The organism is Rhodococcus sp. HM1 (assembly GCF_023218075.1).
In the GTDB taxonomy this organism is placed as follows: domain Bacteria; phylum Actinomycetota; class Actinomycetes; order Mycobacteriales; family Mycobacteriaceae; genus Rhodococcus.
The window spans coordinates 1-52,015 of the sequence record NZ_JALPTB010000047.1; the positions used below are offsets into that span (position 1 = coordinate 1).

General features: G+C 68.0%; 46 protein-coding genes and 3 pseudogenes. 23 read left to right on the forward strand and 26 right to left on the reverse strand.

Annotation, left to right across the window (positions count from 1 at the left end):
- Nucleotides 1-157: 157 nt before the first annotated feature.
- Nucleotides 158-742 (reverse strand): annotated as a pseudogene (locus M1M07_RS21815) (MFS transporter); the annotation flags it as partial.
- A gap of 168 nt (nucleotides 743-910) precedes the next feature.
- Between M1M07_RS21815 and M1M07_RS21820 the strand changes: the two are divergent.
- The 3 genes from M1M07_RS21820 to bioD all read left to right on the forward strand — a co-directional run bounded on the left by M1M07_RS21820 (nucleotide 911) and on the right by bioD (nucleotide 3,328).
- Complete coding sequence (locus M1M07_RS21820; protein WP_197250445.1) at nucleotides 911-1,387, forward strand: MarR family winged helix-turn-helix transcriptional regulator; 477 nt, start codon at nucleotides 911-913, stop codon at nucleotides 1,385-1,387.
- Between the two features lie 88 nt (nucleotides 1,388-1,475).
- Nucleotides 1,476-2,615 carry an 8-amino-7-oxononanoate synthase gene (locus M1M07_RS21825; protein ID WP_197250446.1) on the forward strand — a complete coding sequence of 380 codons (1,140 nt, stop codon included), beginning with the start codon at nucleotides 1,476-1,478 and terminating at the stop codon, nucleotides 2,613-2,615.
- Nucleotides 2,612-3,328: a dethiobiotin synthase gene (gene bioD / locus M1M07_RS21830; protein ID WP_248675517.1), complete on the forward strand. Its 717-nt coding sequence runs from the start codon at nucleotides 2,612-2,614 to the stop codon at nucleotides 3,326-3,328. The genes M1M07_RS21825 and bioD overlap by 4 nt, the downstream gene beginning before the upstream one ends.
- 26 nt (nucleotides 3,329-3,354) lie before the next feature.
- Here the strand turns inward: bioD and M1M07_RS21835 are convergent, their stop codons facing one another.
- From M1M07_RS21835 to M1M07_RS21845, 3 genes are read right to left on the reverse strand one after another with little or no spacing between them, the layout of a single operon-like run.
- Nucleotides 3,355-4,749 carry an acyl-CoA desaturase gene (locus tag M1M07_RS21835; RefSeq protein WP_248675518.1) on the reverse strand — a complete coding sequence of 465 codons (1,395 nt, stop codon included), beginning with the start codon at nucleotides 4,747-4,749 and terminating at the stop codon, nucleotides 3,355-3,357.
- A 17-nt stretch (nucleotides 4,750-4,766) separates the two neighbouring features.
- A complete protein-coding gene (locus M1M07_RS21840) occupies nucleotides 4,767-5,864 on the reverse strand; it encodes a ferredoxin reductase (RefSeq protein ID WP_197253994.1) in 1,098 nt (365 codons plus the stop codon).
- 45 nt (nucleotides 5,865-5,909) lie between these two features.
- The gene (locus M1M07_RS21845; RefSeq protein ID WP_197253996.1) at nucleotides 5,910-6,560 is read right to left on the reverse strand and encodes a class I SAM-dependent methyltransferase; all 651 of its coding nucleotides are present in this window, start codon (nucleotides 6,558-6,560) and stop codon (nucleotides 5,910-5,912) included.
- A gap of 122 nt (nucleotides 6,561-6,682) precedes the next feature.
- Between M1M07_RS21845 and M1M07_RS21850 the strand changes: the two genes are divergently transcribed.
- Nucleotides 6,683-7,312: a class I SAM-dependent methyltransferase gene (locus tag M1M07_RS21850; RefSeq protein WP_248675519.1), complete on the forward strand. Its 630-nt coding sequence runs from the start codon at nucleotides 6,683-6,685 to the stop codon at nucleotides 7,310-7,312.
- A gap of 25 nt (nucleotides 7,313-7,337) precedes the next feature.
- Here M1M07_RS21850 and M1M07_RS21855 read toward each other — a convergent pair whose 3' ends face one another.
- On the reverse strand, nucleotides 7,338-8,855 hold the full coding sequence (locus tag M1M07_RS21855) for an FMN-binding glutamate synthase family protein (protein ID WP_197253998.1): 1,518 nt from the start codon (nucleotides 8,853-8,855) through the stop codon (nucleotides 7,338-7,340).
- Between the two features lie 178 nt (nucleotides 8,856-9,033).
- Here M1M07_RS21855 and M1M07_RS21860 point away from each other — a divergent pair, with 178 nt between their 5' ends.
- The gene (locus M1M07_RS21860; RefSeq protein ID WP_248675520.1) at nucleotides 9,034-9,660 is read left to right on the forward strand and encodes a TetR/AcrR family transcriptional regulator; all 627 of its coding nucleotides are present in this window, start codon (nucleotides 9,034-9,036) and stop codon (nucleotides 9,658-9,660) included.
- A gap of 106 nt (nucleotides 9,661-9,766) precedes the next feature.
- Here the strand turns inward: M1M07_RS21860 and M1M07_RS21865 are convergent, their stop codons facing one another.
- From M1M07_RS21865 to M1M07_RS21925, 13 genes and pseudogenes are all read right to left on the reverse strand, one after another.
- Complete coding sequence (locus tag M1M07_RS21865) at nucleotides 9,767-10,288, reverse strand: hypothetical protein (RefSeq protein WP_231611074.1); 522 nt, start codon at nucleotides 10,286-10,288, stop codon at nucleotides 9,767-9,769.
- A 147-nt stretch (nucleotides 10,289-10,435) separates the two neighbouring features.
- Nucleotides 10,436-13,903, reverse strand: coding sequence for a serine/threonine-protein kinase (locus tag M1M07_RS21870; protein WP_197254006.1), 3,468 nt, complete (start codon nucleotides 13,901-13,903; stop codon nucleotides 10,436-10,438).
- Nucleotides 13,904-14,074: 171 nt separating this feature from the next.
- Nucleotides 14,075-15,043, reverse strand: coding sequence for a 2Fe-2S iron-sulfur cluster-binding protein (locus M1M07_RS33070; protein WP_197254008.1), 969 nt, complete (start codon nucleotides 15,041-15,043; stop codon nucleotides 14,075-14,077).
- A gap of 20 nt (nucleotides 15,044-15,063) precedes the next feature.
- A complete protein-coding gene (locus M1M07_RS21880; RefSeq protein WP_197254010.1) occupies nucleotides 15,064-16,098 on the reverse strand; it encodes an aromatic/alkene monooxygenase hydroxylase subunit beta in 1,035 nt (344 codons plus the stop codon).
- 1 nt (nucleotide 16,099) lies between these two features.
- Nucleotides 16,100-16,405, reverse strand: coding sequence for an MmoB/DmpM family protein (locus M1M07_RS21885; RefSeq protein WP_197254016.1), 306 nt, complete (start codon nucleotides 16,403-16,405; stop codon nucleotides 16,100-16,102).
- A gap of 9 nt (nucleotides 16,406-16,414) precedes the next feature.
- Entirely contained in the window at nucleotides 16,415-16,783 is a 369-nt protein-coding gene (locus M1M07_RS21890) for a Rieske 2Fe-2S domain-containing protein (protein WP_197254024.1), read from the reverse strand.
- Nucleotides 16,780-17,025: a toluene-4-monooxygenase system B family protein gene (locus tag M1M07_RS21895; RefSeq protein WP_231611075.1), complete on the reverse strand. Its 246-nt coding sequence runs from the start codon at nucleotides 17,023-17,025 to the stop codon at nucleotides 16,780-16,782. Before M1M07_RS21895 ends, M1M07_RS21890 begins: the two co-directional genes overlap by 4 nt.
- A gap of 16 nt (nucleotides 17,026-17,041) precedes the next feature.
- Nucleotides 17,042-18,556, reverse strand: a complete 1,515-nt coding sequence (locus M1M07_RS21900; protein WP_197254026.1) for an aromatic/alkene/methane monooxygenase hydroxylase/oxygenase subunit alpha — start codon at nucleotides 18,554-18,556, stop codon at nucleotides 17,042-17,044.
- Nucleotides 18,557-18,643: 87 nt separating this feature from the next.
- Complete coding sequence (locus M1M07_RS21905) at nucleotides 18,644-19,054, reverse strand: hypothetical protein (RefSeq protein ID WP_248675521.1); 411 nt, start codon at nucleotides 19,052-19,054, stop codon at nucleotides 18,644-18,646.
- A 223-nt stretch (nucleotides 19,055-19,277) separates the two neighbouring features.
- The gene (locus M1M07_RS21910; protein ID WP_248675522.1) at nucleotides 19,278-20,282 is read right to left on the reverse strand and encodes an AraC family transcriptional regulator; all 1,005 of its coding nucleotides are present in this window, start codon (nucleotides 20,280-20,282) and stop codon (nucleotides 19,278-19,280) included.
- A 211-nt stretch (nucleotides 20,283-20,493) separates the two neighbouring features.
- A complete protein-coding gene (gene fadD1, locus M1M07_RS21915) occupies nucleotides 20,494-22,071 on the reverse strand; it encodes a fatty-acid--CoA ligase FadD1 (protein WP_248675523.1) in 1,578 nt (525 codons plus the stop codon).
- 4 nt (nucleotides 22,072-22,075) lie between these two features.
- On the reverse strand, nucleotides 22,076-23,110 hold the full coding sequence (locus M1M07_RS21920) for an alpha/beta hydrolase (RefSeq protein ID WP_308200830.1): 1,035 nt from the start codon (nucleotides 23,108-23,110) through the stop codon (nucleotides 22,076-22,078).
- A gap of 6 nt (nucleotides 23,111-23,116) precedes the next feature.
- Nucleotides 23,117-24,424: pseudogene (locus tag M1M07_RS21925) on the reverse strand (flavin-containing monooxygenase); the annotation flags it as partial.
- 159 nt (nucleotides 24,425-24,583) lie between these two features.
- Between M1M07_RS21925 and M1M07_RS21930 the strand changes: the two are divergent.
- The gene (locus M1M07_RS21930) at nucleotides 24,584-25,186 is read left to right on the forward strand and encodes a TetR/AcrR family transcriptional regulator (RefSeq protein WP_197254036.1); all 603 of its coding nucleotides are present in this window, start codon (nucleotides 24,584-24,586) and stop codon (nucleotides 25,184-25,186) included.
- Here M1M07_RS21930 and M1M07_RS21935 read toward each other — a convergent pair.
- Entirely contained in the window at nucleotides 25,173-25,973 is an 801-nt protein-coding gene (locus tag M1M07_RS21935; protein WP_248675524.1) for an SDR family oxidoreductase, read from the reverse strand. The genes M1M07_RS21930 and M1M07_RS21935 overlap by 14 nt on opposite strands.
- 172 nt (nucleotides 25,974-26,145) lie before the next feature.
- Here M1M07_RS21935 and M1M07_RS21940 point away from each other — a divergent pair, with 172 nt between their 5' ends.
- Genes M1M07_RS21940 through M1M07_RS21955 form a run of 4 tightly spaced genes read left to right on the forward strand, consistent with a single transcriptional unit; the run spans nucleotide 26,146 to nucleotide 29,943 of the window.
- Nucleotides 26,146-26,433 carry a hypothetical protein gene (locus M1M07_RS21940; RefSeq protein ID WP_197254038.1) on the forward strand — a complete coding sequence of 96 codons (288 nt, stop codon included), beginning with the start codon at nucleotides 26,146-26,148 and terminating at the stop codon, nucleotides 26,431-26,433.
- On the forward strand, nucleotides 26,430-27,239 hold the full coding sequence (locus M1M07_RS21945) for a hypothetical protein (protein WP_197254040.1): 810 nt from the start codon (nucleotides 26,430-26,432) through the stop codon (nucleotides 27,237-27,239). Before M1M07_RS21940 ends, M1M07_RS21945 begins: the two co-directional genes overlap by 4 nt.
- A 39-nt stretch (nucleotides 27,240-27,278) precedes the next feature.
- The gene (locus M1M07_RS21950; protein WP_248675525.1) at nucleotides 27,279-29,195 is read left to right on the forward strand and encodes a fumarate reductase/succinate dehydrogenase flavoprotein subunit; all 1,917 of its coding nucleotides are present in this window, start codon (nucleotides 27,279-27,281) and stop codon (nucleotides 29,193-29,195) included.
- 1 nt (nucleotide 29,196) lies between these two features.
- On the forward strand, nucleotides 29,197-29,943 hold the full coding sequence (locus M1M07_RS21955) for a succinate dehydrogenase/fumarate reductase iron-sulfur subunit (RefSeq protein WP_197251021.1): 747 nt from the start codon (nucleotides 29,197-29,199) through the stop codon (nucleotides 29,941-29,943).
- A gap of 39 nt (nucleotides 29,944-29,982) precedes the next feature.
- Here M1M07_RS21955 and M1M07_RS21960 read toward each other — a convergent pair whose 3' ends face one another.
- Complete coding sequence (locus tag M1M07_RS21960; RefSeq protein ID WP_248675526.1) at nucleotides 29,983-30,624, reverse strand: TetR/AcrR family transcriptional regulator; 642 nt, start codon at nucleotides 30,622-30,624, stop codon at nucleotides 29,983-29,985.
- A 166-nt stretch (nucleotides 30,625-30,790) separates the two neighbouring features.
- Here M1M07_RS21960 and M1M07_RS21965 point away from each other — a divergent pair, with 166 nt between their 5' ends.
- The gene (locus tag M1M07_RS21965) at nucleotides 30,791-31,276 is read left to right on the forward strand and encodes an ester cyclase (RefSeq protein WP_248675541.1); all 486 of its coding nucleotides are present in this window, start codon (nucleotides 30,791-30,793) and stop codon (nucleotides 31,274-31,276) included.
- A 25-nt stretch (nucleotides 31,277-31,301) separates the two neighbouring features.
- Here the strand turns inward: M1M07_RS21965 and M1M07_RS21970 are convergent, their stop codons facing one another.
- The gene (locus M1M07_RS21970) at nucleotides 31,302-32,480 is read right to left on the reverse strand and encodes a CaiB/BaiF CoA-transferase family protein (RefSeq protein ID WP_248675527.1); all 1,179 of its coding nucleotides are present in this window, start codon (nucleotides 32,478-32,480) and stop codon (nucleotides 31,302-31,304) included.
- Nucleotides 32,477-34,183, reverse strand: a complete 1,707-nt coding sequence (locus tag M1M07_RS21975) for an acyl-CoA dehydrogenase family protein (RefSeq protein WP_248675528.1) — start codon at nucleotides 34,181-34,183, stop codon at nucleotides 32,477-32,479. Before M1M07_RS21975 ends, M1M07_RS21970 begins: the two co-directional genes overlap by 4 nt.
- A gap of 110 nt (nucleotides 34,184-34,293) precedes the next feature.
- Here M1M07_RS21975 and M1M07_RS21980 point away from each other — a divergent pair, with 110 nt between their 5' ends.
- Both M1M07_RS21980 and M1M07_RS21985 read left to right on the forward strand, forming a co-directional pair.
- Nucleotides 34,294-35,178, forward strand: coding sequence for a LysR family transcriptional regulator (locus M1M07_RS21980; RefSeq protein WP_248675529.1), 885 nt, complete (start codon nucleotides 34,294-34,296; stop codon nucleotides 35,176-35,178).
- A gap of 39 nt (nucleotides 35,179-35,217) precedes the next feature.
- Entirely contained in the window at nucleotides 35,218-35,856 is a 639-nt protein-coding gene (locus tag M1M07_RS21985; RefSeq protein ID WP_248675530.1) for a pyridoxamine 5'-phosphate oxidase family protein, read from the forward strand.
- Between the two features lie 42 nt (nucleotides 35,857-35,898).
- Here the strand turns inward: M1M07_RS21985 and M1M07_RS21990 are convergent, their stop codons facing one another.
- Nucleotides 35,899-36,888 (reverse strand): iron-siderophore ABC transporter substrate-binding protein, encoded by a 990-nt coding sequence (locus tag M1M07_RS21990; RefSeq protein ID WP_248675531.1) that lies wholly within the window; start codon nucleotides 36,886-36,888, stop codon nucleotides 35,899-35,901.
- Between the two features lie 109 nt (nucleotides 36,889-36,997).
- On the opposite strand from M1M07_RS21990, the gene M1M07_RS21995 reads away from it, so the two are divergent.
- Entirely contained in the window at nucleotides 36,998-37,795 is a 798-nt protein-coding gene (locus tag M1M07_RS21995; RefSeq protein ID WP_197251028.1) for an SMP-30/gluconolactonase/LRE family protein, read from the forward strand.
- 54 nt (nucleotides 37,796-37,849) lie between these two features.
- Here M1M07_RS21995 and M1M07_RS22000 read toward each other — a convergent pair whose 3' ends face one another.
- Nucleotides 37,850-38,128, reverse strand: coding sequence for a hypothetical protein (locus tag M1M07_RS22000; protein WP_197251029.1), 279 nt, complete (start codon nucleotides 38,126-38,128; stop codon nucleotides 37,850-37,852).
- Nucleotides 38,129-38,789: 661 nt separating this feature from the next.
- Between M1M07_RS22000 and M1M07_RS22005 the strand changes: the two genes are divergently transcribed.
- Nucleotides 38,790-39,425 carry a pentapeptide repeat-containing protein gene (locus tag M1M07_RS22005; RefSeq protein ID WP_248675532.1) on the forward strand — a complete coding sequence of 212 codons (636 nt, stop codon included), beginning with the start codon at nucleotides 38,790-38,792 and terminating at the stop codon, nucleotides 39,423-39,425.
- A 34-nt stretch (nucleotides 39,426-39,459) separates the two neighbouring features.
- On the opposite strand, the gene M1M07_RS22010 is transcribed toward M1M07_RS22005, so the two are convergent.
- Complete coding sequence (locus tag M1M07_RS22010) at nucleotides 39,460-39,978, reverse strand: FBP domain-containing protein (RefSeq protein ID WP_248675533.1); 519 nt, start codon at nucleotides 39,976-39,978, stop codon at nucleotides 39,460-39,462.
- Between the two features lie 47 nt (nucleotides 39,979-40,025).
- On the opposite strand from M1M07_RS22010, the gene M1M07_RS22015 reads away from it, so the two are divergent.
- From M1M07_RS22015 to M1M07_RS22050, 8 genes and pseudogenes are all read left to right on the forward strand, one after another.
- Nucleotides 40,026-40,646 carry a TetR/AcrR family transcriptional regulator gene (locus tag M1M07_RS22015; RefSeq protein WP_248675534.1) on the forward strand — a complete coding sequence of 207 codons (621 nt, stop codon included), beginning with the start codon at nucleotides 40,026-40,028 and terminating at the stop codon, nucleotides 40,644-40,646.
- A 98-nt stretch (nucleotides 40,647-40,744) separates the two neighbouring features.
- A complete protein-coding gene (locus M1M07_RS22020) occupies nucleotides 40,745-41,374 on the forward strand; it encodes a hypothetical protein (protein WP_248675542.1) in 630 nt (209 codons plus the stop codon).
- A 134-nt stretch (nucleotides 41,375-41,508) separates the two neighbouring features.
- On the forward strand, nucleotides 41,509-43,134 hold the full coding sequence (locus tag M1M07_RS22025; protein ID WP_248675535.1) for an MFS transporter: 1,626 nt from the start codon (nucleotides 41,509-41,511) through the stop codon (nucleotides 43,132-43,134).
- Nucleotides 43,135-43,319: 185 nt separating this feature from the next.
- Nucleotides 43,320-46,280: pseudogene (locus tag M1M07_RS22030) on the forward strand (transglutaminase family protein).
- A gap of 58 nt (nucleotides 46,281-46,338) precedes the next feature.
- Nucleotides 46,339-48,885, forward strand: coding sequence for a circularly permuted type 2 ATP-grasp protein (locus M1M07_RS22035; protein WP_248675536.1), 2,547 nt, complete (start codon nucleotides 46,339-46,341; stop codon nucleotides 48,883-48,885).
- Nucleotides 48,882-49,817 carry a transglutaminase family protein gene (locus M1M07_RS22040; RefSeq protein WP_248675537.1) on the forward strand — a complete coding sequence of 312 codons (936 nt, stop codon included), beginning with the start codon at nucleotides 48,882-48,884 and terminating at the stop codon, nucleotides 49,815-49,817. The genes M1M07_RS22035 and M1M07_RS22040 overlap by 4 nt, the downstream gene beginning before the upstream one ends.
- Nucleotides 49,810-50,856, forward strand: coding sequence for a putative zinc-binding metallopeptidase (locus M1M07_RS22045; RefSeq protein ID WP_248675538.1), 1,047 nt, complete (start codon nucleotides 49,810-49,812; stop codon nucleotides 50,854-50,856). The genes M1M07_RS22040 and M1M07_RS22045 overlap by 8 nt, the downstream gene beginning before the upstream one ends.
- Nucleotides 50,857-50,937: 81 nt before the next feature.
- Entirely contained in the window at nucleotides 50,938-51,516 is a 579-nt protein-coding gene (locus tag M1M07_RS22050) for a class I SAM-dependent methyltransferase (RefSeq protein WP_197251036.1), read from the forward strand.
- Between the two features lie 102 nt (nucleotides 51,517-51,618).
- Here the strand turns inward: M1M07_RS22050 and M1M07_RS22055 are convergent.
- A partial coding sequence (locus M1M07_RS22055; RefSeq protein ID WP_248675539.1) for a serine hydrolase occupies nucleotides 51,619-52,015 on the reverse strand: 397 nt, incomplete at its 5' end.

Here is a 52,015-nt window from a genome sequence, read left to right on the forward strand (position 1 = left end):
GGGGTGACACAGTCGAGGACTCGTCCTGCACCCGAAGCGTCGGTGTGGGACACGGTCGAGCCCGCAACATCGCACGATGGTGTGGTGGGTAGCCGTGAGAAACGTGGATCTTCACCGCCTGCCACGTGAGTGGCAGGAAGTATCAGATTTACGTAGACGCTGCGATCTCGTGCCGCAGCTGCACTCCCGGCGGCTTGGGGAGGTCGGGTACGAGCTTGGCGACGCCGGCAAGGCCGACGGCGCCGAGAGCGGCGACGACCAGGAAGGTCATGCGCCAGCCTGCGGTGTGGCCCACGAACGTGCCCATCGGCACCCCGACGACGTTCGCCACGGTCAGTCCGGTGAACATCAGCGAGATGGCGGCCGCCTTCCTCTGTGGCGCCACCAGTTCGGCGGCGACGACGGAGCCGATCCCGAAGAAGGCGCCGTGGGCCAGGGACGCCACCACGCGGCCGATCAGCATGACGAAGAAGACCGGGGCCACGGCGGAGATGATGTTGCCGAGGATGAACAGGCCCATGAGCAGCATCAGCATGTTCTTGCGAGAGATCTTGGTGCCGAGGACGGTCATGATCGGGGCACCGATCACGACGCCGAGGGCGTAGCCGGTGACCAGGTATCCGGCCGTCGGCACGGACACCCCGAGATCCGTTCCCACTTGGGGCAGCAGCCCCATGATCACGAATTCCGTGGTGCCGATTCCGAAGGCCCCGACAGCAAGGGCCAGCAGTGCGAGCGGCATGAGAGACGATCCTTTGATCGGATGAAGAAATGCGCGTACGCACTTTGCAGGCGTCAACAATAATTGCAGACGCCGACTATTTGCAAGCGCGGGTATAGTCGGGAGTGATGATCACGCCGGTCGACTGCCGGCGTCACCTGTTCACACGACGGATCGAGGGAGCCGACGATGACCGCCACGGACCCGACGATGACCGCGCTGGCACACAGCTGGTCGGCGCTCTCGCTGTTGCACGGGCGAATCGAGAACAGGATCGAAAGCGCGCTGCAGTCGGCGCACGGGTTGAGCGCACGCGAGTACTCGCTGTTGGACGTGCTGGATCGCCAGCACGACGGTGAGGGTGGGCATCTCCAGATGCGACAGGTCGCCGACTCCGTCGTCCTCAGTCAGAGTGCCACCACCCGGCTCGTAACCCGATTGGAGGACCGCGGGTTGCTTGCGCGCTACTTGTGTCCCACCGACCGGCGCGGCATCTACACCGACGTCACCGAGGCCGGGCGAAGCCTGCTGGAGGAAGCCCGGCCCACCCACAACGCAGCGCTGTGTGAGGCGCTCGACGAGGCCGCTGCCCAGCCGGAACTCGCGCCGCTGGTCGACACCATCCGGCAACTGCAGGAGAACGCCCGGTCGGACGCGCCTGCCTGAGGGGTCGGTGGTTGAGCCGACCGGTGACAGTCGGGTAGCTCTCGTCTCGTCTGGCCACTTGAACGCCGTTCAAGTATGGTGTCCTTCCATGACCGCACCCGTCAGTCTGGCCTGGCTCGACGACGCCGCCGAGAAGCGCCGCGTCGCGGGACTGCACCGCACACTGCTGCCTCGCACGTCCGGCTCCCGTCTCGTCGATCTGGCGTCCAACGACTACCTCGGCCTGGTCCGGCATCCCGAGGTCGTCGCCGGCGCCGCGGCCGCACTGCGCCGTTGGGGTGCGGGCGCGACCGGTTCTCGGCTCGTCACCGGCACGACCGCCGAACACGAACTGCTCGAACGTGAACTCGCCGAATTCGTCGGCGCCGAAACAGGTCTCGTGTTCGCCAGCGGATACGCCGCCAACCTCGGCGCGGTCACCGCGCTCGGCGGCCCGGACACCCTGATCGTCTCCGACGCCGGCTGTCATGCCTCGCTCGTTGACGCATGCCGCCTGTCGCGGTCGCGGATCCAGGTCGCGCCCCACGGCGACGTCGAGTTCGTCGAGGCAGTCCTTGCTGCGCGCGCACAACCGCGCGCCCTCGTTCTCACCGATTCGGTGTTCAGCGCCGACGGTGACCTCGCGCCGCTGCAGGCACTCCACCGGGTGTGCCGGGCGCACGGCGCGTTGCTGCTCGTCGACGAGGCCCACGGTGTGGGCGTCCGCGGTGTAGGGGGACGCGGACTCGTACACGAAATGGGCCTCGCCGGCGAGCCCGATGTCGTCATCACGGCGACGCTCTCCAAGTCGCTCGCCGCACAGGGCGGAATCGTCCTCGGCGACAGCAGGATCCGGGAACATCTCATCGACACCGCCCGGACCTTCATCTTCGACACCGGCCTGGCGCCCGCGGCCGTCGGCGCCGCCCGCAGCGCCCTGCGCATCCTTCGGGAGCAACCGGAGCGTGCCACCGCGGTGCTCGACCGGGCTGCCGACCTCGCCCGCATCTCGGGCGTCGACGCGCCCGAATCGGCGGTCGTCTCGGTGATCCTCGGGGACCCGATGGTCGCCGTCGGTGCCGCCGCGGCGTGCCGCGAACGCGGCCTGCACGTCGGGTGCTTCCGTCCCCCGTCCGTTCCCGCAGGCACGTCCCGGCTACGCCTGACCGCCCGCGCGAACCTGGACGCCGACGATCTCGCGATGATCGAGTCGGTGCTCGGTGACGTCCTCGCGGAGGCACGCGTGTGAGCGTTCTCTGCATCACCGGCACCTCCACCGACGTCGGCAAGACCGTGACGACGGCGGCGGTTGCCACGGTCGCGGCGGCGGCCGGCCTGCGGGTCGCGGTGTGCAAACCCGCGCAGACCGGCGTCGCCGACGGCGAACCCGGCGACCTCGCCGAGATCACGCGCCTCGCCGGTCCCGGCATCGACACCCTCGAACTGGCCCGCTATCCCGAACCGCTCGCGCCGGACACCGCGGCCCGACGCAGCGGACGGCCGCTGCTGAGCCTGCTCGACGTCGTCGCCGCGGTACGGGAGCTCGACGCGACCCACGACCTGACACTCGTCGAAGGCGCCGGGGGAGTGCTGGTCCGGATCGGCGCCGACGGCTTCACCATCGCCGATGTCGCGGCGGCACTGGATGCGCCGGCGCTGGTCGTGGCGGCGGCCGGCCTGGGCACCCTCAACCACAGCGCCCTGACGGTCGCGGCCCTGCGCTCGGCCGGTGTGCGGTGCGTCGGCACGGTGATCGGATCATGGCCTGCAGCACCGGATCTCGCGCAGCAGTGCAATCTCGAGGATCTGCCCGACGTCGCCGGTGTACCGCTGCTCGGGCGTATCCCCGAAGGTAGTGGCTCAGTCGCTCCGGAGGAGTTCGGAGCCGGTGCGCAGGAGTGGCTGGCCGCCTGCCGGCTGCTGCCGGAGCCGGTCGACCCACTTCTTCGGCCGCGCGGGTGACGTCGGCCCATCGATCGGCCTGGTGGCTAGTCCTGTCCGCGTGGGGGTAGGGAGACGTTCACGCCCCCGCTGTCGTGTTCGGGACCCGCAGCCGCGCTGCCCGCCGGTACCCGCTGCCGGAATCGCGCCGCCTCACTCGGGCCGGTCGCGCCGCCCGGGTCGAGCTCACCGCGGTACGGACCCGGCTTCGGGCGCGGTGCTCCGCCCGGAAACGCGAGCCGCAGGATGGTTCGGTGCACCATGGACCACTGCTTCACCAGCCCTCCGGAGTTGTACGGCAGTTCGTACCGTTGGCAGATCTCCCGCACCTTGGGTGCGATCTCCGCGTAGCGGCTGCTCGGCATGTCGGGGTACAGGTGGTGCTCGACCTGGTATCCGAGGTTTCCGCTGATGATGTGGAAGAGCGGGCTGCCCTCGATGTTCGCCGCACCGACTAGCTGGCGCACGTACCAGCCGCCGCGGGTCTCGTTCTCGACCTCGCGAGGACTGAACGTGTAGGTCTGGTCCGGGAAGTGGCCGCAGAAGATGATGCCGTGTGCCCACACGTTGCGGATGATGTTCGCGGTAGCGTTCGCCACCAGGGTGGCCAGGAACGTGCGCTCGACGCCCGGGATCGTGCGATCGAGGATGTCGGCGACGCCGGACCCTCGTCCGGTCGGCCGGAGGGACCGCAGCAGCCGTCCGAGACGAGAGGTTTCCGGTTGGCCGAGCCGGCCGCGGAAGGCGAGCTGGGCCAGGCCGAATGCGCCCGCGCTGATCAACGGCCAGCCGGCGTAGTCCTTGACGAGCTGTGCCCGGGCCTTGCCCGCGATCCCTTTGAGGTCCTCCCAGACCTCGGGCCAGGATTTCTCGCCGGCCCGCACGGCCTCGAGGTCCATGTCGTGCAGCGCGACCCCCCATTCGAAGAAGGCCATGAGCAACACGTTGTAGAAGGGCTGGGCCAGGTAGACCGGATGCCATTTCTGATGCGGGTCGATCCGCATGATCTCGTAGCCCAGGTCCTTGTCCTTGCCACGGATGTTGGTGAAGGTGTGGTGGATGTAGTTGTGCGAGTGCTTCCACGCCTTCGCGGTCGACGCGGTGTCCCAGTCCCACGACGAGGAGTGGATGTCGGGGTCGTTCATCCAGTCCCATTGGCCGTGCATGACGTTGTGACCGATCTCCATGTTCTCGAGGATCTTCGCCATCCCCAGACAGGCGGTGCCTGCCCACCACGCGGGTTTCGCGGCCGAACCCAGCAACAGCACCCGCCCCGCCACGGCCAACTGCCGCTGGGCGGCAATCACCGCTTTGATGTAGCGCCGGTCCCGCTCGCCGAGGTCCGCGTAGACCTCGTCGTGGATGGCGTCGAACTCCCTGGCCAACGCCTCGACGGTTTCTTCGCTCAGATGCGCGAGGGGGCTTTCCACGTCGATACTCACCTCGGTGGTCCCTTCGTTCACAGCTCGATCTCGATGTCGCCTTCCGCGGTGTTGATGCAGGTCCGCACCACCTGACCGGTGAAATCGGCAACCTCCCCGGTGCGCAGATCCCGCAACCGTCCCGATTTCAATGTCCCGGTGCAGGTATGGCAGATCCCGATCCGGCACCCGTAAGGCAACTCGGCTCCGGCCTGCTCGCCGGCCACCAGGATCGGGGTACCCCCGTCGCAGTGGGTTTCAATCCCGCTTTCCAGGAAACGGACGGTTCCGCCCGCACCGGCGGTTGCGGAGCCGCCGATGATGGGCTGGAAGCGTTCGAGGTGCAGCTTCGCGGGGTCGCCGTGGGCGTTCCAGTGCTCCACCAGCGCGTCGAGCATCTCTCCGGGACCGGAGACGAACGCCTCACGCTCCCGCCAATCCGGGCACAGTGCGTCCAGTTCGGCAGGCTGCATGCGGCCCTCCGTCTCGGTCAGCCGCACGTGCAGATGGAAGCCTTCCCGACGACGATCCAACTCGCGCAAGGTGGAGTCGAACATGATCTGCCCGGCGGTCCGGTCCGAATGCACGGCCACCACGTCGTCGAGGGCATCCAGGTGGTCGAGATGACGCAACATGCTCACGATCGGCGTGATGCCGCTGCCTGCACTGACGAACAGCATCCGGTCCGGGATCGGGTCGGGCAACGTGAACACGCCCTCGACCTCGCCGAGCCGGACGATGTCGCCGCGGGCGATCCGACGGACGAGGAACGGCGAGACCGTGCCGGTGGGAACCAGTTTCGGGGTCACGCTGATCAGACCGTCGTCGGCGTGGGGATCGGACGTCAACGAATATGCGCGCCAGTGGTAGACGCCGTCGATGACCACGCCGAGGCGAACGTACTGTCCGGCTCGGTGCCCGGGCCATTCGTGGGCGGGCCGGATCACGATCGTGGCCGCGGACTCGCCGGCCGGTTCGATCCGCTCGACACGTCCACGCAATTCCCGCGTGGTCCACAGCGGGTTGATCAACTCCAGGTAGTCGTCCGGGCGCAACGGGGTGAACAGATGCCGCACAGCCTTCAGCAGCCGTCTCCGCGCCTTCGGAACCTTCGGACGTGCACCACGCTCCGCCATCAATCCACCGTAGAGGACCTCGCGCGCCCCGACCGGCGCTTCCCCTCACGGGTTCGCATCGCGGTCCGCCGGTTTGTGCGCGACCACCCGGAACCCCATACCCATGGCACCGACCCGGTGGACCTCGTCGACGACGAACCCCGCGTCCTCGAGATAGGGGACCGGATCACGGGTGAGGTGATCGGCGCCGAACCGGACCGTGAGCGGTTCGACCATCCGCATGAGCGCCGCAGCCACCCGGTTGGTGGCCGGCCCGTGCTCGGCGAGGACGATGCGGCCACCGGGCACCAGTACCCGGAACGCTTCGCGGCTCGCCTGCAACGGATCCGGGATGGTGCAGAACGTCAGCGTCGAGACCACCGTGTCGATGCTGTCGTCCGGCAGGTCGAGCGCCTGAACGTCACCGCGGCGCACGGTCGCGTGGTTCAACTGCAGATCGGTGATGCGTGTGCGGGCGATGTCGAGCATCTTCTCGGACAGGTCGATGCCGAGGACGCTCGTCACCTGGGGGCCGTACAGCGGCAGGTTCAATCCGGTGCCTACGGCGAGTTCGAGCACGCGACCCTCGGCGCGCGGGACCGCCCACTGCCGGGGCAGACCCATGACGCGGCGTTCCCACCAGTCGATCTGTGTGTCGTACCGTCTCGACAGCGTGTCGAAGATCCGGCCCACCGTCTCGTTGTCCGGTTGTCGCATGGCGCCCCGCCTCAGCCGTGGTGCGAATCCGATCCCGTCGAATGTACCGAGATCGGAACCGGAATGAGCGATATACCCCTGCGGGTATATTCGCCAGGGTTGTCGAGAGAAGGGACCCGATCGTGCAGGATCGCACCGACGAAGAGCTGTGGGACGAACGCTACCGCTCGCGCACCGCCCTCTGGAGCGGCGCCGCCAACCGGCACCTCGTCGCGGAGATCGCCGACCTTGCTCCCGGCACCGCGCTCGACGTCGGCAGCGGTGAAGGCGCCGACGCGATCTGGCTCGCCCGGCGCGGCTGGACCGTCACCGCGGTCGACATCTCCTCGGTCGCTCTCGAGCGCGCGGCCGCACACGCGGCCGCCGAACCCGACGAGATCCGCGACCGGATCACCTGGCGGCACCAGGACATGACCGACTGGGATCCCGGCGACGACCGGTTCGACCTGGTCACGGCGCAGTACCTGCACCTGCCCGCCGGCCCGCGCGACGAGCTGTACCGGCGGCTCGCCTCCGCCGTCGCGCCCGGCGGAACGCTGCTCGTCGTCGGGCATCACCCGTCCGATCTGCAGACGACGATGCCACGACCGCCGCGACCCGAACTGTTCTTCACCGGCGACGATATCGCCGCGCTGCTCGAACCGGACTCCTGGCAGGTGATCACCGCCGCGGCGGTGCCGCACGAGGCGACCGACCCGGAGGGCCGCGCCGTCACCGTCCACGACACCGTCCTGTGCGCGCGGCACCGCTAGACCCTGGCCGGAACTACGAAGGTGCTCAGGGCTGTGCCTGCGCGTACATGATGCGGGTGATCTCGGTGCGGTCCGCCGGGGAGGGGGTACCCCAGCCGGACTGGTAGCCGATGGTCTCGGTCAGGGGTGTGATGGTGCCGTCGGTGTGGAGGATGTCGATGTCGTCGGAGGTGGCCAGCGCGGGGTGGGCGACGGCGAGGGCGTCGGAGAGTTTGAGCAGGTCGCGGCGCAGTGCGGTGAGGTAGTTGGCGGCGCGGGCGCTCTTGCTCGTCGGGTCGACGCCGCGCATGAGCCAGGCGTTCTGCGTGGCGACGCCGGTGGGGCAGTGTCCGGTGTGGCAACGTTGCGCTTGGATGCAGCCGATGGAGAGCATCGCCTCACGAGCGACGTTGACCATGTCGGCTCCGGCCGCGAATGCCATCAGTGCGGTGTCGGGCAGTCCGGTGCGGCCGGAGGCGATCCAGGTGATGTTCTCGGCGATGCCGGCCTTCTGGAAGATCTTCTGCACCAAGGGCAGTGCGGTGTGCAGGGGGTAGCTGACGTGGTCGGTGAAGGCCAGCGGTGCGGCGCCGGTGCCGCCTTCACCGCCGTCGACGGTGATGAAGTCGACGCCGCGGGTGCCGGTGGCCATGGCGTCGGCGAGGTCTTCCCAGAACTGCAGGTGGCCGACGGCGGATTTGATGCCCACCGGGAGTCCGGTTGCGTCGGCGATGGTTTCGACGAAGTCGAGGAGGGAGTCCACGTCGCCGAAGGCGGTGTGCCGTGCGGGACTTGCGCAGTCCCTTCCGGGTTCGATGCCGCGGATACGGGCGATTTCGTCGGTGACCTTCGCGCCGGGCAGGATGCCGCCGAGACCGGGTTTGGCGCCCTGGCTGAGTTTGATCTCGATGGCGCGTACGGGTGCGTCGGCGATCGTCTCCAGGAGTGCCGGCAGGGAGAACGTTCCGTCGGGTGTGCGGCAGCCGAAGTATCCGGTGCCGATCTGGTAGACGAGGTCGCCGCCGTGGCGGTGGTGGTCGGACAGTCCACCTTCGCCGGTGTTGTGCAGGGCACCGGCGAGTGCGGCGCCCGCGTTGAGGGCCTCGATCGCCGGCGCGGACAGCGAACCGTAGCTCATGGCGGAGATGTTGACCACCGACTGCGGCCGGAAGGCGGCGCGGCGGTCGCGGGGACCGCCGAGAACCTTCGCCGACGGCAGGTATGCCTGCGGCGAGTGTGGACGGGCGGGCAGGTCGCTGAAGGTGCGGGCCTTGATGATGGGGTAGCCGTCGATGCCGTCGATGTTGTTGTCGGTGCCGAATCCGAAGTAGTTGTTCTCGAGTTTTGCCGAGGCGTAGATCCAGCGGCGTTGGTCTCGGTTGAAGGGGCGTTCGGTGTTGTTGTCGGTGACGATGTACTGGCGCAGTTCGGGTCCGATCGCCTCGACTGCGTACCGCAGATGTCCGACGACGGGGAAGGTGCGCAGGATGCTGCGTCGCTTCTGCAGCAGGTCGTAGGTGGTCAGGCCGGCGAGGGCCAGAACGGGGAGACCGAATTTGTTCATGGGTCAGCGGGCCTGTCCGAATTCGAGATCACGCTCTGCCGGGAGCAATGGGCCGGGGTTGGCCGCGAATTCGGTGGTGTCTTCGGTCATGACCAACTTCCGGATTTAAGATACGATTCGTTTCCAATACGGAGATTAGCCCTCGGCGATACGATCTGCAACGCATCTAGGAGGGGCGGTGACCGCGACCAGGCGACGAGGCGCCGAACTCGAGCGGGCAATCCATGCCGCGGTGGTGGCCGAGGTCGCCGAGCGCGGCTACACCGATGTCACCTACGAGGGGATCGCCGCGCGGGCGGGCACGAGCAAACCGGTGCTGTATCGGCGGTGGCCGACGAGAGCGGAGATGGTGTTCGCGGCGTTCGTCGCCCGAGCCGATGCGATCCGCCGCGAGCTTCCCGACACCGGTGATCTCGTCGGTGATCTCGTCGCGGTGCTGTCGGAGGCGCGGACGCAGCTCGGAATGTTCCCGCACGACACGATTCTGGGCCTGCTGGCAGAGCTCGACGGAGACACCGCCGACCGGTTGCGGTCGCTGCTACCGGCGATCGGCAGCGCCGAGATGCGTTCGGCTGTCGAGCGTGCCCGCGCCCGGGGTGAGCTCGGCGACAACGACATTCCCGATCCTGTGCTGTCGCTGCCACTCGATCTGGCCCGGCACGACCTGCTGATCCGGGCCACACTGACCGATGACCGCATCGACTCCATCGTGCGTGTGATCGCGGTGCCGCTCCTGGAGCTGCACAGCCGAACCGACTCCGAGCCGAGCAGCTCGGCGGCGCCGCGGAGCGCGAGCGACCGGTGAACCCCGGCAGCGTCACCTGGAACCGTCGGGTGCGCGCCCACGACCCGGCCTCGCAGTTTCGTCGTCCGCGAGCGCAGTTGATCTGCAGCCCCAGTTTTCGTCTTGGCTACCACTGGTGTGCGACGTCCAGCACCACTCGGGAGCCGTTGGGTCCGTCGAGCGTGAACACGCGGAACGGCAGCCGGGCGCGGACCCCGACCCCGAGGGTGGTCTGCCCCTCGAAACTGTTGGCCCACGCGACCTGCCGCAGGGTGCGGTAGCCGGTGACGTCGACGACTTCGCCGCGGTTCGCCGGTGCCCAGTAGGCGGGCGCGAGGACGACCACCTGCAGGTACGCTCCGCCGCGCAGTGGCACGAAGAACCCCGACCCGTCCTCGTACACCGCGGGAACGTAGCCGACTCGGTATCCGGCTGCGGGGCCGGCGAGGTCGACGACGATCCGGTCGAAACACTCGTGCCGGCCCGAGCGAACCGCGGTGACCGGTGAGGTGACCATCGTCGGATTCGACTTGTCCTGCGAACCCCAGTAGATGCCGCAATAGGGCGTAGCGGCGGACGCGGTCGGGCTGATCAGTCCGATCCCCGCGATGAGTGCGAGCATCGCGAGCCACACATGGATCCTTCTCATTGCCTTGTCCTCTGTGCGTGGCTGATGAAGTGTCATCGCAGCGGATCCGACGCGCGTTACAGGCGCACAGCGCGATGAGGCGGATGCGTTCACGCGGTGGTGGACGACGCGGTTGTGAACGATGCAAAGTCCCTGTGGCGCAAGGCATCAGGGTTCGGTTGTGAGCGCGTCCCAGAATCGGTCGGGCACCGGAGGCCAGTCGTCTTGCCACCGTCCGGCCTCGCGGTCCGCGCGCAGATCCTCGAGCAACGCCCTCAGGTGCGGGCCGCCGTCGAGCAGGTAGCGCACGATGCCGAGGGCGGCGCACTGTGCGGTGATCGTCGCGAGCAACCCCTTCGCCTCGTCGGTGCGTCCGGCCGCGGCGAGGATGTCGACCAGCAGTCGGCGTGCCTGCAGGAGCGCCCGCGGTCGGCCGGCATCGGCGAGCATGTCCACCCACTCCTGTGCCCAGATGCACGCCAGTTCCGTTGCCGTCGGCGTGCCCTCGTCGAGCAGTGCCCGGATGGCGACGGCCTCGTCGAGCTGGGCGGTGAGCGCGTCGACCCCGTGGACGGGCCGTCGTCGCTGCGCATGGGTGATCGGTGGGGACGGGGGCACGCCCGCGGCCGGGGGCAGGCCCAACCGCACACGTTCGTCCTCGATCCGGGCCCGCAGCCGGGGCAACGTCAGCGCTTGGGCGGCTCGGGCGCCCGCCTCCAGGCGCTGCGCCGCCGCTGCGCGATCGCCCCGAAGAGCCTTGACCCGGGCGCCGATCGCGTACCGGGCCGCCTTGAACTCCACGCTCCCGCCTCCGTAGTCGAGGAGGTAGGCCTCGTCGAGGAGACGTTCGGCGTCGTCGAGGCGGCCCTGCTCGTACAGCAGTTCGCCGAGCAGCGACTCCGCGAGCCGTACCGCGACCGAGTGCTCGTCACCCTGGCTTCGGGCAACCCGCAGGGCCTGCCGGAACCGCTGCTCGGCGGCGGTGATGTCGAGTCGCTCGTGTGCGGCGATGGCGAGGTAGCAATAGCTGTGCGTCCGGATGTACGGACCGTGACTGCGGGCGTGATACGGCTCGGCCCACTCCTGGAGCCGTTCCGCCGCGTCGAAATCGAACCGGTAGACCGCGGCCATGAGGGCGAGGTGCGCGGCCGCGGACACCACCCACGGGGACAGCGAGCCGGCCCGGGCCACTGCGGGGCGGATCAGCTCGTCGACGGTGTCGAAGCGGTCGCACCGGACCTCGATGACCGCTCGTACCATCCCGCACTCGGCGCGCAGGTCCTCGGCTTCGTCGGCAGTGAGGGAAGCGGTGGCGAGAAGTGATTCGACGGCATCGACGGCCTGCTCGGCGGGTCGGACTCGGTTCGACAGGACGGCGGTCCAGGCCCGCATCAGCTGCAGGCGCGGACGGGTGGTCAGCACGGACGGGGGCAGCTTGTCGAGGAGGGCCTCCGCGGATGCCACCTGGGATAGTTCGAGCAGGATCGTGCCGTGCCGTTCGACCAGGTCGACGGCCATCTCCTGATCTCCCGCGGCCTGGGCGTGGGTCACCGCGTCACGGATGATCTCGTGTTCGGCGAACCACCGGGCCGCGGTGTGGTGCAGTTGCCTCACGCGGTCAGGGGTCTCGCGTTCGATCCGGCGCTGCAGGAACTCCCGGAACAGGTGGTGATAGCGAAACCAGGTGCGCTCCTTGTCCATTCGGCGTAGGAACAGGCCCCGGTCCTCGATTTCCTCGAGCAGCGACTGGCATCGTGTCTCGCCGGTGAGCGCGGTGGCCAGCTCGGCGGAAACGAATTCGCAAATGCACGTGGCGAGCAGGAAGTCGAGAATTCGGGGTTCGAGTGTGTCGAGGACGTTTTCGGCGAGGTATTCCCCGATCGCATGGTGGCTGCCGGTGATTCCGTGGATGAGGTCCGCTGGGTCGTCGCTGTCGCGCAGGGACAGAGAGACCAATTGCAGCGCCGCCACCCAGCCGCCGGTCGCGCGGGTGAGGGCGTCGACGTCCTCGTCGGTCAGGCGCAGTCCGGCCCGCTCGACCAGCAGCTGTCGCACCTCCGCCGGATCGAACCGCAGGGCGGCAGCGTCGACCTCGATCAGCTCGTCGCGCAGCCGCATACGGCTCAGGGGCAGACCGGTGCGCGCCTGGCTGGTCACGATCACCCGGAGGTGACCGGGGTCGGTGTTGTCCAACAGGAACGCCATCGCAGCGATGGCCTCGGAGTCGGAGATTCTGTGCCAGTCGTCGATGATCAGGACGACCTGCTCCCCGGACTGCTGAAGCTCGTTGATCAACGTGGTGAACACGTACTGAGCTGCGCCGTCGCCGTGCTCCTCGAGCACCGCGCCGAGGTCCTGGGCGAGGTCCGGCCGCACTCGGCGGAGGGACTCGACCAGATGCGCCAGGAGCCACAGGGGCTTGTTGTCGTCGTTGTCGACGGACAGCCAGGCCACCTGGACGCCGGTGCCGGCAAGTTCACGCGACCACTGTGCGGCCAGGGTGGTCTTGCCGAACCCGGGTGGAGCGGTGATGGCCGTCAGCGTGCGCTGCCCGCCCGCACGCAGGAGCTGCAGCAGTCGCTCACGGACCACCAGGGGACGAGTCGCGGACGGAGGACGCAGTCGCGTGGCGGGCACCGGAGGGGTCAGCGGCCCCGAACCGGTTCGCCGGCGGTAACCGGATCCGGTGGTGGAACCGAAACGAGTGGTGCCGGAGCCGACGGAATCACCGATCTCGGGCACCGCGAGCTCGTCCACCGGCAGTCCGTGACGTTGCTGGACCGTTCGCAACTGCTCGCCGAGTTCGGCTGCCGTGCCGATGCGTGTAGCCGTATCCCGGTCCATCGCGCGCTCGATCACCGTGCAGAGGTCCTCGGGGATGTCGATACCGCCCTGCAGGTCCGGCGCCGGTCCGCCGGTGATCCGGAGGAACTGGGCGACCACCGATTCGCCGCGGCGCCGCTCGTACGCCGCGTGCCCGGTGATCAGGCAGAACAGGGTCGCGCCGAGCCCGTAGACGTCGGCGGAGCGGGTGGGGGGTTGTCCGGAGAGCACCTCCGAGGCGGTGAACGCCGGAGATCCCGTGATCGCGCCGTCGGAGGTTTCGAAGGCCCCTGCGATCCGCGCGATCCCGAAGTCGGTCAGCTGCGGCTCCCCGTAGTCGGTCAGCAGGATGTTCGCCGGCTTGACGTCCCGGTGCAGCATGTTCATGCGGTGGGCGGTCTCCAGCGCGCCGGCGATCTTGACACCGATCCCGAGTGCGTCCTCCCAGCGCATGGGTCCCTGCGCTCGGAGCTGGGCTTCGAGCGAGTTGCGACGGTGGTACTCCATCACGATGTACGGCTGACCGGATGCGGTGGCACCGACCTCGTGGACGGTGACGATGTTCGGGTGGCCGGACAGTCGCCCCATCGCGCGCTGCTCCCGCAGGAAGCGTTCGAGATTGTCGGGGTCCGGTTCCGAGGTCAGCACCTTGATGGCCACGGTGCGGTCGAGTGCCGGCTGCCGGCACCGGTAGACGACGCCGAAACCACCCCGGCCGATTTCGTGCACGTCCTCGAACCCGGCCGCGATCAGTTCGGCCACGATTCGCGGCGGGTCCTTCCGCTGCGTCGCCTGCGGATCGATCTCCGCCATCGGCTGCCTCGTCCATATCAAACCGGGGTTGGTCGAATGCCCCAATGATATGCCCGTGACAGCGGAGACGGGCGATCGTCGAACGACATCGCCCGCCTCCGGAAAGGGGATCTTTATTCGTTGTGAACGTCGGCCTGAAGGTCTGCCTCCTTTCCCGCGTCTCGAGTCGAGTCACCCGAAACGGTCGTAGTGGATGGTGTCGATCGGATGGCCGTTCGTGCTCAGCAACTGCAGGACCGCATCCACCATGGGTGGTGGTCCGGCGAGGTAGACGCGCGCACCGGTGAGGCTGTGGGCCTGTGCGGCGAGCGCGTCGGTGACATAGCCGCTGGGCGTGGAGTCGTCACCGGATGGAGTCGATGTGGTGACGTGCAGGCGGCCGTTCGGCAGTCCCGCCAGGAGATGTGCCAGTTCCGACCGGCCGACGAGTTCGTCGACGCTTCCTGCACCGTAGAAGGCTCGCACCGGCCGGGGGTCGTCGGCCGCCGCCAGTTGCCGCGCAAGCGCGAGGATCGCCGAAACCCCTGTGCCACCGGCAATCAGGACGATCGGCCGTGCGTCCTCGCGTAGCCACATGTCGCCGTACGGCAGTTCCATCGGAACAACCGAACCCAGAGGCAGGGAGAAGAGCCGTTCGCTCCCGGGACCGCCGTCGTAGCGCTTGGCGATGAACTCGACGTGATGCTGTCCGGACGTGGCCGCCATCGAATAGCAGCGCCGCAGATCCGGGCCGAGTTCGAGGAGCGCGAACTGGCCTTCCCGATACTCGGCCGGCCGATCGAGCCGGAATCGGAAGCGGTGGATGTCGGGGCCGAGTTCGTCCACCTGCTCCAGCTGCGCGGTGTAGTCGCCGGTGCCGAGATGAGCGCGCGGGGACTCGTCGGTCCAGGTCGCCTTGACGACGAGGTCCGAGCAGGCCGCGCTCTGGCACGCCAGGATCCGCTTCCGCCTTTCGTCCCGTGGATGAATCGCCGGTGCGGTGTCGAACAGCGGGTCGATCTCACCCTCGGTGAGGGTGAGTTTGCAGGTCCCGCACGCGCCCCAGCCGCATTCGAAGGGAAGCCACACTCCGGAGCGCCGGGCGGCGGCGAGGATTCTCTCTCCTTCACGGATCTTGAATTCCGTGTCGCCCGGCGTCACTCGTACTCGATATACGGAGTTCACTGTTCGTCCCCGGGCGGATCCAGGAGCCCGCACGCCTGCAGGTATTCGTGTTGTGTGGCGGTGACGGCTTCGGTCAGGTCGACGGCCGCGATCGGCTTCGGCGCCTTCTCCAGCAGCTGACCGAGACCTCCGACTGCTTCGAGCATGAGCGGTTGCCACTGCGCGATCCAGGAGAGGAGCACGTCCTTCAGCTGCGGGTCGCGCTCGATGGAGTAGCGGACGAGGGCGGCCGACCAGGTCTGGCTGCGCTTGCTGTCCTCGCCGAAGTCGGTGAACAGGCTCCGCAGGAACTCGTCGCCGTTCTGCCCGGCCAGCGCGGCGAACTGCACGTTGAGCAGCGTGTCGAGCAGCGGCTTGACCACGAGGTTGAGGGCCGCGAAGCTCTCACCCCAGTCGTACGCGATCAGAAGCCGTTCCAAGGCCTCGCGCAGCGGCTGCCACAGGGGATCCTGTTCCCAGGCGGTCCGCGCGACCTCCGTGGACGCGAGCCGGTCCCCGTGAGCGTTCGCGAGAACCTTCGTCCAGTAGGCGAGGCGCTGGATGCGGCGCATCTCGTCCGCGGCCTGGAAGTTGGCGCAGTTGGTGATGAACGACGACGGTGCCATCTGGCCGACGTACAGACCTGTCATCTGCAGGATGTGCAGCGGAAAGCGCAGTGGTACGAAGAAGCGTTCGAGCGTTGCGACCCATTCCGGGTTCAGGTTCGGAGCCGACTCCGCGCATTCGTGTTGGTCGATGAGTTTGTCGACGAACACTTCCCGCTCGTCCTGCGAGGCGACGTAGTCCTTGTAGGTGAGCTTGAAGGGGTCGCGGAACTGCTCCCAGTCGTCGACCTGGAAGGGTGATCCTTCCCGGTGCTGCAGGTACCAGCCGTTGAGGGGCATGCCCGGGTGTTCGAACGGCTGCGGATCACGACGGAAGTGGGTGTGGAAGTTCGAGGTGACGACCTCGTAGGGTGACGGCTTGCGGCGCACGTCGCCGAGCAGGCTCCAGGTCTTGGGCTTGGCCTTGATTCGCGCGTTCGATGCCATCTCAATCTTTCCTTTCCAGAAACCAGACGATCTCGTCGTCTTCGACCTGCTTCATGCGACCGGCGAATCCGCTCAGTGCCGGTTCGAGCTCGACCAGTGGGAATTCCCGTCCGAGTTCGAGTTCGAGGCTCTGCCGGGTGAGCCGGCAGTATTCGGGTACCTGGATGCGGATGTACCCTCCCTCGTCGGACACTTGAACGTCCGAGTCCGGGTTGTCTGCGATGATCGCGTCGGCGACGGCATCGGCGAGGTCCATGTCGAGGCCGCGCATGAGCGGTCCGACCATCTTGGGTGTCAGGTCTGTCATCTCCGCCTTCTAGCTTTCGTTGGCCCGGTTGTAGTGGCGTTTACCGTCGTTCGGGATACCGACCTGGATCTGCTCGTCGGTGACACGGACGGGGAAGCGGAAGAGCTTGCAGCCGGTGGGGTTGAGTCCTTCTCCAGTGCGCATGTCGAATTCCCATTTGTGTCCGGGACATTCGAGGGTGCCTGCTTCGTCGTTCCACTCACCGTCGGCGAGCAGCACTTCCTGGTGCGGGCACATGCCCTGGAAAGCCAGGATCTCGCCGCCGTTGTGGTGGACCAGCAGGATCTGCTCTCCTTCGACCTCCACGTCGAGGATGTCGCCTTCCCACAGTTCGTCGGTTTCGAGTGCGTCGGTCCAGCCGACTTCGGGGGCGCTCATCGGTATCCCACCTGCAGCACGTCGAGCGGGCCCACTCCCGCGTCGGTCACGGTGGCGGTGTCGGCGAGTACCCGGCCCTGGAACCGGACCTGCAGGGGCCGGGGCTGGGCTGCGACGCGGCGACCGGCGGCGTGGTACGCCACCTTCTCGGCGACGACCGACATCGGGTCCGTGTCGTCGATCGGGACGAGCAGAACGACGAAGTCGCCGTCGAAGATCCCTTGCACGGGAAACAGTGCCATGTCGAGATCCTTTCTCTCAGCTGGCCTGCCGGCTGCCGGGTTGTCCGGCGAATGCCCAGGCGTAGTTCGTGGCGTCCTGTCCCTGTTCTGCCGGCGACAGACCCATGTAGTTCAGAGCGCCCTCGATGGTCGGTGGCTGGATGACTCCGCTCAGGAAGCGGTCGATGATATTGAGATGCCCGGCGAAGCGTTCCGGGTTCTGCTCGTAGACCCACTTGCACGGTTCCGAGCAGAAGAGCCGGCGCCGGCCGTCGGTGTCCAGGATCAGAGGCTCGGGGCTGTCGAGCTTGCCGACCAGGTGGCCGGCCGGGTTCACGAGCGGGATCTGGCACATGTTGCAGACCATCGGGAACGTTTCCGGCAGGGTCAGTTCGGGTTTGCCGGCGCGGATGTTCGCGGTGATGGCGTCCCACACCTTGCCGAACGTGTCGTTCCAGCCGGGATACTTCTCCTCGAGCCAATCCCGTTCCTCGGGGGAGACCCCGGCGTCGGGATTCCACCAGACGGTCGGCCGCCAGCCCCACACCCCGAGATGCAGACCGTGGTGGTACCAGTCCAGCTCCTGCAGGAAATGGCTCTCCCAGTACCACGGCACCTCGAGACCGAAGTCGCGGAACTGGTCCACGAACTGCTTGATCACCATCTCGTTCATGAATTCCTTGAACGAGTGCTTGCGGTGTTCGAGCGGGGTGTAGTAGTCCATCGACAGCCCGGTCAGCAGGGCGAAGATGTGCCAGGTGCGCCAGAACATGTGGTCGACGAGCTTCTGCGCGACGTCCGCTTGACCGTTGGCGATGAGGACCTTGATCGTCGGTTCGCCCTGCTGGGCGTGCCGGGCCTCGTCCGTCTGGATCGACGAGATCAACGATGCGAAGTCGACGTCGCCGACCTTCATCGCGTCGGCGGCCATGCCGAGGAACTGCAGGTTGGTGAAGCCGGTCTCGAAGGTGAAGGTCAGCTGGATCGCGGTCGAGACGGCGTCGTTGGCGGTGAACATGTCGTCGAAGAGGCTGCGTGCTGCGATCACGCCCCATTCGTTGGTGTGAAATGCCTTGTGCGCCCAGTCGGCTCGGGGTTCCTCCGGCAGGAGTCCGTGGGGGAAGAAGGTCTGGATCTGGCCGTGTCGAGTCTCGTCGAGCGTTCCGTAGGTGGCCATGTTCCGCCACGCGGCCGACCGGCCGAACCGGCCCATGCGGGCCTCACCGATACCTGCCATGTATTCGGGAACCGCGATGGCGCCGTAGTGCGCCAGGATCGCCGACTTCCATCCGGGGTCGAGGTTTTCGTACATCGCCGAGCGGGCCAGGATGGAGTTGACCGCGTAGACGGACGTGTCCTTGTCGACCTGGTTGTGGACGTACTCCGGGTACGTGATCTTGTACGGTTCGTCCCAGATCCACCACTGCTCCGTCGGGATTCCGTAACTGTTGGACTGGACCTGCGGCCACACCTGGTCCTCCTCGACGTATCGAAGTGTCCAGTTCATGTCCCGCGTGAGGTCGTACCATTCCGATCGCGCCAACTTGGGCATGTCGTTTCCCTTACTGTCGTGCTTGGTGTGTGCACGCCGCGTTGCGGCGAAAGGTGTTGCAGCGGAATCGTGATGGTTCGATTCCTGCTATCCGGGAGTCCGATGCAATTCGAAGGTGTACAGGACGACGAGCGTGCCGTCCCTGAGGCGAGACGGCCGAATTGCGACCTCTGCCTTGTGGATCGGGACCGTGCCGTCCACGACCAGCGAGACCGTGCACCGGTCGTATCCGGGGGCGCTGACGTGGATTTCGATCGCATCGGTAGCGGCGCGCGAACCGTGCTCCAGAATTTCGAAGGATCCCTCGGGTTCGGCGTCGAGGAGTACGCCCCATACTCCGACGACGGCGTCGGTCACGGCGGCGCCGTCGTCGCCGACGATCTCGCCTGCGAGAAGGAGTTCGATTGCCTCGCTGTCGAATTCGTTCACCGTGAGTGCTGCGGGGGATGCGAGGTGTGTCGAACGGGCTGCGGGAGGCTCGACGCTGATGACGGACATGTGAATCCCTCTTCTTCTTCTCCGGACGGGACGTCGGTTGGACCGCGTCCCCTTCGGAGCGGGAGTTCCGGCCACGCGCTTTGCTCGCTGTCGCGCCTTCGTTCCGGTGGATTCCCGCTCGCGTGGAAGAAATGTTAGGTGGATCACAGAGGGAGGAATATCCGCCCGGCGCAGGGTCTGGCCGGATTGCGCAACGAGTTCGAAAGCCGCGTCGACGCTCGCCTCACCACGTCGGCGACAGGGAGCTCTGTGGTTCCCTGTTGCGCAGAGTCTCGGACGGTGTCTCGCCGAACTTGTTGCGATAGGCCGCGGCGAACCGCCCGAGATGCGTGAAGCCCCATCGGAACGCACTGTCCGAGACGGACGTCTGCACCTCCGGGTTGCAGAGTTCCGCGTGCACACGCTGAAGGCGGACTTCACGCAGATAGGTGGTCGGGGATACGCCGACGTAGCGCTGGAACCCGGACTGCAGCGTTCGGGCGCTGACCCCGATCGCGCGGGAGAGTTCCGATATCGTCCATGGTTCTTCCGGCTGCTGTTCGAGCAGGTCGATCGCCTGCTTCACGACACGCGGCCGTGCCGGTCCGTGCGTGCTGAGCAGCTGTTCGGAATAGTTGTGCGGCTGACCGACCAGCAAGCCCGTCATCACCAGTTCTTCGACGCGTGCGACCAGGAGCGGCTGGTGACCGATCTCCGCGTCGCGTTCCATCTCGGCCTGCAGCAGCCTGACGCTGTCGACCCAGGTGTGCAGCGACGGGGTGGTCAGGTCCATGCCGAAGTCGAAGCACAGCGGCGCCTTGATCTCGCAGCCCAGCAGGCCTGCAAGCTGCCGTTCCAGAGCGTGGCGTTCGATGCGTACGAAGAACATGCTGTAGTCGGGGGTCAGGGCGATCATCGAGGGGTCGTCCGCCCGATAGGCCACGCCGTGGTTCGGTATCGACACAGCGGTTTCGTGCCGGCCCCGCCGCGCTTCCGCGCTTCCCGTCAGGGGCAGAGTGAAGAAGTACTGCGCCTCGGTCGTCGGCGCCTCCAGCGTGATGCGGGACTCGTACTTCAGGTACGCCAGAGTGATGTGGCCGAGCCTGGCGGCGTTCATCCGCGCATTCGAGGACACCGCGCCCAAGGCCTGCACCTTGTGGGGCACCAGGAGACGGGCGCCGACATCGCGGATCACATCGAGGTCTCCGGTGCGGAACTGAGTGCAACCGGCAAGGGGTTCCATCGCCATGTAAGCAGCACCTCTACTTCTCTGGTCCCCCCGCGCGAATGCGTGTTGCGATAGACGTGGGGCAGCCATCGCGGGTGTGGTGTGACCCGCGTCACGGCAGTGTACGCCGAGGAGGGTGCTCGTGCCAGTTTCGGTCGGTTTGCGGTGACCGCGCAGGTGCAGACAGGGAAATCGCGTCCTACGTGCCTGTCACACGTTCCGGGCGAGGCGCTCAGCGCGCGACCTCCTCGAAGTGCGTGCGACCCTTCCGCTGCCACAGCACACCACCGCCCGCGGTGACGCCCTGTGCCTTCAGTTCGCGCTTGAGGATCTTGTTCGTCGCGGTGACCGGCAGGTCGCGGTCGATCCGCACCCAGCGCGGCCATGCCTTCGGGGACAGGTCGGACTGCGCGGCGAGGAACTGCTCGAACTCGTCGGGGGAGAGGTCGGCATCGTCCTGCAGCACCATCGCCGCCATCGCCTGATCGCCGACGCTGTCGTCGGGTACCGCGTAGACGGCGACCCGGTTCAGGGCCGGAAGGCGCTGCAGGATCCGTTCGATCGGGGCGGCGGCGAGGTTCTCACCGTCGACGCGCATCCAGTCGGCGGTGCGTCCGGCCAGATAGATCCACCCGTCCGCATCCTTGTAGCCGAGGTCGCCCGACCAGAACATGCCGCCGCGCATCCGCTCGTTCGTGGCGTCCGGATCGTTGTAGTAGCCGGAGAAGAACCCGCCGCCGTGCGTGTTGACGAGTTCACCGATTGCCTTGTCCGCGTTGATCAATGCGCCGTTCTCGTCGAACTCCGCCGGCTCGCACTCGGTGAGGGTGTCGGAATCGTAGACGGCGACACCGTCGAGACCGCGGCCGATCGACCCGGGTGGGGTGCCCGGTTCGCGCGTGATGATGATGGCCAGTTCCGTCGACCCGAATCCGTCGAACACCGTGCAGCCGAAGCGGCGCGAGAACTCGTCGATGTCGCGGTCGGTGGCCTCGTTGCCGAACGCCACCCGCAGCGGATTGTCGCGATCGTCGGGTTGTTCGGGTGTGGCGAGAACGTAGGAGAGAGGTTTGCCGACGTAGTTCATGTAGGTGACGCCGTAGCGGCGGACGTCGTCGAGGAAGCGTGACGCCGAGAACGACACCGGCACCATCGCCGCCCCGCTGTTGATCGCGACGCTCCACCCCGCCACGATCGCGTTGGAGTGGAACAGCGGCATGGACAAGTAGCAGACGTCGTCGCCGGTGATGTCGAACCGGTCGACGAGGTTGCGGCCGGAGAAGAGCACCGTGAGGTGCGCGACCTGCACGGGTTTCGGATCGCCGCTGGTGCCGGACGTGAAGATCATCATGAACGTGTCCATGACTGCCGCTTCGCGGTGCGGGGTCAGGTCCCCGGCCGAGGCGATCAACTCGGCCCATTCCGGTGTCGAGGTGTCGAACACCCGCACTCCGGTCAGGTCGAGACCGTCGAGCAGCGGCCGGTGTTCGGCATCGGTGACGACGATCTGGCAATCGGCGCGCCGGATGTCCCGGGCGAGACCGTCCCCGCGGCGGGTGGTGTTGATGCCGCACAGCACGTACCCGCCCAGGCCGGCCGCGGCGATCGCGGTGAGCATGTCCGGGGTGTTGCCGAGCAGGGTGCCCACGTGCACGGGCCGAGCCGGGTCGGCGATGGCGAGGAGTGCGGCGGCCTGCGCCGACGCCTCGCCGAGGTGTTCCCGCCAGGTCCAGGTGCGGTCGCCGTGGACGAGCGCGACGGTGGTGTCGTCGAGGCGCTCGCGCAGTACCTGCTGGACGGTCTCGGCCATCGTCCTACCTTCGTGTCGTGGGGGCGGCGTGCCGGCCGCGGGCCGGTTCCGGGGCGGCTGCCGTGACCTCGGCAGCCTCGTCCTGGACGGTGCCGAGGTGGCGGGAGAGGAACAGGATCTGATGCTCGACCGCAGCGTCGAATCTGCGGTGACCGGCGTAGAGACCGAAGTGGTCGCACGGATAGTGCCGGACCTCGGCGCGGGCGGCGAACCCGGCGACGGCCGCGGAGTGCGGGGGTGCGCTGCGATCGAAATCGGCGATCTGCATCAGCACCGGGCACAGTACGTTCTTCACCTGCTTCGCCGGCCGGTACGACCCGAGCTGCATCGTGATGTCCGCGTCGATCTCGTTGCGCCAGGTCGGCCCGGCGATGCCGGTGTAGTCCTCGAAATAGCCGTCCAGGCTGAGTGCCGCCGGCTCGCCGGGGCGGCCGACAACGGCGATCGTGGTGCCGGTCCGCCCGGTGAGGGCGCCGACGCGGCTGCGCAGACCGATCGCGGCCGAGCGCGCGAGCGTGCGGACGCTGTGGTGACGCAGCGCGGTCACCGCGGCGGCGCGGCCGTCGACGAGCGGGGTCATCGACACCACCGCGGCGACGTCGGTGCGGCCGGCGGCCACCGCGAGCACGTGTCCGCCCGACAGGGACACCCCCCACAACGCGACCCGGCCGGGATCGACTCCGTCGAGTGCGGCCGCGGCCGACAGCGCGGCCCGGTAGTCGTCGAGCTGATCGGCCACGTCGACACGCTGACGCACCGCGCCGCCCGAGGAGCCGAACCCGCGATAGTCGAATGCGAACACGTCGAGTCCGGCGTCGGCGAGCCGCTGCGCGAACGGCTGCAATCCGGAGTCCTTCGTGCCGCCGAGCCCGTGTGCCATCACCACGATCGGCCGGCCCCGGTCGTTCGCGAGGCGGTCGTCGGAGGCGCGGAAATACCAGGCGTCGCAAGGGGTTCCGGACGAATCGAACGTGACGCTGCGGCAGGAGGACGTTTCCGCACGGATCGCGCACCGGTCGTCGGGCGGTGCGGCTGCCACGAGAGCCGCACGGGCCGCACCCTCCGGCAGTTCGCGGGTGCGCAGGTCGTGCTCGTAGAGGAAGTAGTCGACCTGCTGGGTGTGCCGCGGCCGGTCGAGCATGTGACCGGTGTACTTCTGCTGGTCCTCGGCGATCACCCGCCGCATGTCGGCGATCGGCGGCAGCCGGTAGCGGCCCGCCGCGTACGCGGCGATGAGCCGCGCCTGGGATTCGACGAACGGGAACAGGGTCGGGGTCGCCTGCGCGAACCCGGCGAACGCGAGATCGTCGATGCCGGGTGCGAAGATCCGCTTGTACAGGTCGATGCGGTTGCCCGGCGCGCTGATGAAGTCCTCGTCGAAGAACGGGAACGTGATGTTGTACCCGGTGGCGTGGACGATGATGTCGAACTCGCCGGACGTCCCGTCCTCGAAATGCACCGTCCGGCCGTCGAGCAGGCGGACATCGGGTTTCGGGATCACGTCACCGGAACCGAGGCGCAGCGGCAGTTCCACCGACTGGGTCGGATGTGCTTCGAAGAAGCGGTGATTCGGGGTGGGCAGGCCGTACCGCTCGGGGCGACCGGACAGGAGCGGCTGGCCGAGTTGCGCGACCTTGCGCTGCCACGCGAGCGGAAGGTACGGGCTGGTGCGGTAGTACTTGTCGGCGGGTCTGCCGGCGATGTACTTCGGCACGATCCACGCACCCGACCGGGTGGAGAGGGTGACCTCGTTGCCGAGGGTCTTCGACGACAGCTCGACGGCGATGTCCGCGGCGCTGTTGCCGAGGCCGACGACGAGAATCCGCCGGCCGGTGAAGTCCAGCGGGGTCTGCGGGTCGATGTAGTGGTGCGAATGGATCTCGGTGCCTGTGAACTCGCCGGGGAACTCCGCCATCCGCGGATCCCAGTGATGGCCGTTGGCGACGACGAGGAAATCGGCGTGCCGGGTGCTGCCGTCCTCGAGGTCGAGGTCCCAGCCGCCGTTCTCGACCGGTTCGGCGTGCACCACACCGTTGCGGAACTCGATGTTCTTCTCGAGGTCGAACGCGCGGGCGTACCCGTCCAGGTATGCCTTGATCTGGGTGTGGTGCGGGAAATCCGGATACTCGTCGGGCATCGGATAGTCCTTGAAGGACAACTGATGCTTCGAGGTGTCGATGTGCAGCGATCGGTAGGCGCTGCTGTGACCGTTCGGGTTCCCGAATGCCCAGTTGCCGCCGATGCGATCGGAGGTCTCGAAACAGGTGTAGGGAATGCCGTAGTCGCCCAGCATCTTTGCGGTCGTCAGCCCGCTGATTCCTGCCCCGATGACGGCCGTGGTCGGTGCCGGCATGCGTCAGCTCCTCGATCCTGCTGCCGGAGCGGTTCCGGCGCGGTGCCCGCCAATCTAGAACATGTTTCCCTCCGGTGTGAACAGATCTCGAAAACTGTCTACAGCGGGTATCGTCGCGGTCGTGTCCCGGCACCGGGCCGGGACCGGTGCGGAGGCACGATGGGCACGGAAGCCGAAGCGACGACGGTGCGGGAACGGTTGCTGGACGCCGCCGAGAAATGCCTGCGGGACAAGGGGATCCGAGCAACCACCGTGCTCGAGGTCGCCGAAGCCGCGGGGGTGTCCCGGGCCTGGCTGTACCGGCACTTCCCGGACAAGGCGACCCTGGTCGGCAGCGTCATCGTCCGCCTCGACACGGCCTACTGGGCCGGAGCGCACGCGACGCTCGCCGAATGCGGTTCACTCGTCGAGCAGTTGGCGGCGGGCGTGCGGATCGGCCGGTCCGCGTACGGCGACCCGGGTGCGCTCGCGATCCGGTTGCGAACCGACGAACCGGAGGAGTTCGCGGCGTGCGCGGGCGCCGGCGTCCACGAACTCGTCCCGCACCTGGCCGAATTCTGGAACCGCTATCTCGTCGCGGCGGCCGAGCGCGGCGAGATCGACCCCGGAATCGACACCGCCGAGGCGGCCGAATGGGTTGCGCGGGTGCTGATCAGCATCGCCACTGTGCCGGGCAGAACCCTCGATCCCGACGATCCGGCCGCGGTGCTGAGGTTTCTGCGCCGCTATGTGATGCCGGGCCTGACCGTCACGGAGCCATAGCCGCCAGGTGGGCCAGCAGGTCGGGATACCGGCGGGTGTGTGCGCCACCGTTGATGTCGATGTTCGCCCCGGTCATCCACGCCGCCGCGTCCGACGCCAGGAACGCCACGACCTCGGCGATCTCCTCGGGACGTCCGCTGCGGCCGAGCGGCGTGTTCTCGAGGTAGTCCTCCGTCAGGCCGGACACCAGCGACACCCCCGCGACCAGCGGCGTGTCGACGAGGCCGGGGGAGATCGCGTTGACCCGGATCCGCCGGGGCGCGAGTTCGAGCGCGGCGACCTCCGTCAACATCAGCACGCCGGCCTTGGCCGAGCAGTACGCGGCCATCCCGGTGCCCGGTTGCCGGCCGTTGAGCGAGGCGATGAGCGTGATGCTGCCGCCGTCGACCACCCGCCGGCCCGCGTGTTTGACCACGAGGAACGCGCCGGTGAGACACACGTCGAGGGTGGTGCGCCAGCCGTCGAGACTCAGGTCGGTGATCGCGCCCGGCACGCTGAGCCCGGCGCAGTCCACCACCGTGCCGATGTCCCCGAACTCGGATGCGATCTCGTCGAACAGTCGCTCGACGCTGTCCTCGTCCCGCACGTCGACGTGCCGCGCCACGGCCCTGTTGCCCAGTTCACCGGCGCCCAGTTCTCCGGCGCCCAGTTCTCCGGCGCGCAGCAGCGCGGCGTCGGCGTTCACGTCCGCCACGATCACCTGTGTTCCGCGCGCGTGCAGCCGCCGGCACGTCGCCCAGCCGATCCCCGAGGCGCCGCCGACGACGATTGCGTTCGCTTCCTTCACGCCGGTACCCCCGTTTCCCGTTCCACCCGATGCCGCGATGGTAGAGACGGAACGGGCGCGCGGTGACGAATGCGGGGAACCCGCCGATCGGACGCCAGGTTTGTCGTACTGTGAATGGCGTCACATCGTGTCGGCCGGCCCGACGTGCCGACCCGCCCGCTCGGAGGTTCGGATGTCCACCACCGAAATGCAGGACCTGCAACGCACCATCGGTCACCTGCGGCAATGCGTCGGATCACTGCGCTCGCGCTACGGTGATGCCCCTGCGGTCAAGCGTCTGGCCAACGATCTCGATCGACTCGACATCGACGCGAAGGAGCTCGACAGCGCACCGCCGGCCGAGGTGCGCGGGCACACCGGTGAGCGCATCCCGGTTCCCGACGCGCCGTACGACGACAACCTGTTCCGGGGCGTCGACGTCGACGACGAAGGACTCGGCGGACTCCACGGGGAGCGGTGACCGCCCCGCCGGCCACCGGTGTTCGTTCCGCGACCCGAGCGAGGATCGCGGAACGAACGCTGCGCACCGACCGCTGGTGGCTGACCCCGCTGTTCACGGTTCTGGGCCTGACGATCTTCGTCGTCTACGCCACGATCCGGTCGTTCGTGCGCACCGCCTACTGGGTCGACGACTACCACTACCTGACGCCGTTCTACTCGCCGTGTGTCAGCGCCTCGTGCGTCCCCGGCTCGAGTCACTTCGGGGTGTGGGTGGGCGAGCTGCCCATGTGGATCCCGCTCGCATTCCTGTCGCTGCCGTTCCTGCTCGGATTCCGGCTCACCTGCTACTACTACCGCAAGGCCTACTACCGGTCGTTCTGGCTGTCGCCCCCGGCCTGCGCGGTCGCCGAACCACGCGCTCGCTACACGGGGGAGACGCGGCTGCCGCTGATCCTGCAGAACGTGCACCGCTACTTCTTCTATGTGGCGGTCGTGATCTCGGTGGTCAACACCTACGACGCGATCGTCGCGTTCCACAGTCCCGGCGGATTCGGTTTCGGCCTCGGCAACGTGATCCTCGTGGTCAACGTGATCCTGCTGTGGATATACACGCTCTCGTGCCACTCCTGCCGGCACGTCACCGGCGGCAGGCTCAAGCACTTCTCGAAACATCCGGTGCGGTACCGCATCTGGACGTTCGTGTCGAAACTGAACACGCGGCACATGCAGTTCGCGTGGATCACGCTGGGCACGTTGATCATCACGGACTGCTACATCATGCTCGTCGCGAGCGGCACCATTTCGGATCTGCGGTTCGTCGGCTGACGGCACCGTCGGGGGCACCAGGGGACAGGGAGGGCAGCGATGCCGGAGGTCGAACGGCACGAATACGACGTCGTGGTGATCGGGGCGGGCGGCGCGGGCCTGCGCGCGGTCATCGAGGCGCGGCAACGCGGACTGCGTGTCGCAGTCGTGTGCAAGTCGCTGTTCGGAAAGGCCCACACCGTCATGGCCGAGGGCGGCTGCGCCGCCGCGATGGGCAACGCCAACCCCCACGATTCGTGGCAGGTGCATTTCCAGGACACGATGCGCGGCGGGAAGTTCCTCAACAACTGGCGGATGGCCGAACTGCACGCCCGTGAGGCCCCGGACCGGGTGTGGGAACTGGAAACGTACGGGGCGCTGTTCGATCGCACCCCCGACGGGCGGATCAGCCAGCGCAACTTCGGCGGGCACACCTATCCGCGGCTTGCGCACGTCGGCGACCGCACCGGACTCGAACTGATCCGGACCATGCAGCAGAAGATCGTGTCGCTGCAGCAGGAGGACTACGCCGCCCACGGCGACTACGAAGCCCGGGTCAAGGTGTTCGCCGAGTGCACGATCACCGAACTGCTCGTCGACGAGTCGGGCCGCATCGCCGGGGCGTTCGGTTACTGGCGTGAATCCGGCCGGTTCGTGCTGTTCGACGCGCCCGCCGTCGTCATCGCCACCGGTGGCATCGGCAAGTCGTACAAGGTGACCTCGAATTCGTGGGAGTACACCGGGGACGGTCACGCACTCGCGCTGCGGGCGGGCGCGGCGCTGATCAACATGGAGTTCATCCAGTTCCATCCGACCGGCATGATCTGGCCGCCGAGTGTGAAGGGCATCCTGGTAACCGAGGGGGTACGTGGCGACGGCGGGGTCCTCAAGAACTCCGAGGGCGAGCGGTTCATGTTCTCCTACATCCCGCCGGTGTTCAAAGGGCAGTACGCCGAGACGGAGGAGGAAGCCGACCGCTGGTACGAGGACCAGGAGAACAACCGCCGCACCCCGGATCTGCTGCCCCGCGACGAGGTCGCCCGCGCCATCAACTCCGAGGTCAAGGCCGGTCGCGACAGCCCGCACGGCGGGGTGTACCTCGACATCGCCTCCCGGATGCCGGCCGCCGAGATCGTGCGGCGGCTGCCGTCGATGCACCACCAGTTCCTCGAGCTCGCCGACGTCGACATCACGAAGGAACCGATGGAGGTCGGCCCCACCTGCCACTACGTGATGGGCGGTATCGAGGTCGATCCGGACACCGCGGCCGCGTCGGTGCCCGGGCTGTTCGCCGCCGGGGAATGCTCGGGCGGCATGCACGGATCCAACCGGCTCGGCGGCAACTCCCTGTCGGACCTGCTGGTGTTCGGGCGTCGCGCCGGGATCGGGGCCGCGGACTACGTGGAGGGGCTCACCGAACGGCCGCGGGCCTCCGACGCAAGCATCGATGCGGCCGCGCGGACCGCGTTGTCGCCGTTCGATCCGGCCTCCCCGGACCGCACCGAGAATCCGTATACTCTGCACGCGGAGCTGCAGCAGTCGATGCACGATCTGGTCGGCATCATCCGCCGCGCCGACGAGATCGAACGGGCCCTGGCCGAACTGGCCACGCTGCGCGAACGGATCCGCAACGTCGCGGTCGAGGGCAACCGGCAGTTCAACCCCGGATGGCATCTCGCGGTGGACCTGCGCAACATGCTGCTGGTCTGCGAGTGCGTGGCGCGAGCGGCGTTGCTGCGCACCGAAAGTCGCGGCGGGCACACTCGTGACGACCATCCCTCGATGGACGCGGAATGGCGGCGGACGCTGCTGGTGTGCCGCACCGACGGCGGCGACAGATCCATCCCGGACGTGACGGTGACCCCGGAGCGGCAACAGCCGATGCGGCCGGATCTGCTCGCGTTGTTCGACATCGACGAACTGGGCAAGTACTACACCGACGAGGAACTCGCCGATCATCCGGGACGGAGGTCCTGACATGGGCTACCAGGCGGCCTTCCGGGTGTGGCGTGGGGACGCCGACGGCGGCGACCTGCACGACTACACCGTCGAAGCGAACGAGGGCGAGGTCGTGCTCGACGTCGTCCACCGATTGCAGGCCACCCAGGCCCCGGACCTGGCGGTGCGCTGGAACTGCAAGGCGGGCAAGTGCGGTTCGTGTTCGGCCGAGATCAACGGCAAGCCCCGGCTGATGTGCATGACACGGATGTCGACCTTCGACCCGGACGAGACGATCACCGTCACCCCCGTACGCACCTTCCCGATCATTCGCGACCTCGTCACCGATGTGTCGTTCAACTACGAGAAGGCCCGCGAGATCCCGTCGTTCACGCCGCCGCCCGACCTGGCGCCGGGGGAGTACCGCATGCAGCAGGTCGACGTCGAGCGCTCGCAGGAATTCCGTAAGTGCATCGAATGCTTCCTGTGCCAGAACGTGTGCCACGTCGTGCGCGACCACGAGGACAACAAGTCCGCATTCGCCGGGCCGCGCTACCTCATGCGCATCGCCGAACTCGAGATGCACCCGCTCGACGTCGCGGACCGGCGCGACGCCGCGCAGGATCAGCACGGTCTGGGCCTGTGCAACATCACCAAGTGCTGCACCGAGGTGTGCCCGGAGAACATCCACATCACCGACAACGCACTGATCCCGATGAAGGAACGCGTCGCGGGCCGACGCTACGACCCGATCGTCTGGCTGGGCAACAAGCTGTTCCGGCGCTGAGTGCCCGGAAGCGCCGGACCGGGACACCGTGTCCGGTGTTCACGTGAGTGCGGCGATGATGGCGCGGGCGATCCACTGCGCATACCGTTCGACGGTCCAGCCCCGACTCAACACCAGCAACTCGTACAGATCGACCGCGATATAGGTCCACAGCACATCGCGTACTTCGTCCAGCTCGATGCCCGGGCGCAGCTGGCCGGTGTCGAGCAGATGGCGTCCGAGCATGGTCATCCCGTTGAGGCGCTCGTCGACGAGGCGCCGCCAGATCTCCTCGAGGTCCTCCTGCCCGTGCCGGCCGTCCCGCAGCATCAATTGGATCCTGGCCGAGCGGACTTGCCGGGCGGCCATCTGGTCCGCATACATCGTGATCTTCTTCCGCACATCCGGTTCGGCGAAGATCGCCTTCGTTTCGGACCGCTCGATGACGGGCACCGGATCGTCGTCCCCGGCGATCGTGTAGTCGAACACGGCCTTCGCCAAGCCTGCTTTGGTTCCGAAGATCTTGTAGACGCTTTCGGGTGCCACGCCGCCGCACTGGGCCACCGCTGTCACCGTCGTGGGGCGGTACCCGCGATCCTCGAACAAGTTCTGGGCCGCCCGCAGGATCGAGAGACGCGTCTGTTGCGCGCGTTCCCGGCGCCCCGACGCATCGTAGCGACGTTTCCCATTGACTTTCGGCATCGCGGGTCCATACTTGTATTTGGATACTGACTCACTGTATCCAATTCTTCACTCAACGGCAGGGAGAGCCGCCGTGAACATCAATCATTCCATTTCGGCCCCATCCGTCCCGGACGTCGCCGACACGACCTCCTCCACGGAGAACAAGTCCGTCGCTGCGCGCTTCATGCACATGATGGCCGACGGTGATCGCGATACTTTCGACCGGCTCGTGGCCCCCGAGGCGATCAACCGTGAGTCCCGGACCGAGCCGCCCGCAGCGAGAGTCCCAGGTCCGGACGGGTTCTACGCCACCGCCCTGTGGCTGCGTGAAGCCTTCGGCGACTTCCGCCACGAAGTCGTCCACGCCGTGGAGGAGGACGACGTCGTCGTCCTCGACACCGTCATGACGGCCCGGCACGTCGGGCCGTTCGTGACCTACGACGAGCGTGGCCGGGTCGATCAAGCCTTCGCGCCGACCGGCAAGAGTTTCGCGGTGCATCAAACCCACTGGCTGCGCATCGCCGATGGCAAACTCGTCGAGCACTGGGCGGATCGCGACGACCTGGGCATGGCCCGGCAAGCCGGTTGGATCCCTCCGACCCCGGCCGGAATGATCCGGAACGCGCTCGCAAAACACAAGGCGCACAAGGAAACAGCACACAGTGCGTGAGTGGCTGTGCGCTGCTCCCCGGCGGCTACGCCGACGTCGCGGCGCCGTCCCTGGTCAGCGCACCGAGCACCTCGTCGGTGTGCTCGCCGTGCGCGGGCGGCGCCGACCCGAGTCGCGGACGTTCGCCGGCGAAACTGACCGGAAAGCCGATCTGGCGCAACGGCCCTGACGGGTGATCGACCGTGCCGATCATCCCGATCGCCTCGGTGTGCGGGTCGTCGTAGATCTCGTCCAGGTGGCGGATCGCTGATACCGGCACACCGTGCTGCTCGAGGACCGCAATCCAGTGCTCGACCGTCCCGTCCGCGAACGCGTCCGTCAGTTCCTTTTCGAGCAGTTCCCGGTTCTCGACCCGATCGCGATTGCGGTAGAACTCGGTGCGCTCGGCCAGGTCGGGACGGCCGATCGCGGTGCACAACCGGTCCCACAGTCCGTCGTTGCCGACCGCGACGACGAAATAGCCGTCCTGTGCTGGAAATGCCTGATACGGAGCGAGATTCGGGTGTGCGGAACCGAGCGCGTGCGGCCGCTTGCCGTCGGCGAACCAGTTCGTCGCCCAGTTCACGTGCATCGCGAGCTGGCATTCGAACAGGGACGTCGTCACGTACTGGCCGCGTCCGGTCCGGGCCCGCTCGACGAGGGCGGCGAGCACCCCGATCGTGCCGAACAGGGCAGCGCCCAGATCGCCCATCGCGTACCCGGCCTTCATCGGCGGGCCGCCGGGTTCACCGGTCAGGGACATGAGCCCACCGGCGGCCTGCGCGACCATGTCGTAGCCCGGCTCGTCGCGCCGCGGACCCACCTCGCCGAACGCGGAGATGTGCAGCACAACCAGGTGCGGGTGACGTTCGGACAACGCGCGGTAGTCGAAGATCCGTTGCAGGCCGCTGCCGGGCCGGAAGTTCTCGACCACGACGTCGGCGTCCTCGAGCATGCGGTGCACGATCTCCTGCCCGGACTCCGACTTCAGATCGAGCGCCACCGACTTCTTCCCGCGGTTCACCGCCAGGTAGTAGGTGGCGTCGTCGCCGACGAACGGCGGACCCCACTGACGCGTCGGGTCACCGGCGTCGGGATGTTCGATCTTGACGACGTCCGCGCCGAGATCGGCGAACGACATCGTCGCGTACGGTCCCGCGAGGATCTTGGACAGGTCGACGACCTTGATCCCGGCGAGCGGGGCGGGGCCGGTGGGATACGTCATCGGGCTGCTCCTGTCAGGTCGGTCCGCGGTGCCGAGGCCCGCGCGGTCTCCGCGTCGACGGCGGTGCCGTCGACGATCGCCTCGAGGTGTTGCAGCGCAGTGGTATTCGTCTCCGATCGCAGGTCGGAGAGATACGCATTGGCGACGAGCAGCGACCGGTGGTCGCCGCAGCGGTCGATGCGGTGCGACGCGAGATCGTAGAGCTGCACGGCTGTGACCGCCCGGGCGAGCGCATCCGTGTAGCGCGCCATCTCGACCTGCGCGCGGGTATCGTCGCCGGCGAGCAGATCGTCGCCGGTTGCCGCGAGCGAGCCCCACAGGTCGGTGAGGATCTGCGCCCCGGGCCGGCAGTCCGGTGCGAGGGCGGCGAGCGTGGCCTGCATGGTCGCGGCGAGTGCGCGGTGTGCGTTCTGCTTGCGCATGCAGCGCAGGACGTCGAGCGCGATGACGTTCGACGAACCCTCCCAGATCGAACCGAGATGCGAGTCGCGGACCAGCCGGGCGAAGTCCCGCTCCTCGATGTAGCCGTTGCCGCCGCGGATTTCCATCGCCTCGCCGGTCACGCTCCGGGCCCTCTTGCAGACGTAGTGCTTGGCGATGGGGGTGAGGATCCGGATAAGGGTCGTGGCGTCCGCGTCGCCGGCGTCGGCGCGTTGCAGGCAGTCGGCGCTGTAGCCGATGACGGCGAGTGCGCCCTCGGCCTCGAGCAGCAGCGGCAGCAGGGTTGCGCGCATGAGCGGCTGGTCGAAGAGGGGCTTGCCGAAGACGACGCGTTCGCGGGTGTGGTCGGCGGCGTCGCGGACGGCGCGGCGCATCAGCCCGGCCGACCGCATCGCGTTCGACAACCGCGAGGTGTTGAGCATTTCCGTCATCTGCCGGAACCCGTGGTCGAGCTCGCCGACCTGCAGCGCGTAGGCGCCGTGCAGGGTGACCTCCCCGCTCGGCATCGACCTCGTGCCCAGCTTGTCCTTCAGCCGATCGATCGTGTACGAGTTGCGGTCGCCGTTCGGAAGATGCTTGGGCACCATGAACATTCCGACGCCGCGGGTCGAGGCCGGATCTCCACCGGGGAATCGTGCGAGGGTGATGATCACGTCGGCGTCCGGGTTGGACGCGAACCACTTCCGGCCGGTCAGGCGCCATCCTGTCTCGGTACGCTCGGCACGGGTATCGGTCTGTGCGATGTCGGTGCCGGCCTGGGTTTCGGTCATGAACATCGCGCCGGTCAACCGGTCCGGTCCGGTCGAGGTGAGCCCGTCGATCCAGATGTCGAACACGTCCGGATCCCCGAACATCCGCAGCGTGCGGGCGGCGGCGTCGGTCATCGACACCGGGCACGCGAGGCCGAACTCCGCCTGGACGAACAGATACGACGCGAGGTACTTCACGACGTGCGGGGGAGTGCGGTCCCAGCCGTGGACGGGCCGGTGCGAGAGGGCGGACAGTCCGTACTCGCCGAACGCCGCCTCACACAGTTCCAGGTAGGCGGGGTGGTAGTCGATCCGGTCGATGCGGTTCCCGTCGGCGTCGAATTGGCGAAGTACGGGCGGATTCTTGTCGGCGACCGCCGCGAGCCGGACGAGACGATCGGCGGTGTCGGCACCCAACCGGTCCAGTAGTGCATCGGTGTTCGTGCGGTCCGCGTCGTCGATCCACCGGTCAACGACGGCCCGGAGCGCGGGGTCGCGGTGCGCGTAGTTCATGGAATTCCCTTCGGCTCGAGGATCGTCTCCACTGTCACCCGCCACACCATGTAGAGTCCAAGACTTAATCGATCGATATTCATATCCAGCACCACACAATGCGGGGTGACGTGGACATTCGTCAGATCCAGGCGTTCCTGGCGGTCGCCGAAGAATTGCACTTCGGGCGCGCGGCCGAGCGGCTGCACATCGCGCAGCCGCCGCTGAGCCAGACCATCCGGTCCCTCGAACGCGAACTCGGCGTCGAACTCTTCGCGCGCACGACGCGGTCGGTGCGGCTCACGGCGGCCGGTTCGGCGCTGATGGCCCCGGCACGCATCATCGAGACGCAACTGAAGGTGTGCCGGACGGTGACGCGGGCGGCGGCGCTGGGGGAGACCGGCGTCGTCGGCATCGGATTCGGGGGCGCCGGCGGGTACGCCGTGCTCTCGGGACTGACCAACGCCGTCGCGGAGGCATATCCGGGCATCGCGCTCGAGCTGCGACCACAGACGTACTCGGGGCAGGCGGTCGAGCTGATCCGCTCGGGCACAATCGATCTCGGGATCGTGTCGCTACCGGTCGGCGGCGATCTGGAGACGCTGACCGTGCGCAGGGAGACGCTGCTCGCGGCGCTGCCCGTGCAGCACCGGCTCGCCGGCGAGGAACTGATCGCGATGCGCGACCTCGCCGCGGACCCGTTCGTGATGTATCCGTCGGCGCACGGCTCCCGCGTCCGGGAGGCGACGTTCGCGCTGTGCGCGCAGGCGGGGATCACCCCGCGGACGGTGCACGAGGCGCCCGACCCCTACAGCCTGCTCGCGCTCGTCGGCGCCGGGCTCGGGGTTGCCGTCGTCGTCGACTCCACCACACACGTGCGGGTGGACGGCGTGGTCTACCGGCCGATCGAGGACGAGGTGCCGCCACTCGAGATCGCGATGGCCTGGCGCGCCGACAATCCGAACCCGGCGGCCCACCGGGTCGTCGCCGTGCTCCGGGACATGGACCTCCCGTAGGTTCCCGGCTTGGTACGGTCTCGGGCGGAGGTGACGCCTGTGGATACCGGCAGGATCGACGAACTCGTCCGGACCAGGATCGAGACGGTCGAAGAACTCGAAGCGGTCGTCGGGGTGCCCACGCCGGCGATCCTCGAGAAGCACACGACGTTCACGACGCCGCTGATGCGCGAGTACATCGAGCAGGCGCGATTCTTCGTGCTCGCAACCTCCGACGCGGGCGGCAACTGTGACTGCTCGCCGCGCGGGGACCTGATCAGCAGGGTGCTGTTCCCCGACGACAAGACCCTCGTGCTCCCGGACCGCCCCGGCAACCGGCGGGCCGACTCCTACCGCAACATCCTCGAGAACCCGCACGTGGGAATCCTGTTCCTCGTCCCCGGTGTCGACGAGGTGGTGCGCGTCAACGGCAGGGCGTCGCTGTCGACCGATCCCGACCTGCTGGCCGAGCTCGCGATGTCCGGCAAACCTGCGCAGCTCGCGGTGATCGTGCAGATCGACGAGGCCTATCTGCACTGCGCGCGGGCGATCCTGCGCGCCAAGCTGTGGGACCCCGAGACCTGGGTCGAGGCCGAGTCGGTGCCGTCGCTGCGCGACATCCTCGCCGAGCAGCACAACCTGAAGCACGAGGACCTCGAGCCGGCCCGGCAGGAGCGCTACCGGGCCGAGCTCTACTGAGAAACCGAGCTCTACCGAGAACCGACTACCGGATTCCTCGGATCACTGCACCCGTTCGGCGAGCAGCGGAACGAGCTCATCGAGCGCGAACGGCACCGACAGCGCCGAATTCGTCGAGAACGCGGCGGAGATGTCCGAGTCGCTGTCGAGCACCAGGAACCGGCCGTCCTTCACCGCCGGGATCTGCTGGAACAGCACATTGTTCGTCACTTCCTCCGACGGCATGTAGATCGGCAGGACGATCAGCATGTCCGCGTCGAGAAGGTTCAGGTTCTCCTCGGAGGCCGGGATGAAGAAGCTGTCCGTCTCGGTGGCCTGCACCTGCGGGTTGTTCACGAACCCGAGTTCGGTCAGAAAATCGACCCGGGAGTCGCCGACGACGTAGGCGCCCCAGCCGTCGGACGTGTAGGCCGCGACCGTGACGGTCTTGCCGGCGAACTCGGGGTTCTCGGCGGCGGCCGCCGCGAAGTCCGCGTCGATCTGCGACAGCAGCTCCTCGCCCTTCTCCGGCACGCCGAGTGCCGTCGCGACCGACGTCACCTGATCGTCGAGGGAGGTCAGATAGGCGTCACTGCCCTCGGGCACGCCGACGGTCGTCGCGATCTTCGACAGCGACTCGTACCGGGCCGGGTCGCCGGAACTCTTGGTGTCGAGGATCAGATCCGGGGTCACCGCCGCGAGCATCTCGTAGGACGGCTCGAGCGTGCCGATGAGCTTGGGCGACGACGTGTACAGCCCCTCCGCCCACGGGCCGACGCCGTCGCCCCCGAACGCGAGCCAGTCACTGGCAGCGACCGGCTGAACCCCGAGCGCGAGTGCGGTCTCGGCGTCACCCCAGCCGAGCGCGGCGACCCGTTCGGGCTGCGCATCGATGGTGACGTCCCCGAACTTGGTGGTGACGGTCGCGGGAAATGCGCCGGAGCCGGTACCGGAGTCGGATTCGGTTCCGGTGTCGTTCGAGCCGCACGCCGTCAGAGCGAGGACGGTGGCGGTGACGCTGGCGGTGAGCAGCGCGGCGGATCGACGCTTCATGGATTTCCTCGACTCGTGTGCACGGCAGTTCGATGAGGCAACCCTAACCTGCGTGCGGTTCCGAGGGTGCCCGGGGCGCGGACCGCGGCGCATCGTCTATATGTGTGGAATGGAAAATTCGAGCATCGTGTGCGAAGCAGGGGGACTGCTCGAAGCCCCGCTCGTGCAAGCAGACGGATCCGTGCTGTTCGCCGACACCACCACCGGTGGCGTGTACCGCTGGAACTCCTCCGGGACGCGGACGGTCGTCGAGCGCCGCCGCGGGATCGGCGGGCTCGCCGCACACGCCGACGGGGGCCTTCTCGTCAGCGGACGCGACCTCGCGTACGCCCGTGACGGCGAGACCGTCACGATCCTCGCGCCGGACGGCGCCACCGGAATCAACGACATCGCGGTCACCGCGGACGGGTCACTGCTCGCCGGCGTGCTGCGCCATCGTCCCGCGCTCGGCGAGTCCGCACCGCCGAGTGAACTGGTGAAGATCGCACCGGATGGATCCGTGCGCGTCGTCGCCGACGACCTGTTGTGGCCCAACGGGATCGGGTTCTCACCCGACGGGGCGACCACCTACGTCAGCGAGTACGCGGCGTCGCGGGTGCGCAGGTTCGACGGGGAATCGACGGCGGTGTTCGCCGAGGCTCCGCGCGGTGAATGCGACGGACTCGCCGTCGATGTCGAGGGCGGTGTGTGGGTGGCGCTCGGCAGCGGTGGGGGCATCGCCCGATTCACTCCGGCCGGTCAGCTGGACGAAATCGTCGACCTGGACGGTCGTTTCGTGTCGTCGCTGGCCTTCGCCGGCACGAGCATCTACGTCACGACGGCGGGCGCCCTGCTGCGTCTCGACGTCGGGGTCGCCGGTGTGCCCGTCTCCGAGGCGAAGGTTCCGACCGGCCGCATCCCGGGATGATCTCGGCGTGGTGGCGGCCGCGGTGAACGTCTCGAACGTTCGGTTCCCGAAGGTTCAGCGGGCGCGCAGCGCGGTCGCTGCGCCGGCGACGGCGGACGCGGCGCCGGCACCGGCCAGTCCGGTCAACATCGCCACCGCGACGGTCGCGGAGAAGGCGGTGCCGACCGCCGACTCGACGACGGCTCGGAAACCCGAGGTGCGAGGCGAGGGCGGGGCGTACTCGAGCACCGGCATCGGAAGGTGTGCCCCCGGGAGTCTGGTCGGCGCCACGGGCCGCGGTCGCCGATCGGTGCGGGTGTCGATGAAGTCGAGGGCGAAGGCGATCTCAGTCATGTCCGGGTCCTCCCCGTGTGCCGTCTCACATTGGTCTTCAGTGTTCCGGACTTCGATCGCCGGGATGTGGCGTCGCTTTGAACACTGTGTTTCGGAATCGGATGTTTTCGGCAAACGACGCTCCCATTCCGTCCGCGCATGACCGGTGAGTTTCGAACTCCGACAGTTTCGGGCCTTCCGCGTTGTGCGGCCTGGCCGGGAATTCGCGAATCGGCAGCCGCCGCTGGTATGTTCGTGCGCAGTGAACAACACATTGCAGCTTTGACGCAGACCTTCCGCGCTGGTGAGCCGCGCCTTCGTGCGGTGGTGATTCCGTGTGCCCCCGGAGGGAACCCGACACCGGGTTCCCGGCTCCCGCATGCATCGGAATCGTCTCTCGGAGCTCACTGTGATCACCTCATCGCCCTGTACATCCCTGACGTCGTCCGCACTCCGACCCGGCACGTCGGAGGCGCACACGACGGAAACCGCGCTTGACCGCACCGACTTCCGGGCCGACTGCGGTCGCTGCTTCGCGTTGTGCTGCACGGCTTTCGGATTCTCGAGATCGGCGGACTTCGCCGAGGACAAACCCGCCGGCTCCCCGTGCCGGCACCTCGATTCCGCGTTCGGATGCAGCATTCATCGAGCATTGCCGTCCAGGGGTTTTCGCGGATGCACCGTGTTCGACTGTTTCGGCGCGGGACAGGTCGTCTCGCAACGACTGTTCTCCGGGACGAGCTGGCGAGAACGCCCGGAGCTCCGGGACCGCATGTTCTCCGCGTTCAAGATCCTGAAACAGCTGCACGAGATGCTGTGGTACCTGCTCGAGGCGCAGGAACGTACCTATGATCCCGACACCGAGGACGAAATTCGGGAACTCGCCGATTTCCTCGTATCCCTAACTCGCGGTGACGTGGACGAACTGCTTTCGGCCGACATGGGCGATGTGCATGCCTCGGTGCGAGCCGTCCTGATGACCGTCAGTGCGCACGTGCGGGTTTCGTACTTCGCGGACGGCGGCCGTGTGCATCCGCGCATCGCCCCGGGTGCGGATCTGGCCGGAACGGACCTTCGTGCCTACCGGCTGTGTGGCGCCGACCTTCGGGGAGCGGTTCTGATCGGTGCCGACCTGAGAGGGTGCGATCTCGCCGGGGTCGATCTGCTCGGTGCCGACCTGCGCGATGCCCGGTTGGAGGACGCCGATCTGTCCCTCGCTCTGTATCTCACCCAGCCGCAGATCAACACCGCCCGGGGCAATGAAAGAACGCGAATTTCCTCAGCGGTGTCGGTACCGACGGGTTGGTGCCGCGAGTAGTCGGTGAGGCCTCGGGCGCCGCACGAGGACGAGGTCACGACTTCGGATTCGTGACCTCGTCCGTCCCGAGGACACGGGCAACGAACCCGTCCAGTCGATGGCGGAGGTTCTCGATCCGGGTCTCGGTGGGCAGTGAGCGCTCCGGCTGCGGGTCCGGTAGCGACATCAGGTTGCGCACGTAGAGCGAACAGTGGAAGTCCGTGCAGATGTACGTGCCGACACTGTTGCCCGCTTTCCCGGCGGGTCCGGCCTTGGCGGCAGTGAACAGGTTCGTTTCCGCGTTCCGCCGGGCGGACCGGCACAGATTGCACATCACCCCCCGTGCGCGGGTCGGATCGGAGCCTGCGACGCGGAACTCGACACCGACGAATCCGTCCTCGCTCTCGCAGACCAGATACGCACGCTGCGGTGCCCGCGGGTCGATCCACCCGTAGAAGTCCAGGTCTTCCCACGGCGTCCGATCGAAGTCGTCCGGGAACGACACCGATTTGACTCTGCTGCGTGAGCTGTTGACGAAGCTGGCCGTGATCTCGCTTCTCGTCGGCTGCCTCACGTGTCCTCCTCCAGTTTATGAAACGATCGTAGTATAAACTCGGCGTCGTGGGACGCCCCAAGAACGACGCACGTCGACGTGAACTGCTCGCTGCCTCGGTCCGATATGCACAAGAGCGAGGCCTCTTCGGTCTGACGCTCCGGCCGCTCGCCGACGAACTGGGCACATCGACGCGGAACCTGCTGCATCACTTCGGCAGTCGGGAGGAACTGATATCCCGGATCGTCGACGAAGTCCTCACCGGTCAACTCGAGGCTTCACGCACACTGCTGTCCCGGATACGAACACTCGCGCCGGCAAGCGCCGCCGCGACCCCCACCGGGGTCGCAGACGTCATCGCGGAGGGTCTCGAACTCGCATGGACCCAGGGAACGACTCCCGAGGGCCGGACTCGGATGGCGATGTTCTTCGAGATCTATGCCGCCTCGGCGCGAGACGACGATCTTCACGCAAGATTCGTCGTTCCCGTCGTGTCCGAATGGGTCACCCCGATGGCGCAGGCACTCGAAGCAGCCGGTGTTGCGGACTCGCGATCGCTTGCCCACCGCATCCTGGCTGTCCACCGAGGGCTTCTCCTTCAGGCCACGGTGTCGGGCCCCACCCCCGAAATCGAAAGGGCACACCGGGACGCCGTCGAGGCCATCCGAAACGAGATTGTTGCTCCGTGAAGGAGGTCGCGGCCATTGCCTGCGGGGGAGCGGAGGAGCACTGTGGAATACAGGGAATCGACCGGCGGCGCCGCGTCGGCGCCGCCCTGACCGGAAGGGTGCCGATCGTGTATGCACGCTCGACCACAGTTCATGCGCATCCGTCCTACATCGACGCCGGAATCAAGCACGTACGCGACACCGTGATGCCGGCGCTGACGGATATCGAGGGATGCATGGGAATGTCCCTGTTGATCGATCGCGACTCCGGACGGTGCATCGCGACCAGTTCGTGGCGGGACGAGGAATCGTTGCGCGCGAGCGAGGGACCGGTGCGCGATCTGCGGGATGCCGCCGCCGAGATCTTCCACGGCACCACGGAGGTGTCGCGGTGGGAGATCGCGGTCATGCATCGTGACCACCACGCTGAGCGAGGGGCGTATTGCCGGGTCACGTGGGTCAAGACCGAGCCGTCCGACATGGACCGCGGCGTGGACCTGTGGAAGATGGCCGCACTGCCCAAGATGGAAGAACTTCCCGGTTTCTGCAGCGCCAGCCTGATGTTCGACCGCGCAGCCGGCCGCGGAGTGTCGTCGCTGACGTTCGACAGCAGAGAGGCGATGGAAGGCAACAGGGAACGTCTCGATGCCATCCGGGTCGAAACGGCACGGGAAGCGGGTGCCGAGGTCCTCGACACCTGCGAGTTCGAACTCGCCATTGCGCACCTGCACGTCCCGGAGATGGCGTGAACGATTAGGCGGCCGCGAAGGACGGCCCCGCCGAGGGCCGGCGGCCGTCGCAGCCGCCGGCACCACAACCACATCATCCGAGCCGTCCTCCCGAATCCGAGCGGAGGACAGCGGCAATCGCGCACCATGGTTCCGTGACCACACCCGACGAGGGCCGTCCCGCCCGAGCACCGCTGGTGCTCACATCGCTGATCCTCGTAGCGGCAGTTGCGAACCTCAATCTCGCCGTCGCCAACGTCGCGCTCCCCGACATCGGGAAGGCGTTCGACGCCAGCCAGACCGACCTGAACCTGATCGCGGTCGGCTATTCGGTGGGGTTGGCGGCGTCGGTGCTCTACCTGGGTGCGGTCGGCGACCGCTACGGCCGCAAGACCATGCTGGTACTCGGCATGTCGTTGTCGGTGCCGGCGTCGCTCGTGGCCGGGTTCGCCCCGAACGTGGAGGTACTGTTCGCGGCGCGACTGCTCGGCGGTGTGTCCGCCGGTCTCGCCTTCCCGACGACGCTGGCCTTGATCACCGCGTTGTGGTCGGGTCCGGCGCGGACCCGCGCGATCGCGCTGTGGTCGTCGATCGGTGGCGGTCTCACCGCCCTCGGCCCACTCGTCGCCGGGGCCCTGCTCGAGGGGTTCTTCTGGGGGTCGGTGTTCCTGGTGACGATCCCGCTGGCGTTGCTGGCGCTGGCGCTGACGTGGGTACTCGTGCCGAGTCACGTCAACGAGTCCACCGATCCCGTCGACCATCTCGGCGGCATCGTCTCGGTCGTTCTGGTCGGTTCCCTGGTGCTCGGCATCAACTTCGTACCCGTCGACGGGCTGCAGACCGTCGCCGTGTCCGCGCTGGTGATCGCATTCGCCTCCGCAATCGCCTTCGTGTTCCGACAACTTCGGGCGCGCAATCCGCTGTTCGATCTGCAGGTCGCGCGGCGGCGCATCTTCTGGGTCGCCGCGGTCGCGGGCATCATCGTCTTCGGCACGTTGATGGGCACGATGTACATCAGTCAGCAGTATCTGCAGAACGTGCTGGGGTATTCGACGCTGGCGGCCGGTTCGGCGGCGCTGCCCGCGGCGCTGGTGATGGTGCTGGTCGCACCGCACTCGGCGAAACTCGTCGAATCGCGGGGTTCGCGGTTCACCCTGCTGTCCGGATACGTGGCGATCGTGGTGGGACTGGTCGTCGCGCTGGTGTTGTGGGACGAGGATGCGCACTACTGGATAGTGGCGCTCGGGTACATGTGTCTCGGTGCCGGGGTGGGTCTCGCGGGGACACCGGCGTCGCATTCGCTGACCGGTTCGGTGCCGGTGGCGCGGGCCGGTATGGCCTCGGGTACCGCGGACCTGCAACGCGACCTCGGCGGGGCGATCGTGCAGTCGATTCTCGGTGCGCTGCTCACCGCCGGGTACACGGCGTCGTTCACGTCCACCATCGCCGCGAGCCCGCAGGCGTCGTCGGTCAGCGAGCAGACGCAGGTCGCCCTGGAGAAGTCGTTCGCGGGCGCCGTGAACATCGCCGAGACGTATCCGCAGTACGCGCAGCAGATCCTCGCGGCGGCCCGGTCGGCGTTCCTCGACGGCGACACCCGCGCGTATGCCGCCGCGATCGGGATCGTGCTGATCGGAGCGGCACTGGTGTTCTTCGTGTTCCCCAAGCGTGATGCGGAGACCGCACTGCTGGAGCGGTATGCGGCCGAGGACGCGGAGACCGGGGACAGGGAGAGCAGGGACGCGGAGACCGGGGACAGGGCGATCGGGGACGCAGGGTAGAAAACCGGGCACACTGTTCCTTCGAGAGGATCCGATCGTCGCCCGGGGTGATCACCGGCCGAAGCGAGGTTTCGTGTGGGGAATGTTCCGTTCGTATTTCGTGCGGACGGCGTCGCCGTGCTCGTCGCGTGCACCGAGAACAGCTGTGGTGGAATCGGGCCGTCGTCGTTCGGCGGGAGGATTTCATGGGCATCAGGGTCGCACTGGAACATCGGACGGAATTCCAGGACGCTTTCGGCAATTTCCTTGCCGGCGTGGTCTTCCCGGAGCGCGCCGGGAAGCTGTCGATCACCGTCGGACTCGTGGCCGACATGGAAGTGATCACCCCTTCGACTTCTTCATCGAGGACTACGCCGAATACTTCGGGTGGGAGTACCCACCGGAACTCGCGGCCGACCTCGAGCCGTACCTGCGCCCGGTGGACGAGGGCGAACCCGGCTCGGGACCCGGTGAGCTCGTCCGAAGTGGTTGAAGGACTTTCATATTCCCGACGAGATCCGCACCGTCGATGTGCTCGTGTCGCTCAATCGGGCACTCGAACGCGACATCGAATACAGCGTCCGGATGGAGCCGGGAGTGCAGAGCCCCGACCACACCCTCGCGACCGCGGTCGGCTCGTGCCGCGACTCGGCGTGGCTGATGGTGTCGGTGCTGCGGCAACTCGGTCTCGCCGCCCGGTTCGTGTCCGGATACCTGGTCCAGCTCACCGCCGACCAGCCGGCCCTCGACGGTCCCAGCGGCCCCGCCGCCGACTTCACCGACCTGCACGCCTGGGCGGAGGTGTACGTGCCGGGCGCCGGCTGGATCGGGCTCGACCCCACCTCCGGGCTGTTCGCGGGGGAGGGGCACATTCCGCTCTCCGCTGCCCCGCACCCGGTGTCGGCGGCGGCGATCACCGGTGCCACCGGGAAATGCACCGCGACCCTGACGTTCTCGAACACCGTCACGCGCATCCGGGAGGATCCGCGGGTCACGTTGCCCTACACCGACGAACAGTGGGAACGCATCTGTGCTTCGGGCGCCGCACTGGACGCCCGCACCGCCGCCGCGGACGTGCGGCTGACGGTCGGCGGGGAGCCGACATTCGTGTCGATCGACCGCTACGGCGACCCGGAGTGGACCACCGAAGCCGACGGAACCGACAAACGTGAACGTGCCTCGGACCTCGCCGAGCGGCTGCGCCGCATCTACGCGCCGACCGGCCTGGTGATGCGCAGCCAGGGCAAGTGGTATCCGGGAGAGGCGTTGCCGCGCTGGCAGATCGCGCTGTTCTGGCGCGAGGACGGCGGCGCGCTGTGGAACGACCCCGCGCTGCTCGTCGACCCGTGGGATCCGGAGAACCCGCCGTCCGCGCAGCCCGCCGACGCCGAGCATCTCGCCGTCGAGCTCGCCACCCGGCTCGGATTGCAGCCGGATGTGGTGCAGCCCGCGTACGAGGACGCGCTCGCGCGGCTGCACCGCTGGGTGCGGCTGCCGGCCGGCCCGCCCCTGGACCCCGCCGAGGACTTGCCACCCGACGACGATTCCCCCGACGCACGCCGCGCTCTGCTCGACAGGCTCGAACGATCCGTCACCGACCCGGCCGCGTGGGTGATCCCGCTGCAGCGCCGAGACGACGACACCGGGTGGCAGAGCGGACGGTGGACGATGCGCCGCGGCCGCATCGTCCTCGTCGAGGGCGATTCTCCGGCCGGGCTGCGCCTGCCCATCCGCTCGGTGAGCTGGGAGGAACCGGACCCACTGTTCGAAGCCGATCCACTTCACGACCGGCCACCGCTGCTGTTCCAGCCGGCGCCGCCACCCGCACCGACTGCCGTCGCGTCGCCGACCGTCGGTATCCCCACCGCGCTGGTCACCGAGGTGCGCGACGACGCACTGCACGTGTTCCTGCCGCCCCTGGGTGCGCTCGAACACTTCTACGACCTGATCGCCACCGTCGAGCAGGCCCGCGCCGCGCGGCTGACCACCGAGTCCTTCGACGTCGACGGCACCCACACCGGCACCGGCGGCGGCAACCACATCACGCTCGGAGGCGCGAAACCGAGCGATTCCCCGCTGCTGCGCCGCCCCGACCTGCTCGTCTCCCTGCTCACCCACTGGCAGCGGCATCCCGCGCTGTCGTACCTGTTCTCGGGCCGGTTCATCGGCCCCACCTCGCAGGCGCCGCGCGTCGACGAGGGCAGGCCGGACGCGCTGTACGAACTCGAGATCGCCTTCACCGAGATCGAGCGGCTCACCGGCGACGCGGACGACGACTGGCCGCCGTCACCGTGGGTCGTCGACCGTGCGCTGCGGCACCTGCTCACCGACCTGACCGGCAACACGCACCGCGCCGAATTCTGCATCGACAAGCTGTACAGCCCGGACTCGGCGCGCGGCCGCCTCGGCGTCCTCGAACTGCGCGGCTTCGAGATGCCGCCGCACGCGCAGATGGCGATGGTGCAGTCGCTGCTGGTGCGCGGCCTCGTCTGCACTTTGTCGCGGCCGACATCGCCGACGTCGTCGCGGATCTGCGCGAGCACGGCGTCGACTTCGACACCGCCTGGCTCGACCCGTTCCTCGAATTCCGCTTCCCCCGTCTGGGCAGCGTGCAGGCCGGCCCGGTCACGCTGGAACTGCGCGCCGCCGTCGAACCGTGGCACGTGCTCGGGGAGGAAGCCACCGCCGGTGGCACCGCCCGCTACGTCGATTCGTCCGTCGAACGGCTGCAGGTGTCCGTGACCGGCACCGACCGCGGCCGGTACGTCGTCACCTGCAACGGGGTGCCGATGCCACTGCTCGAGACCGGCAAGGACGACGTGCAGGTCGCCGGGGTGCGGTATCGCGCATGGCAGCCGCCGAGCGCCCTGCATCCGACGATCGAAGTGCACAGCCCCCTGGTGGTCGACGTCGTCGACCTCGAGTCGGGTCGCTCGCGCGGCGGCTGCACCTACCACGTCGTGCATCCCGGTGGCCGTGCCTACGACACCCCGCCGGTCAACGCGGTCGAGGCGCAGTCGCGCCGCAACAGCCGGTTCGAGGACCACGGATTCACACCCGGACGTATCGACCTGGCAAGGTTGCAGGAGACGCAGGCGCGGCTGGCGGTGGACGTGACGGCCCCCGGACTCCTCGACCTGCGACGGACGGACACCGCCTGGCGTTGACGGCACCGAAGCAGAGGCCCGGTGGCGCAGGCAACGAGCTCCGGGAGGACGGCAACCGATGACCGACGTCGCCGATGTGGCGCTGACCGGATACGTGCACCGCGGGCCCGAATTCGACGAACTGCTCGGTCCGGACGGCCGGTTGCGGGCCCACTGGGCCGACTTCGCGGACGGGTGGCGTCCCCGCGGGCCGGAACCGCTCGCGATGTACCGGCAGCGGCTGCGCACGCTGGTCGACCACCACGGCATCAGCTACAACCCGATCGACCCGTCCGGGACGCCGACGTCGGTGCGCTGGAACGTCGACGGCGTGCCGCTGGTGCTGGCCGCCGACGACTGGGCCGAGCTGGAACGGGGCCTGGTGCAGCGGTCGCGGCTGCTCGACGCGTTGCTCGCCGACGTGTACGGCGAACTGCGGACCGTTCGGGACGGGCTGCTGCCGCCGCGGCTGGTGTTCGGGCACGCGGGGTACGTGCGGGCCGCGCACGGGCTGACCCTGCCCGGCCCGCACCAGCTGTTCCTGCACGCCGTGGATGTTGCGCGCGGCACCGACGGCCGGTTCCGGGTGTCGCGGGATCTGACGCAGGCGCCGTCGGGTGCGGGGTACGCGATGGTGGATCGGCGGGTGATGTCGCGGGCACTGCCGGACCTGTACCAGACGACGAGCCCGCGGCCGCTGTCCCCGTTCGCGCAGGCCGTGCGGCTGGCGTTGCGGGATGTCGCGCCGGTCGGCGTGGAGGATCCCACGGTCGTGGTGCTCACCCCCGGCGCGACCTCCGAAACCGCGTTCGACCAGGCCTACATCGCCGGGACCCTGGGCCTGCCGCTCGTCGAATCCGCCGATCTCGTGGTGCGCGACGGCCGGTTGTGGATGCGCTCGCTCGGATCGCTGACCCGGGTGGACGTGGTGCTGCGCCGCGTCGACGCGGCCTTCGCGGATCCGCTGGACCTGCGGCCCGATTCGCATCTCGGAGTGGTGGGACTGGTGGAGGTGGTGCGCCGCGGTGCGGTCTCCGTCGTCAACACCCTCGGCAGCGGGGTTCTCGAGAACCCGGCGCTCGCGGCGTATCTGCCGCGGTTGTGCCGGGCCCTGCTCGACGAGGAGTTGCTGCTCGAGTCGGCACCCGCCCACTGGGGCGGCACCGACGACGGGCGGTCGCTGCTCACCGCACGGTTCGACGACCTGGTGCTGCGGTCCGCGGTGACCACCGAGACAGTGGTGCCCGGCGCGCTCGACGCGGCGCAACGGGAACTGTTGCGGGACAGGGTGTTCGCCGATCCGGCACGCTGGGTCGGAACCGAACCGACCGAGCATTCGTACGCGCCGGTGCTGGCAGCCGGGCGCGACGCGTTCGAGGCCGCACCCGTCGGGCTCCGCCTGTTCACGGTCGCGCAGCGGGTCGGATTCACGCCGATGCCCGGCGGGCTCGGCCAGGTCCTCGCGCCGGGCGCCGGGTGCGACATCGTCGCCAAGGACGTGTGGGTCCGGTCGGTGCCCGCCGCGTCGACGGCGGATCCGTCCGGCACGGCCGAGACGCTGCCCGAATTCGCGGTGCCCGCGGTCGACGTGGTCACCTCACCCCGTGTCCTCGGTGACCTGTTCTGGATCGGCCGCTACTCGGAGCGCGCCGAGGACACCGCGCGGCTGCTCATCGCGGTGCGGGAACGCTACCAGGACTACCGGTTCCGGCCGTGGCTCGCGGGCAGCGAATGCCTGCCGGTGCTGCTGCAGACCCTGACGGCCGCGGCGCCGTCGTCCGAGTTCGCGGTCACCGACGATCCGGACGCCCCGCGCATCGACAGCTACCGGGTCGCGACCGCGGAGTTCCGTTCGCTGACGGTCGATGCGGACCGGCTCGGATCGCTGGCGCAGTCGTTCGCCGGACTCGAGCGGGCCGCCCGGGCCGTGCGCGACCAACTCTCGAACGACACGTGGTCGGTGCTGGCGGACGTGCGGCGCGCCCTCGACGAACTGGCCACCACCCCCGACGAGGGCGGGTCGCTGCTCGAGGTCACCCAGTCCGCGGCGCTGCGGGGCATGCTCGCGTTGTCCGGTCTGGGCGCCGAATCGATGGTCCGTGACATCGGCTGGCACGTGATGGACATCGGGAAGCGGATCGAGCGGGGACTGGCGCTCACCTCGCTGCTGTCGACGACGCTGGTCGACGTGCGCGCGCCCGGCACCGAGCGGGCCCTCGTCGAGTCGGTGCTCGTCGCGGCCGAGAGCTCGGTGACGTTCCGGCGCCGCAATCATCGGGTGCGGGTGGCTGCGGTGGCCCAGCTACTGCTGTTCGACATCGGCAATCCGCGGTCGCTCGCGCACCTGCTGGACCGGATCAAGGAGAACCTCCGGGCGCTGCCGGACGCGTCGGGTGCCTCGCGGCCCGAGCGGCTCGCCGAGGAGCTGATCACCCGGCTGCGCCGCGTCGATCCGGTGGATCTCGAGGCCGCCACGGACGGCACCCGCACCGAGCTGGCCGAACTGCTCACCGCGGTGCATCGCGGACTCGAAGAACTGTCCGAGCTGCTGCTGCAGGGACCGCTGTCGCTTCCCGGCGGCACCCGGCCGCTGTGGGGCGGCGCCGAGAACAGGAGGATGCCGTGACCGACACCGCCGGGACCGACACCGCTGGGACCGACGCCGTGCGTCGCTACCGGATCGTGCACCGCACCACTTACCGGTACTCGGGGACGGTCACCTCCTCCTACGGCCGCGGCTACCTGATGCCGCGGGACACCGGCGAGCAGCGGGTCGTCGACACCGCCGTCACCGTCGAACCGGCGCCCGGCGACACCTCCACCGGCGTCGACATCTGGGGCAACCGGGACGTGTACTTCCACGTCGTCGAACCGCACGACACGCTGGTGGTGACCGCACGTTCGGTGGTCGAGGTGAGCCGGCCCGACCCCGCGTTGTGGACGGTCGGGCCCGCGCTGCAGCCCTGGGAGTCGGCGCGACCGGCGACCGCGGGCGGTGCGCTGGCGACCGACTTCGTGCTCGACCTCGAGCCCGCCGAGATCGACGATTCGGTGATCGAATACGCCGCAGCGACATTCGTTCCGGGACGCCCGTTGGGGGAGGCGATCGTCGAGCTCACCCACCGGATCTTCACCGACTTCACGTACTGCTCGGGATCGACCTCGGTGTCGACCCGGGTTTCCGAGGTCCTTGCCGCCCGGGCCGGCGTGTGTCAGGATTTCGCGCGCCTGGCGATTGCCTGCCTGCGCGCGAACGGTCTTGCCGCACAGTATGTTTCGGGATATCTGGCAACCGATCCGCCGCCCGGCAAGGAACGCATGATCGGGGTCGACGCCACTCACGCGTGGGCGGCGGTGTGGCTCCCGGGTGATCGGTGGCTGGCCTTCGACCCGACCAACGATCAACTGGTCGACGAGCGTTACACGACGGTGGGGTGGGGCCGTGACTACGCCGACGTGCCGCCCCTGCGTGGCGTCATCTATACCGAAGCGAAGGACAGTAGCATCGACGTGTCCGTGGACGTCGCACCGATCACGAAGGATGGTTTCGATGCGTGACTTCTCCTGTCCCACTTGCGGTCAGCAACTCGCCTTCGAGAACTCGGTCTGCCTGGGATGTGGCGCGCGCCTCGGTTTCGACCTCGGCACGGTCTCCATGGTCACCATCGTCGACGAACCCGCGGTCTCCCTGGATCCGAGCACAGGGTCGGTGCCCGCAGCCGCATACCGGCTGTGCGCCAATATGCATCTCGCGCGGTGCAATTGGATCGTCCGTGTCGACCACTCCGGCAACGGCGTGACGTTGTGTCCGTCGTGCGAGCTGACCCGGACGCGGCCCGCGGACGACGACGTCGTCGCGCTCGAGGCGTTCGCCGAGGCCGAGGCGGCCAAGCGGCGGCTGCTGGTGGAGTTGGCCGAGCTGGGATTGCCGGTGGTCGGCCGGGCCGAGGACCCCGAGGCTGGGCTGACCTTCGATCTGTTGTCGAGCCGTGACGAGCCGGTGGTCACGGGGCACGATTCCGGGGTGATCTCCCTCGATCTCGCCGAGGGCGACGACGTGCACCGCGAACAACTGCGGGTCGCGATGGACGAGTCGTACCGCACGGTGCTCGGCCACTTCCGTCACGAGATCGGGCACTACTACCAGATGGTGCTGATCGTCGACGACGACGCCCGGCAGCGGTTCACGGAACTGTTCGGTGATCCCGACCAGGACTACCAGCAGGCCCTCGACCGGCACTACTCCGAGGGCGCTCCCGCCGGGTGGGAGGACACCCACGTGTCGAGCTACGCCACGATGCACCCGGCCGAGGACTGGGCCGAAACGTTCGCCCATTACCTGCACATGCGCGACACGCTCGACACGGCCGCGGCATTCGGGTTCGCGCCGGCCGGTGCCGGCCTCGATCGCCCGCAACCCGGGCCGGCCGGTTTCGACCGGCTCGTCGAACAGTGGTTGCCTCTCACGTGGTCGTTGAACATGGTCAATCGGTCGATGGGGCGGCCGGACCTGTATCCGTTCGTGTTGCCGCCCCCGGTCCTGAACAAGATACGTTTCGTGCACGAGCAGATCACCGCGCGCGTCTCGGTGTCCTGAGGCGCGTCTGCTGCGGCGCCGTTGTGCCGGGCGGGGGGAGCGGCCTACGGTCGAAACGGAAGCCCGTCGAGGAGTGGTCGCATGAGCCTGTTCTATCGCCTCGCCTACCGTGTCGGCTTCACACCGTGGGAACGCGCGGACGTTTCGCGGGGCGCCCATTTCGACGCGCTGCTCGAGTCGGTACCCGGCCCGGGCCGGGCGCTCGACGTCGGCTGCGGCAGCGGTGAGTTGTCGATCCGGCTCGCGCGGCGCGGCTGGGACGTCACCGGAATCGACAATGTGCCGGCAGCGGTCGAATTGGCGATGGTTGCCGCCGAGCAGGCCGGGGTCGACGTGAGATTCGTCGAAGGCGACGTCACCGCGATGGCGGACCGGGTCGGGTCGGACTACGGCCTGATCGTGGATTTCGGTTGCTTCCACGGACTTTCGGACAGCGAGCGAGCCGCGTACCGCCGGCAACTCGACCGAGTGTCCTCGCCCGACGCGACATTTCTGATGTTCGCGTTCGAGCCGCGTTTCCGCGGACCGCTCCCGCGCGGCGTCGACCTGGCCGAAATCGAGCAGATCTTCTCCGGATGGTCGGTGGTGGAGGAGGTTTCGGTGCGGGTCGGATTCCATTCGAAGTGGTATCGCTTGGTCCGGCGCCGGCACGTGCCGTAGGTCGCGGGCCTTCGGTTACTCGACCGGGAAATCCTGGCTACAGGAATCTGAACCGCACGGAATACCTTGATTTCCAAAACAGCGGGTCGAATCTTCGGGCAGTCAGTTCGGCGAAGCCGGGATGGCACCGGAAATCAACGCCGAAATCATCGAGGCCGGCAGCTGCAGGTCGGGCGCCTGGGTGATGTTGGTGAGAACGACGATGACGGTGCCGTCGGCCTGCCGGACCGCAGTCTGGGTCTGGAAGCCGCTGATGTGCCCGTTGTGACCGACGAGTCCGTTCAGGTCGCCGATGCCGAGGCCGTACGGCAGGGGCCCGGTGGTGACGAAATCCAGTCGCTGAGCCTGCATCTCCGGTTCGAGGAGGTCGCCGTCGACGAGGGCCTTCGCCCAGATGGCCAGGTCCGCGGCGGTGCAGATGGCCTCGCCGGCGCCGAATCCCCAGGACGGGTTGAAGTTCGTGACGTCGACCAGTTCCGGCCTCGGGGCGGGCGGGCTC

Bases quoted from the DNA above. Each gene is read 5' to 3' on its own strand.
- M1M07_RS21885 (WP_197254016.1), bottom strand. From the start codon at position 16,405: ATGACAGACCTGACACCCAAGATGGTCGGACCGCTCATGCGCGGCCTC.
- M1M07_RS21840 (WP_197253994.1), bottom strand. From the start codon at position 5,864: ATGGCGGAGCGTGGTGCACGTCCGAAGGTTCCGAAGGCGCGGAGACGG.
- M1M07_RS21855 (WP_197253998.1), bottom strand. From the start codon at position 8,855: ATGAACAAATTCGGTCTCCCCGTTCTGGCCCTCGCCGGCCTGACCACC.
- M1M07_RS21975 (WP_248675528.1), bottom strand. From the start codon at position 34,183: ATGAACTACGCGCACCGCGACCCCGCGCTCCGGGCCGTCGTTGACCGG.
- M1M07_RS21845 (WP_197253996.1), bottom strand. From the start codon at position 6,560: ATGCGACAACCGGACAACGAGACGGTGGGCCGGATCTTCGACACGCTG.
- M1M07_RS22050 (WP_197251036.1), top strand. From the start codon at position 50,938: ATGAGCCTGTTCTATCGCCTCGCCTACCGTGTCGGCTTCACACCGTGG.
- M1M07_RS21930 (WP_197254036.1), top strand. From the start codon at position 24,584: ATGGGCACGGAAGCCGAAGCGACGACGGTGCGGGAACGGTTGCTGGAC.
- M1M07_RS21970 (WP_248675527.1), bottom strand. From the start codon at position 32,480: ATGACGTATCCCACCGGCCCCGCCCCGCTCGCCGGGATCAAGGTCGTC.
- fadD1 (WP_248675523.1), bottom strand. From the start codon at position 22,071: ATGGCCGAGACCGTCCAGCAGGTACTGCGCGAGCGCCTCGACGACACC.
- M1M07_RS21820 (WP_197250445.1), top strand. From the start codon at position 911: ATGACCGCCACGGACCCGACGATGACCGCGCTGGCACACAGCTGGTCG.
- M1M07_RS22035 (WP_248675536.1), top strand. From the start codon at position 46,339: ATGACCGACGTCGCCGATGTGGCGCTGACCGGATACGTGCACCGCGGG.
- M1M07_RS21995 (WP_197251028.1), top strand. From the start codon at position 36,998: ATGGAAAATTCGAGCATCGTGTGCGAAGCAGGGGGACTGCTCGAAGCC.
- M1M07_RS21865 (WP_231611074.1), bottom strand. From the start codon at position 10,288: ATGAGAAGGATCCATGTGTGGCTCGCGATGCTCGCACTCATCGCGGGG.
- M1M07_RS21870 (WP_197254006.1), bottom strand. From the start codon at position 13,903: ATGGCGGAGATCGATCCGCAGGCGACGCAGCGGAAGGACCCGCCGCGA.
- M1M07_RS22000 (WP_197251029.1), bottom strand. From the start codon at position 38,128: ATGACTGAGATCGCCTTCGCCCTCGACTTCATCGACACCCGCACCGAT.
- M1M07_RS21950 (WP_248675525.1), top strand. From the start codon at position 27,279: ATGCCGGAGGTCGAACGGCACGAATACGACGTCGTGGTGATCGGGGCG.
- M1M07_RS21910 (WP_248675522.1), bottom strand. From the start codon at position 20,282: ATGGCGATGGAACCCCTTGCCGGTTGCACTCAGTTCCGCACCGGAGAC.
- M1M07_RS21880 (WP_197254010.1), bottom strand. From the start codon at position 16,098: ATGGCATCGAACGCGCGAATCAAGGCCAAGCCCAAGACCTGGAGCCTG.
- M1M07_RS21990 (WP_248675531.1), bottom strand. From the start codon at position 36,888: ATGAAGCGTCGATCCGCCGCGCTGCTCACCGCCAGCGTCACCGCCACC.
- M1M07_RS21900 (WP_197254026.1), bottom strand. From the start codon at position 18,556: ATGCCCAAGTTGGCGCGATCGGAATGGTACGACCTCACGCGGGACATG.
- M1M07_RS21890 (WP_197254024.1), bottom strand. From the start codon at position 16,783: ATGAGCGCCCCCGAAGTCGGCTGGACCGACGCACTCGAAACCGACGAA.
- M1M07_RS21940 (WP_197254038.1), top strand. From the start codon at position 26,146: ATGTCCACCACCGAAATGCAGGACCTGCAACGCACCATCGGTCACCTG.
- M1M07_RS21960 (WP_248675526.1), bottom strand. From the start codon at position 30,624: ATGCCGAAAGTCAATGGGAAACGTCGCTACGATGCGTCGGGGCGCCGG.
- M1M07_RS21905 (WP_248675521.1), bottom strand. From the start codon at position 19,054: ATGTCCGTCATCAGCGTCGAGCCTCCCGCAGCCCGTTCGACACACCTC.
- M1M07_RS21825 (WP_197250446.1), top strand. From the start codon at position 1,476: ATGACCGCACCCGTCAGTCTGGCCTGGCTCGACGACGCCGCCGAGAAG.
- M1M07_RS21895 (WP_231611075.1), bottom strand. From the start codon at position 17,025: ATGGCACTGTTTCCCGTGCAAGGGATCTTCGACGGCGACTTCGTCGTT.
- M1M07_RS21955 (WP_197251021.1), top strand. From the start codon at position 29,197: ATGGGCTACCAGGCGGCCTTCCGGGTGTGGCGTGGGGACGCCGACGGC.
- M1M07_RS22045 (WP_248675538.1), top strand. From the start codon at position 49,810: ATGCGTGACTTCTCCTGTCCCACTTGCGGTCAGCAACTCGCCTTCGAG.
- M1M07_RS21965 (WP_248675541.1), top strand. From the start codon at position 30,791: ATGCACATGATGGCCGACGGTGATCGCGATACTTTCGACCGGCTCGTG.